This is a genomic window from Nostoc sp. JL23, from assembly GCF_017115065.1.
GTDB classification, from domain to species: Bacteria; Cyanobacteriota; Cyanobacteriia; order Cyanobacteriales; family Nostocaceae; genus Nostoc; species Nostoc punctiforme_A.
In genome coordinates this window covers 57,672-115,342 of sequence record NZ_JABXKN010000126.1, presented here as the reverse complement: position 1 = coordinate 115,342, position 57,671 = coordinate 57,672, and the positions used below count along the sequence as shown (strand labels likewise).

The 57,671-nt window shown below is 41.1% G+C and carries 43 protein-coding genes and 2 pseudogenes (1 of these 45 only partly in view); 20 read left to right on the top strand and 25 right to left on the bottom strand.

Going from position 1 to position 57,671, the window contains the following annotated elements:
* Positions 1-139 precede the first annotated feature (139 nt).
* The 3 genes from HWQ42_RS25935 to HWQ42_RS25925 form a co-directional block, all read right to left on the bottom strand.
* Positions 140-1,768 (bottom strand): serine/threonine-protein kinase, encoded by a 1,629-nt coding sequence (locus tag HWQ42_RS25935; RefSeq protein WP_292817088.1) that lies wholly within the window; start codon positions 1,766-1,768, stop codon positions 140-142.
* Positions 1,769-2,204: 436 nt separating this feature from the next.
* Positions 2,205-2,915 (bottom strand): ribose-5-phosphate isomerase RpiA, encoded by a 711-nt coding sequence (gene rpiA / locus HWQ42_RS25930; protein WP_099099407.1) that lies wholly within the window; start codon positions 2,913-2,915, stop codon positions 2,205-2,207.
* Positions 2,916-3,215: 300 nt separating this feature from the next.
* Positions 3,216-3,602: a hypothetical protein gene (locus HWQ42_RS25925; RefSeq protein ID WP_292817087.1), complete on the bottom strand. Its 387-nt coding sequence runs from the start codon at positions 3,600-3,602 to the stop codon at positions 3,216-3,218.
* Between the two features lie 53 nt (positions 3,603-3,655).
* Between HWQ42_RS25925 and HWQ42_RS25920 the strand changes: the two genes are divergently transcribed.
* The 3 genes from HWQ42_RS25920 to HWQ42_RS25910 all read left to right on the top strand — a co-directional run bounded on the left by HWQ42_RS25920 (position 3,656) and on the right by HWQ42_RS25910 (position 6,867).
* Positions 3,656-4,438, top strand: a complete 783-nt coding sequence (locus tag HWQ42_RS25920; RefSeq protein WP_292817086.1) for a restriction endonuclease subunit S — start codon at positions 3,656-3,658, stop codon at positions 4,436-4,438.
* Positions 4,435-5,901 (top strand): N-6 DNA methylase, encoded by a 1,467-nt coding sequence (locus HWQ42_RS25915; RefSeq protein WP_292817085.1) that lies wholly within the window; start codon positions 4,435-4,437, stop codon positions 5,899-5,901. The genes HWQ42_RS25920 and HWQ42_RS25915 overlap by 4 nt, the downstream gene beginning before the upstream one ends.
* A 291-nt stretch (positions 5,902-6,192) precedes the next feature.
* Entirely contained in the window at positions 6,193-6,867 is a 675-nt protein-coding gene (locus HWQ42_RS25910; protein WP_292817110.1) for an S-layer homology domain-containing protein, read from the top strand.
* 30 nt (positions 6,868-6,897) lie between these two features.
* Here HWQ42_RS25910 and HWQ42_RS25905 read toward each other — a convergent pair whose 3' ends face one another.
* Positions 6,898-8,172: a hypothetical protein gene (locus HWQ42_RS25905; RefSeq protein ID WP_292817084.1), complete on the bottom strand. Its 1,275-nt coding sequence runs from the start codon at positions 8,170-8,172 to the stop codon at positions 6,898-6,900.
* A 432-nt stretch (positions 8,173-8,604) separates the two neighbouring features.
* On the opposite strand from HWQ42_RS25905, the gene HWQ42_RS25900 reads away from it, so the two are divergent.
* The 3 genes from HWQ42_RS25900 to HWQ42_RS25890 all read left to right on the top strand — a co-directional run bounded on the left by HWQ42_RS25900 (position 8,605) and on the right by HWQ42_RS25890 (position 14,395).
* Complete coding sequence (locus HWQ42_RS25900; protein ID WP_292817083.1) at positions 8,605-11,433, top strand: DUF3131 domain-containing protein; 2,829 nt, start codon at positions 8,605-8,607, stop codon at positions 11,431-11,433.
* 348 nt (positions 11,434-11,781) lie between these two features.
* On the top strand, positions 11,782-13,773 hold the full coding sequence (locus tag HWQ42_RS25895; protein WP_292817082.1) for a glycosyltransferase: 1,992 nt from the start codon (positions 11,782-11,784) through the stop codon (positions 13,771-13,773).
* A gap of 295 nt (positions 13,774-14,068) precedes the next feature.
* Positions 14,069-14,395, top strand: a complete 327-nt coding sequence (locus tag HWQ42_RS25890; RefSeq protein ID WP_292737603.1) for an STAS domain-containing protein — start codon at positions 14,069-14,071, stop codon at positions 14,393-14,395.
* A 151-nt stretch (positions 14,396-14,546) separates the two neighbouring features.
* Here the strand turns inward: HWQ42_RS25890 and HWQ42_RS25885 are convergent, their stop codons facing one another.
* Positions 14,547-15,734: a SpoIIE family protein phosphatase gene (locus tag HWQ42_RS25885; protein WP_292817081.1), complete on the bottom strand. Its 1,188-nt coding sequence runs from the start codon at positions 15,732-15,734 to the stop codon at positions 14,547-14,549.
* Positions 15,735-15,884: 150 nt separating this feature from the next.
* On the opposite strand from HWQ42_RS25885, the gene HWQ42_RS25880 reads away from it, so the two are divergent.
* Positions 15,885-16,301: an anti-sigma regulatory factor gene (locus tag HWQ42_RS25880; protein ID WP_292817080.1), complete on the top strand. Its 417-nt coding sequence runs from the start codon at positions 15,885-15,887 to the stop codon at positions 16,299-16,301.
* 18 nt (positions 16,302-16,319) lie between these two features.
* On the opposite strand, the gene HWQ42_RS25875 is transcribed toward HWQ42_RS25880, so the two are convergent.
* From HWQ42_RS25875 to HWQ42_RS25810, 14 genes and pseudogenes are all read right to left on the bottom strand, one after another.
* Positions 16,320-20,984 carry a response regulator gene (locus HWQ42_RS25875; RefSeq protein WP_292817079.1) on the bottom strand — a complete coding sequence of 1,555 codons (4,665 nt, stop codon included), beginning with the start codon at positions 20,982-20,984 and terminating at the stop codon, positions 16,320-16,322.
* Positions 20,985-21,166: 182 nt separating this feature from the next.
* Complete coding sequence (locus HWQ42_RS25870; protein WP_292817078.1) at positions 21,167-22,477, bottom strand: hypothetical protein; 1,311 nt, start codon at positions 22,475-22,477, stop codon at positions 21,167-21,169.
* Positions 22,478-22,758: 281 nt separating this feature from the next.
* Positions 22,759-22,971: a CopG family transcriptional regulator gene (locus HWQ42_RS25865; protein ID WP_292737612.1), complete on the bottom strand. Its 213-nt coding sequence runs from the start codon at positions 22,969-22,971 to the stop codon at positions 22,759-22,761.
* Between the two features lie 56 nt (positions 22,972-23,027).
* A complete protein-coding gene (locus HWQ42_RS25860) occupies positions 23,028-23,702 on the bottom strand; it encodes a response regulator transcription factor (RefSeq protein ID WP_292817077.1) in 675 nt (224 codons plus the stop codon).
* Positions 23,699-23,824 (bottom strand): annotated as a pseudogene (locus HWQ42_RS25855) (ATP-binding protein); the annotation flags it as partial. The pseudogene HWQ42_RS25855 and the gene HWQ42_RS25860, both read right to left, overlap by 4 nt.
* Before the next feature lie 273 nt (positions 23,825-24,097).
* Positions 24,098-25,531 carry a HAMP domain-containing sensor histidine kinase gene (locus HWQ42_RS25850; RefSeq protein WP_292817076.1) on the bottom strand — a complete coding sequence of 478 codons (1,434 nt, stop codon included), beginning with the start codon at positions 25,529-25,531 and terminating at the stop codon, positions 24,098-24,100.
* A 358-nt stretch (positions 25,532-25,889) separates the two neighbouring features.
* Positions 25,890-26,153: pseudogene (locus HWQ42_RS25845) on the bottom strand (hypothetical protein); the annotation flags it as partial.
* A gap of 60 nt (positions 26,154-26,213) precedes the next feature.
* On the bottom strand, positions 26,214-26,669 hold the full coding sequence (locus HWQ42_RS25840) for a VOC family protein (RefSeq protein WP_292817075.1): 456 nt from the start codon (positions 26,667-26,669) through the stop codon (positions 26,214-26,216).
* 34 nt (positions 26,670-26,703) lie between these two features.
* Positions 26,704-27,705 (bottom strand): glutathione S-transferase family protein, encoded by a 1,002-nt coding sequence (locus HWQ42_RS25835; protein WP_292817074.1) that lies wholly within the window; start codon positions 27,703-27,705, stop codon positions 26,704-26,706.
* Between the two features lie 139 nt (positions 27,706-27,844).
* Positions 27,845-29,896, bottom strand: a complete 2,052-nt coding sequence (locus HWQ42_RS25830; RefSeq protein ID WP_292817073.1) for an amylo-alpha-1,6-glucosidase — start codon at positions 29,894-29,896, stop codon at positions 27,845-27,847.
* Between the two features lie 148 nt (positions 29,897-30,044).
* Positions 30,045-30,686, bottom strand: a complete 642-nt coding sequence (locus HWQ42_RS25825) for a GNAT family N-acetyltransferase (RefSeq protein WP_292817072.1) — start codon at positions 30,684-30,686, stop codon at positions 30,045-30,047.
* A gap of 63 nt (positions 30,687-30,749) precedes the next feature.
* Positions 30,750-31,562: a PD-(D/E)XK nuclease family protein gene (locus HWQ42_RS25820; protein ID WP_292817071.1), complete on the bottom strand. Its 813-nt coding sequence runs from the start codon at positions 31,560-31,562 to the stop codon at positions 30,750-30,752.
* 90 nt (positions 31,563-31,652) lie between these two features.
* A complete protein-coding gene (locus HWQ42_RS25815; protein WP_292737628.1) occupies positions 31,653-31,874 on the bottom strand; it encodes a hypothetical protein in 222 nt (73 codons plus the stop codon).
* Between the two features lie 80 nt (positions 31,875-31,954).
* The gene (locus tag HWQ42_RS25810) at positions 31,955-32,194 is read right to left on the bottom strand and encodes a hypothetical protein (protein ID WP_292817070.1); all 240 of its coding nucleotides are present in this window, start codon (positions 32,192-32,194) and stop codon (positions 31,955-31,957) included.
* A gap of 751 nt (positions 32,195-32,945) precedes the next feature.
* Between HWQ42_RS25810 and HWQ42_RS25805 the strand changes: the two genes are divergently transcribed.
* The 4 genes from HWQ42_RS25805 (at position 32,946) to HWQ42_RS25790 (ending at position 42,466) form a co-directional block, all read left to right on the top strand.
* Positions 32,946-33,476, top strand: coding sequence for a PadR family transcriptional regulator (locus HWQ42_RS25805; RefSeq protein ID WP_292817069.1), 531 nt, complete (start codon positions 32,946-32,948; stop codon positions 33,474-33,476).
* 43 nt (positions 33,477-33,519) lie between these two features.
* Positions 33,520-36,939, top strand: a complete 3,420-nt coding sequence (locus tag HWQ42_RS25800) for an efflux RND transporter permease subunit (RefSeq protein ID WP_292817068.1) — start codon at positions 33,520-33,522, stop codon at positions 36,937-36,939.
* 341 nt (positions 36,940-37,280) lie between these two features.
* Positions 37,281-38,627, top strand: a complete 1,347-nt coding sequence (locus HWQ42_RS25795) for an efflux RND transporter periplasmic adaptor subunit (protein ID WP_292817067.1) — start codon at positions 37,281-37,283, stop codon at positions 38,625-38,627.
* Positions 38,628-38,938: 311 nt separating this feature from the next.
* Positions 38,939-42,466, top strand: a complete 3,528-nt coding sequence (locus HWQ42_RS25790) for an NB-ARC domain-containing protein (protein WP_292817066.1) — start codon at positions 38,939-38,941, stop codon at positions 42,464-42,466.
* A 63-nt stretch (positions 42,467-42,529) separates the two neighbouring features.
* Here the strand turns inward: HWQ42_RS25790 and HWQ42_RS25785 are convergent, their stop codons facing one another.
* The 3 genes from HWQ42_RS25785 to HWQ42_RS25775 form a co-directional block, all read right to left on the bottom strand.
* Positions 42,530-42,733, bottom strand: a complete 204-nt coding sequence (locus HWQ42_RS25785; RefSeq protein ID WP_094351396.1) for a hypothetical protein — start codon at positions 42,731-42,733, stop codon at positions 42,530-42,532.
* A 10-nt stretch (positions 42,734-42,743) separates the two neighbouring features.
* Entirely contained in the window at positions 42,744-43,307 is a 564-nt protein-coding gene (gene def, locus HWQ42_RS25780; protein WP_292817065.1) for a peptide deformylase, read from the bottom strand.
* 483 nt (positions 43,308-43,790) lie between these two features.
* Positions 43,791-44,078 carry a Mo-dependent nitrogenase C-terminal domain-containing protein gene (locus HWQ42_RS25775; RefSeq protein ID WP_292817064.1) on the bottom strand — a complete coding sequence of 96 codons (288 nt, stop codon included), beginning with the start codon at positions 44,076-44,078 and terminating at the stop codon, positions 43,791-43,793.
* A gap of 487 nt (positions 44,079-44,565) precedes the next feature.
* On the opposite strand from HWQ42_RS25775, the gene HWQ42_RS25770 reads away from it, so the two are divergent.
* From HWQ42_RS25770 to HWQ42_RS25755, 4 genes are all read left to right on the top strand, one after another.
* Complete coding sequence (locus HWQ42_RS25770; RefSeq protein ID WP_292737645.1) at positions 44,566-45,468, top strand: ABC transporter permease; 903 nt, start codon at positions 44,566-44,568, stop codon at positions 45,466-45,468.
* A gap of 53 nt (positions 45,469-45,521) precedes the next feature.
* Positions 45,522-45,773: a hypothetical protein gene (locus HWQ42_RS25765; RefSeq protein ID WP_292817063.1), complete on the top strand. Its 252-nt coding sequence runs from the start codon at positions 45,522-45,524 to the stop codon at positions 45,771-45,773.
* Between the two features lie 125 nt (positions 45,774-45,898).
* Entirely contained in the window at positions 45,899-46,708 is an 810-nt protein-coding gene (locus HWQ42_RS25760) for a DUF3598 family protein (RefSeq protein WP_292817062.1), read from the top strand.
* Between the two features lie 16 nt (positions 46,709-46,724).
* Positions 46,725-48,236 (top strand): BamA/TamA family outer membrane protein, encoded by a 1,512-nt coding sequence (locus HWQ42_RS25755; protein ID WP_292817061.1) that lies wholly within the window; start codon positions 46,725-46,727, stop codon positions 48,234-48,236.
* 104 nt (positions 48,237-48,340) lie between these two features.
* Here HWQ42_RS25755 and HWQ42_RS25750 read toward each other — a convergent pair whose 3' ends face one another.
* Together HWQ42_RS25750 and HWQ42_RS25745 are read right to left on the bottom strand one after the other, a co-directional pair.
* Positions 48,341-49,018: a hypothetical protein gene (locus HWQ42_RS25750; RefSeq protein ID WP_292817060.1), complete on the bottom strand. Its 678-nt coding sequence runs from the start codon at positions 49,016-49,018 to the stop codon at positions 48,341-48,343.
* 432 nt (positions 49,019-49,450) lie between these two features.
* A complete protein-coding gene (locus HWQ42_RS25745) occupies positions 49,451-50,122 on the bottom strand; it encodes a LuxR C-terminal-related transcriptional regulator (RefSeq protein WP_292817059.1) in 672 nt (223 codons plus the stop codon).
* A 100-nt stretch (positions 50,123-50,222) separates the two neighbouring features.
* On the opposite strand from HWQ42_RS25745, the gene HWQ42_RS25740 reads away from it, so the two are divergent.
* The 3 genes from HWQ42_RS25740 to HWQ42_RS25730 all read left to right on the top strand — a co-directional run bounded on the left by HWQ42_RS25740 (position 50,223) and on the right by HWQ42_RS25730 (position 52,631).
* The gene (locus tag HWQ42_RS25740) at positions 50,223-50,879 is read left to right on the top strand and encodes a DUF3386 domain-containing protein (protein ID WP_292817058.1); all 657 of its coding nucleotides are present in this window, start codon (positions 50,223-50,225) and stop codon (positions 50,877-50,879) included.
* A gap of 163 nt (positions 50,880-51,042) precedes the next feature.
* Positions 51,043-51,552, top strand: a complete 510-nt coding sequence (locus HWQ42_RS25735) for a HugZ family protein (RefSeq protein ID WP_292737658.1) — start codon at positions 51,043-51,045, stop codon at positions 51,550-51,552.
* A gap of 158 nt (positions 51,553-51,710) precedes the next feature.
* Positions 51,711-52,631, top strand: a complete 921-nt coding sequence (locus HWQ42_RS25730) for an alpha/beta hydrolase (protein ID WP_292817057.1) — start codon at positions 51,711-51,713, stop codon at positions 52,629-52,631.
* Positions 52,632-52,641: 10 nt separating this feature from the next.
* On the opposite strand, the gene HWQ42_RS25725 is transcribed toward HWQ42_RS25730, so the two are convergent.
* Positions 52,642-55,443 (bottom strand): zinc-dependent metalloprotease, encoded by a 2,802-nt coding sequence (locus HWQ42_RS25725; RefSeq protein WP_292817056.1) that lies wholly within the window; start codon positions 55,441-55,443, stop codon positions 52,642-52,644.
* A 1,017-nt stretch (positions 55,444-56,460) separates the two neighbouring features.
* Between HWQ42_RS25725 and HWQ42_RS25720 the strand changes: the two genes are divergently transcribed.
* Both HWQ42_RS25720 and HWQ42_RS25715 read left to right on the top strand, forming a co-directional pair.
* Positions 56,461-56,844 (top strand): hypothetical protein, encoded by a 384-nt coding sequence (locus HWQ42_RS25720; protein WP_292737664.1) that lies wholly within the window; start codon positions 56,461-56,463, stop codon positions 56,842-56,844.
* Positions 56,845-57,582: 738 nt separating this feature from the next.
* On the top strand, positions 57,583-57,671 hold the 5' portion of the coding sequence (locus HWQ42_RS25715) for an AAA-like domain-containing protein (RefSeq protein WP_292817055.1). It continues 1,360 nt past the right edge of the window; 89 of the gene's 1,449 nt are visible here — the first part of the coding sequence; the start codon lies at positions 57,583-57,585; its stop codon lies beyond the right edge, outside the window.

The following is a 57,671-nucleotide window of genomic DNA, read 5'->3' as shown; positions in this document are numbered from 1 at the left end:
CTGCTTCACCAAAATCCCAAATTAAAAATAAAAAATTGAGTAGTACAACATGGCGGAAATAAACCAATCATTCCAAATCAACGAAACCCTTATCCTGTATTCATTTTTAATTTTTAATTTTTAATTCCGCCTTGCGGCACTAGTTATTGTCATCTTGCGGTTTTTCCTCAAACTTCTGAATATTCTGGGGTTGGCTATTAGTAGGTGAATTTTGCTTTTCCAGTGTTGGTACTACCACAGCAGAAGGATCTGATTGTTTGGATTCTGTTGGTGGTTCTGGTGGTATAAGAAGTACAGGTTTTGATGGACTTACGGATTGAGGGGAAGCAGGATTTTGACTAGAAGCGGGTAAGTTATTTTGTGGGAATGGCAATGGTGCGGGGGAAGCTTTTCGAGATGAGCGGATTGCCCGTAGTTTCTCTACTAAGGAGGGTGTGGGGGAAACGCTAGGTGAAGGTGTGGATTGTTCGGAATCACCGCGTTGCGATTCTTTTGTAGGGTTGGGGCTAGCAGATTCTTCTTGGGAAGAACGGCGATTGCGCCGACGCTGCTTGGAATTAGAAGCAGGTGCTGATTCGGTTCTTGAGGTAGTGTCAGTCTCTTCGCCTCCGGGTGAAGATGTACTATCAAAATTAGGTGCTTTCGCGCCTGATTCTTGAGTTGGCTTTTCAACAAGTGGCTTGGCAGTCGGCTGCTGAAATTTGGGTAATATACTGGCGATCCCAAAACCTGCTGTAGCAGCAACTAGGGCTACACCCATACCAATAAATACTTTAGATGACCCCAGCTTTTTAGCCAGTAAAGTTTCCTTAACCATGCCTGGGTTGGGCTGCGCCAGCACAGATGGTCTATAAATAGAATTTTGGGCTGTTTTCCCAATTACAGTTGCTGCCTGCTGGGCAGATAAATTGACAGTTGGCACTGCGTAAGTGGGTAAAACTTGCGGTGTTCCATTCACCCCATTTCCAGGTAGCAATTGCAGCCACTCAGCAACTGTCGCTGGCCGAAAACGAGACTCTACCGCCATACCGCGCATTACCGCCTGGTTGACAGCAGCACTCAAGTGTGGTTGCAGTTCGCGGGGGGAAGGCATTTGTTCGCGATCGCGCAATAATGCTGGCATGGGAACTTGGGCTGTCAACAGTGCATACAAAGTCGCTGCTAAACCATAAACATCAGTGGCGGGTGTACGCGCCGCTTGCGTCATATACTGCTCAATGGGAGAATAACCCTCAGAAACCAAACCTGTGTGAGTCTGTCTGACACCGCCATTAAATTCCCTGGCAATGCCAAAATCAATTAGTATTACTTCCTGTGTTCCTTGACGAAGAATAATATTATCTGGTTTGACATCGCGGTGTAACAAGCCGTTGTTGTGTACTACCTGCAATGCTGCCCCAATTTGGCGGATGTAATGAATTGCTGTGGCTTCTGGCAGAGTTATCCCTGGCAATACAAATGCGTCTCCCAAGGTTTCGCCAGGAATGTATTCCATCACCATGTAAGGCAGTCCAGCTTCTACAAAAAAGTCACTAACTCGGACTATATTTGGGTGAATACACGTAGCTAATCGTCTGGCTTCATCTTGGAATTGGCGCTCGAATTTGGCAAAATCAGGATGTTGTCGCAGCCGTTCGTTGATGGTTTTCATCACTACCTCCTGACCCAAGTAGTGATGCGTAGCTTTAAAGGTAATGCCAAAGCCACCCCGCCCTATTTCTTGAATTAGGGTATATTTTCCATCCTGCAAAATTGTGCCTGCTAACATAAAGAGTCCTGAGTCCTGAGTCCTGAGTGAGCAGATAAGTAGCGAGTCCTGAGTCTTGAGGGATTTCCCAAAAATTTTCCCATATTTTTATTGGGCAGGGTTCTTGCCTGTCTATTTTACGGGATGATTTAGTTGTTGGAATTCCTGAAGTGAGAAAGACCTCCCCATGAGCACAACAGTTTTATCTTTCTCAGATGATAACGCGGGAGTGCGGCAAGCCTAAACTGGAAGACGGGGTAAGGCTATTTTTTCAGTTTTATAGAAAATTAGGCTAAAGTTTAGTGTCAAAACAGAATTCAGGAGTCAGAATTCAGAATGAATGATGTACAACTGGCGAATTTTGTGAAATTTCTGTTTAAACTCACTGGAATCTTGCTTAGTTTTGGATTTTAGAAGTCTCTGAAATCTAAAATCCAAAATCTAAAATCCAAAATTTTTACAGTTGCCGCACTAATGGCTGACCATCTTTGACTTCACCAATTAAAACTAAATCGACACAGTTCACAAAGATACCATTTTCCAGAACGCCGGGAATGTTATTCAATGTCTTTTCTAGTCCGGCTGGATCTTCAATAGAGTCAAATCTGACATCTAAGACAAAGTTGCCTTGGTCAGTGATTACTGGCCCAGCTTTTTTTACACCCATACGGAGTTCTGGTTTGCCACCAAGTTTTTTGATGGCATTGGTGACAGGGGTAATCGCCATTGGAATCACTTCCACGGGTACAGCGAAACTAGAACCTAAGCGTTCTACTAACTTGCCACTGTCTACCACAACGATGAACTGTTCTGCTAGGTAGTCTACGACTTTTTCGCGGGTATGTGCTGCACCACCGCCTTTAATCAAATTCTTCTGCGGATCGACTTCATCTGCGCCATCAATGGCAATATCGATGTGGTCAATTGCATCCAAGGTGGCGAGAGGGACACCATACTGTTTCGCTAGCACTTCTGACTGAAACGAGGTAGGTATACCAATGATATCTTTGAGTTCACCAGACTTGAGACGATCGCCTAAAAACTGAATCGTATATGCTGTAGTTGACCCCGTACCCAACCCCACAATGGAACCCGATTTGACTAGGGCGGCGGCGGCTTTGCCAACTTCTTGCTTCATTAACTTTACGGGATCTGCTGCTGCTGTCATTGCCAAAACTGCTCCATAAAACTTATCTAAGATGAACATAACCTAAGTTACACACCTTTTACTGTTTATTTCCAGCTTCATAAGAGAGCGTCAGCAACACTTTTTCGACTCGTGTTTTTGGTCAAGCCAAGCCAAAGAAAGATACTTTTTCAAGTTTAAAGATACATTGAAATCTCTATCTTTAATAACACTACAGTTTTTACACTCAAAAGCTTGTGAATAATTTTTGCTGATGGAAATAGAACACCAAAGTGTCATGTGTGAGACATTTTGGTGTTCCATAGTGAAAATTATAAGACCTTAAGCAGGATATAGCGGGATACGATTACTCAATTCTGGAAAACGCCGCTTAACGTAAGCACAAAGCTGGTTATAACTTTTGCTTTGGAGTTTGTCCAAGTCTTTATAAGGGTCAAGTCCCTGACTCTTGGCGTGTTCTATGGTTATTGCCATAAGGATTTTACAAGCCTTAGCCTCAGTTTCAATCTTTTGTTGTGCCTCAGCCTCAACCCTTTTTTGGCGTACAGCCTCAGCCTGATCTTGCTGGATATAGCTAATCCGCGCGAGAAATTCGACGGATTTGTTGAGAATCTCACGCCCATCTTCTCGGTTAATCACCATAGATAAAAATGTCAGAGGGTCTGACTGAGAGTCATCTGAGTTAGGATTATTCGGTGGAGAGATCATAAATTTTTCCTCAAATTAAATTGACGGTCAACAGGCAGTGCGCCTGACCGTTAATGGATGGACAACCAAATTACAAACCTTTGAAATTAAGACAACGCTGCTGGACTGGTACTCCAGCTAGCGTTTTTTTCATGGTTTTACAATCTGGTTGCGGATATTCTAGCAAGCTCTATGCTAGACTGCCAAACAGTAAGCGTATTACTTCAATTGCAATAAGTAACTTACTGCTTATTAATAGATATTTTAGCAGATTTATGTCTCATTCAGTTCTGCCTCTTCAGAAAATAGGGGAAATATTCCAAGGAATTACACTTAGCCGTTATGCAGACGATAACGGTAGACCAGAGCGCGTTGTTAGCTTGTCTGATCTTGAGTACCTATACATTGAACGTAACCCAAGTGTGGTTCAGTTACGCTTATCTGACCTTGAGCGGTATCGAATAAAAACTGGCGATGTCGTGATTTCTAACCGAGGTACGCTTCTAAAAGCGTCAGTAGTTACAGATAAATTAGAAGGGAGCTTGGCGAGCAATAACGTGGCTGTTATCCGCCCCATAGTACAAATTGATCCTGTGTATTTGGCAGTTTTAATGCGTTCAAAATGGCTAGAACAGCAACTAGCCACTTTGTACTTGCAATCTTCTACCATTCAATTGATTCCAATTTCTCAATTACGTAGTCTCAAGATTCCATTACCTAATTTGGAGACTCAAAATAAATTAGCTAAACTTTTTTTAGCTACTGAAAAAGCTAACCGCATTACCTTGGAAATTTTAGACACACGAAATAATTTATCAGAATTTGCTCTTTTTCAAACTTTGGAAGGACAGCAATGATTACTTTAGAATACTTGAAAGATATACTTTGGACTGCTGCTAGTATCCTACGGGGGGTTTCTAACGGTGATGATTATATTAACTATTTGTTCAGGCTTCTGCTTCTCAAGCGATTCTCTGATTTATTTGAGGAAGAATCTTATAAAGCCAAACCACGCTTTTTTCTTCCTGCAATTTCTCAATGGAATTATTTACAGCAAATACCTGAAAATATTGGTCAGGCACTTAATGAAGCCGGTAGAGCTATTGAAACTTATAACCCAGGACTAAAAGAATTACAAGGAATTTTCATAAATTATAATTTTGAACATAACCAGCCTCAGGTTGATATTAAAAAGCAAGATAAAATACTACGCCAATTGATTTGGCATCTATCAGAGATTAAACTCCAGAATAAATACTTTGCTGAACCAGACTTATTAGGAAAAGCTTGTGAATACTTAATTGCACAACTCACAGCTATTCTTGGTAAAATGTCTGGAGAGTTTTTTACTCCGCAGAAGGTAGCAGAACTCTTAGTACGTCTGCTTGAACCACAACCAGGAATGAGTATTTGTGATCCTTTTTGTGGATTGGGAGGTATTTTGACTGAATGTATCAAGCAAATTAAATATTTAGGAAATAAGCCAAATAATTTACTGCTTTATGGACAAGATATAAACCAGAAGACTTTTAGCCTTGCCAAAATTAATTTACTTTTGCACGATATTTTTGATTTTGACATCCGACTGGGGGATACTATCCGTGAACCACAACTAGTTGAAAACGGTAAATTAATGCTTTTTGACAGAGTAATTTCTAATCCTCCGTTTAGGGTCGATAAGTGGGGTTATGAGCTAGCTAAAATTGATATTTATGATCGCTTTCGCTATGGAATTCCTCCTAGAGGCAGTGGTGACTTTGCTTTTATTCAGCACATACTAGCCACACTTAAAAACACTGGCAAAGCTGGGGTAGTAGTTACACTTGGAGTTTTATTTCGTGGAGGCGCAGAAAGTGAGATTCGCAGAAGGATTATTGAATCTGATTTAATTGAAGCAGTAATTGGTCTTGCACCCAACTTACTTTATGGCACAGGTATTCCTACCGCTATTTTGATTTTTAATCGGGATAAGCAAGAAAACCGTAGAAATAAAGTTTTGTTCATTAATGCTAGCAATGAATATCAAAAGAGCCGTAATCAAAATTACCTGCGTGAAGAAGATATCACTCATATAATCACAGCTTACCAAGCCTTTCAAGATGAAGAGGGATATGCTAAAGTCGTAGCTCTGGAAGAACTAGCTGCTAATGAATATATTCTCAATATCAACCGCTATGTCCTAACCCCGAAGGATGAAAATGACAAAATTGATATTGAGGCGGAGATTATCAAGCTGCGCGAATTAGAGGCTCAACGTGCTGAAGCCGAGAAGTGTATTAATAAATACTTGCGTGAATTAGGAATAAAATTAAGTGACTAACTACAAGCGATCGCAAAATAAATTAGGATGAAAAATAAGGGTTTACCATATTTGCACCCCCTTAAAAGGACTAGGCTGCACACCCTACTAAAAACTTTTTCAAGTCAGCCTCATGCTTAACTTGATAATGGCAGTCTAAATATACAACCCACAACAAGCAGATATGCAACATTACCCAGCTTAAATTCGTCATCAACTGAGTTACAGGTTATTAGGAATACCAAATTTTGCGTTAACCTCAGTAACGTAGTTTTTTTTAATTCACGTTAGCAGCTAAAAGTGGTTATTATGATGCGTCAGCTTTCAATTACTCTCTCTTTAATGGCAGTACTACAAAGCTTGCCAGCAATTGCTCAAGTATCAGAATCTACTTCTGGAATCCCAGCTGATTCCATTCAACAAGTAACTGCTGTCAAATGGATGACAAACTTTCCCGATGGCAAATTTTATCCAGAAAGGTTACTGAGTCGGGCAGAATTAGCCTCGATTATGGTAAAAGCATTTCGCCTAGATAAAAGAGAAGCTGTTACCAAAGAAAATTTAACTATTCCAGATGTTCCTCGTTCTTATTGGGCATTTAATGATATACAGACAGTCTTAAAAACTGACATCATGAAAGGCTATCGGGGCAATGAATTCTTCCCTAACCAAAAAGTGACAAGGGCAGAAGCTTTGGCTATTTTTGCCCAGGCTTATGGTGTATTTCAGTTTCCTGATGCCGCTGTGAATGAGATTCTAGCTTCACATCCAGATGAAAAGTCTATCCCAACTTGGGCTAGAAAAGCGATCGCTACAGTAGCTACTGAGGGATTTCTGAATACAGATGCTCAAGGCAATATTTTCCCATTAAAACCCGTAACCCGTGGGGATATGGCTTATGTATTGAGTAAATATTTGCAACGACAACAGCAACAACCCGAAACACCAGAAGTTCCGATGATTCCAAATAGCCCACAATCACCTTAGCTAGACTTTTTCTAACCAACGTACTGAAAATCAGTTTTGACCCGGATTTTTATACTTGTCTCGAAGTTGGCGAAGAAGATATAAGGAATTAGACTGTGTTGGTTGTTGCAACACATTATTCCCATAATTAGGTTGTGGTAGTTGGGTCGGTTGTTGCAAGCCATAATTCCCATAATTAGATTGCGGTGGTTGCGTCGGTTGCTGCAAGCCATAATTCCCATAGGTAGATTGTGGTGATTGCATCGGCTGCTGCAAGCCATAATTCCCATACCCTACAGGGTTTGTGGGTGTGACAACACTTTGACTCGGACTTTGGCTAGAGTAAGGTACAGTACTACTTGGTGCTACATTAGGCACTACTTGACCGTTATTTAAATTAGTGTAGGGATTGTAGGGATTTTGCGGTAAGTTTGTACCCGTAGTTAACCCATTATTAGGCACTACTTGACCGTTATTTAAATTAGTGTAGGGATTTTGTGGTAAGTTCGTACCCGTTGATGTGTTACCTGTCCCAGTAGTTAACCGAGTGTTTGGTAGAGAATTCTGACTGGTTAAGCTATTGATGGGTGGCATTAAGGTTGTTCCTGGAGCGGAGACTTGCCCTACAGCATTTGTCTGAGTTGCAGTGTTACTACTGAAGCTAGACAATTTCTGGTTTGTCGATTGATTAAGCGCTGCTTGCAGAGGGTTGATAGAGAGAGAATTTTGATTCTTATTGGTTTGATTAGTGAATCCAACACCCAAGCTAGAAGATGTTTGGTCTCCCCCTGTTGGTTCAGATGCCGTATTTAAGGTTTTAAGACCTAGAAACGGGTTACTACTATCAACTGTTCCAGTACGCAATAAATTGTCTGTTTGTTGGACAAAGGGATTTTTCGCGGCTGGGGAGGTGTCGCCGTTAACACCTAAACCAGTATTTAATTTGGTATTATTAGTAGACTTTTGTTTGTTAATTACATCATCTAATGAGTCTTTGCTCTTTTTTGCCTCAGTCTGTTGTTCAGGCGCATTTGCCGTTGATGAGAGAGTTCCTTGCTCAAAGTCATTAAATAAAACTGGTAGGTTATCAATATCTGCTGCAATAGCTTTGTTTTCTTCTGACAGGGAAGAATCAGCAGACTTTTGTAAAACGACTGGTTTTTTTTGCTTATAAACGAAAATATCTGGGTTTGACCAGTATTCCCAGGTTGCTAGCCCAACTACAGATAAAAAAATCGCAGTTCCCCAAAAACCAGGCCGCCCTAGATTCCATAACCTGGCTTTGAGATAGCGTAAGTAAGCGGGAGGATAATGACGATGTGGCATGGGATTTGCTAAGTGAGATTTACTATAAATTGGTAAAATTCGACGGAAGAGGCATTGCTGTTTGATGTTTTTATTTGCCTGGGAAGGAAATATTTTAACTAAAGTTCGATTGTGATTTCATCGTAACTTCTCAAGAAATTATTAGTTATAAGTAAGTCAAAAATTTACTAATCACTATTTTAGACTAAACGGTTTAGTATTAAAAATAATTTTGAGTATCTTAGCTGCGATCGCCCCAGTTTCCATTTTCGCTATCTTGATTTTCTCTATGAATAACCGACAGATTAGTAGAGGTGGCATCTCTGCGGTGCAATAGTTGACCGCCATTGACTAAAGCGATCGCTAAGTCTATTTTCTAGACCTGATAAAACCAGATTTATGAATTATAACTGTACAGACGGGCTATGAAGCTCTTAATTCCTTCTTTTAATTATGATATACAAACTCCCTCAACAAAAGCTGTTGAGATGGATTGCATTGTTCCTAGTTGGAACATTTCTGCAATTTTTGTTTTACATCCCGACACCAGTCTTATCGCAAAATTCCAATAGCTGTAGCAATATTACAATCCCGCTTACATCTGAAGAACAAACTTATGCGCGTGCGGCTTGGCAGTATTTTGTCAAAAATTATCAGCCAGCAACGGGATTTACCAATTCTACTGGGGGTTATCCTTCAGGTACACTCTGGGATATGGGTAACTACCTGATGGCATTGAATGCTGCACGATGGTTGAATCTTACCGATCAAGCAGACTTCGATTCCCGCCTCAATAAGTTTTTGACAACTCTTAGCAGCCTAAAGTTATTTGAAGATGCCTTACCAAATAAAGTCTATAACGCAGCCACCGCACAGATGGTTGATTATGGTAACAATCCACTAGAGCGTGGTCTTGGCTGGTCTGCTTTGGATGTTGGGCGAATACTGGCTGCGTTTGATGTCATCCGTAACTGTCATCCTCAATATAATGACTGGCTTAAAGGAATTATAGCGAAGTGGCAGGTGGCGCGATCGCTCAAAGATGGACAACTTTTTGGCGCTACTGTTCTCCCTGATAACAAAACCTTACTAGTGCAAGAAGGACGACTCGGCTACGAAGAATACGGCGCTAGAGGTTATCAACTTTGGGGTTTCTCAGCACCCAAAGCTATTGCCTTAGAACCGTTTAAGTTAGTTGAAATTAATGGTGTGCAAATTCCTGTTGATAGCCGTGACTTTCAAAGCACCAACGCTAATAATTACGTTGTGAGTGAGTCTTATATTCTTGATGGGATTGAATTTGGCTTGCAAGGTGAATTAGCTGATTTTGCTGCTAGGGTTTTAGATGTGCAAAAACGGCGTTTTGATACCACAGGTCAGTTAACTGCGGTAACAGAGGATAATATCGACCAAGCACCTTATTTTCTCTACAACACCGTTTACGCCAACGGTACAAATTGGGCAACTATTACCGATGCTAATCAACCTTACCCACAGTTTCGCAGCCTCAGTACAAAAGCTGCTTTTGGCTGGCGCTATCTGTTTCCAGATAATGCTTATGCCCAAAAAGTTTTTGATGCAGTCAAGGATCTCCGCAGTCCTGATGATAGTGGTTACTATGCTGGGATCTATGAAGAATCAAAACAACCCAATAAAGCTTTGACTGGTAATACTAATGGGTTAATCTTGGAGATTTTATACTACAAAGCTAGGGGAAATCACCCTTTAATTGCTTCCACTTCTGCGAGTGTGTCTACTAGCAAGCCTAGTGAAAATGCTTCTCCAACAATCCCTGCAAATCAATCGAATTCTACTGTTATAACTCCGATCGCAATCCCTGCAAATCAAGCGAATCCTAATGTTACAACTCCGATCGCAACTTCTAAACCTACAGAAGTCGCTGTTGCACCTATTCCACCAGTGGATAGTCCCCAGCCATCATCTAACCTGAAACTAGATCGATCGCTAACGGCTGTTGAACGGCGTTATGCAGAAGCGGCTTGGCGATACTTTCAAGCGAATTATCACTCCAAGAGTGGGCTGATAGACGATCGCAGTGATTTCAAAGGTGCAACCCTCTGGGGATTGGGAGATTATCTCGCAGCACTCCATGCAGCGCGATCGCTCGATACAATTACCCCCAAAGAATTTGACCAGCGCACCCGCCATCTCTTGGGAGCTTTAACAAAGTTACCGTTATTTGCTGGGGAATTGCCGAGTCGGAGTTATGATACGCGATCACTCCAACCAATCGATTATGGTGGCAATCCAGTTCCCGCAGGAAACGGTTGGTCAGCTTTAGATTTAGGTAGAATGCTGGCAGCGCTTTACAACTTAAAAAGCTGTCATCCAGAATACACGGCTGCTGTAGATAAAATTGTCCTGGATTGGTCATACTTGCGTGTGGTGCGCGAAGGTATTCTTTCTAGTGCCACCGTTACCAAAGAACAAGATGGGCGATATCTCACCCGCGTTAACCCCGAAGCCCGCTTGGGTTATGAGGAATATGCCGCTCGTGCTTTTCAATTATGGGGGTTTAATCTTGAGCGTTCTGCTGTTGGGGGTGAATATCAAACTGCCTCAGTGGAGGGATTGAAAGTCCCAATTCAACGCCATCGCACAGATACTAATTCTAAAAACCAATACACAGTTAGCAATCCTTTTGTACTCTATGCATTGGAGTTTGGATTAGATCCAAAAATGCGATCGCTCTTTGAACCAATTTTTCAAGCACAAGCTGAACGTTACCGTCGCACCGGCACCCTCACAGCCTCAGCCACCACTTTAATCGATCGTAAGCCTTACAATGTCCACAGTACAATTACTGCAGAAGGGGAGTCTTGGGTAGCTTTAGGAGATGACGGTAAACCAGTACCCAAGGGGCGATTGGTAAGTACAGCAGTAGCTTTTGCCTATAATGCCCTGCTTCCAGAAAATAAGTATAGTCAACAATTACTGCAAGGAACCACTGATTTATATAATCCATTAGTTGGATTTTATGAGGGCTTCTATGAAACCACTGGCAAAACAGCAGTTGGTTTTACCAGCAGCACCAACAGTATGATTTTGCAATCCTTGCTATACAATGTGACAAATCACCAACCCTTAATTCGTCCGATTACTACTATGAAATCTCTTTGGTGGCAGACACTTACCAAGGGAAATTCTGGGCGAGGCCTACCAAACAGCGCCATACAACAAATCAAGCTAACTTCTGATAGCTCTGGAAGTTACTGGGTTTCAGATGGTGAAAATACTCACCTAGTAACTGGCACAAAATAACATAACCGAAACTCTGATTTTCAGATAGAGGCAATTCATGAATTGCCCATACAGTGTCTAGTTTTGTACAAGTACTAGTACCGCAAGGCGGGATTAAAAATTAAAAATTAAAAATTAAAAATGAATACAGCATAAGGGTTTCCTTGATTTGGAATGATTGGTTTATTTCCGCCGGTAATACCAAAATCCTTGTAGAGACGTATCAATGCTACGTCTCTACATCTAGATTTGTAGCTCAATTTAGCAAGGCCAATTTTAGGTTGATTGAGAAAAAATTGTTAGTCACAAATTTAACTAGGGAATACTTATTTTGATGGGGATGCAGATAAATTAACTATCGGGACTAAGATGACTTCAGTTTCTCTGACAAACTTTTCTGGTAACAGCCGCTCATTACTCAAAAAAAGAACGCTGTTATTTCGTTATTTAGCGGAAATCAATTTAATTTTTGGTATCTGGTATTTGCAATGGCGCGTCACCCATTCGATCAATTTTGATGCCCTCTGGATTTCTATTCCTTTACTGATAGCTGAGATTTACAGCTATTTCGGTGGCGTAATGTTTGTAATTGGGTTGTGGCGACCTTTGGTTAGACAAATTAAGTCTCTCGACCAGATGACCCCACCCATACCCAGAGCCGACTGGCCAACAGTAGATGTGTTTGTAACCTGCTACAATGAGCCGCCGGAAATTGTCGAAGAAACTGCCAAAGCTGCTCTGGCAATGGATTATCCGCCAATCAAGTTACGCGTTTATGTGCTGGATGATGGTAACTCGGCTGATATGCGAACGATGACAGAAAGATTGTGTATTGAAGATTTGCAGTCAGCACAATTACAGCTAGAAGCGGAACGGATTGATGCAGAACATTCTGGTTTGTTGGAGCGCTTGAAGCAACTGGAAAGTTTGACATCTAATACTCAAGCTGCCGAACAATGGCTGCAAACATCAGAATCAGTGATGAACCAGCCTGCGGCTGGATTTGTACAAAATTTGCGATCGCTGATTCTTTGGCTGCCTCCAGTACATCATACTATTAGCAATTATCCTGCCAAGACGCTGCGCGATCGCCTAATTATCGAACGGAAAACTTTAGAAGAAGCTATTTATAATAAAGAACTAGAACTAGTTGAACTGGCTCGTTTTCGTTACATTGCTCGTCCTAAGACGCCTGGTATAGCACATCATGCTAAAGCCGGCAACATCAATTACGCAATTTTTTCTGGAGAAACGGCAGGCAATTTTATTGTTACTCTAGATGCTGACCACATTCCCAAGCGAAATTTTCTCAAGCGCGTTCTGCCTTATTTCTACACCTATAATCTTTCAACAGGAAAATACGACCAGAATCAAATTGCTTTTGTGCAGACCCGCCAGGATTTTTACAATATTCCTCCAGGTGATCCTTTTGGACATCGAGCAAATTTATTTTATGGCCCACTTCAACAAGGTAAAGATGGCATGAATGCTGCGTTCTATACAGGCACAAATGCGATCCTCAGACGTGAGGCATTAGTTAGTGTAGGACTGCAAAATTTTGCTGATGAATTTGCCAAAGATGAAAAACGTTTAGATGAATTTGATTTAGTTGGTGGCGTATCCAGTAATAGCATTACGGAAGATATGAATACAGCCATGCGTCTGCATAGTGCTGGCTGGAAATCTATTTATCACAATGAACTTTTAGCAGAAGGTTTAGCGCCAGACGATCTAAGTTCTACTCTTAAACAGCGGCTACGCTGGGCACAAGGAACTATCCAAGTGCTACTGAAGGAAAATCCACTGACAAAATCAGGGCTAACATTTTGGCAAAGGTTGCAATATTTCAAGACGATGTATAGTTATTTCTCTGGTTTTGCAACTCTGGTTTTTATTGCTTGTCCAATTATCTATTTTTTTACGGACATTGTTCCAGTCAAAAGCTACGGACCTGACTTTGCGGTACACTTTTTCCCAGCTTTTATTATTAACCGTCTCACTTTCCTTACAGCTACTTGGGGCATTCCAGCGAAAGAAATTTGGCGTTATGAACAATATGCGATCGCTTTATTCCCTTTATTAATCCAGGCTGTATGGAGTGTGTTTACAGGACAAAAAATCAATTTTCAAGTAACACCTAAGCAACGTCAATCTGGAATTTATCTCCGGCTTGTTTGGCCGCAGTTGCTTGTTTTTACCCTTACCATTTTAGGGATATTATGGAGTCTTTACCAATTCGCCACTGGTCATTTAAATAATCCTGATGTTCACCTGCTTAATAGTGTATGGGCTATTTATAATTTATTACTTTTGTGGGCAATCATCCGCGCATCTGTTTGGCAGCCTCCAAAAGAAGTTTAGAAGAAAAAGTCGCAGCGATAGGTTGTTATGAATCAGAGTTAAATAAAGTATTTATGCAACTCGATAGCGTACTTATTCTGTCTCGTTTGTGGTCACGAGAGTTAGGTCAAAAAGGTGGCTATTTTGAAACTAGCTTTTTAAATTTATCGGCAATGGGTTGATGCTAGCTTTTTTACTATTATTGCAAATCATAGTAATCAACCAGTATTAAAACAAAGCTAATTCTAGAGTTTATTTATTGCAGTTTGTATTAATTAAATGCCAAAATATAACTACACAATAGAGAAATAAAACCATGAACTTGAGCGTAAAAGTACTAGAAATATCTGGAATCTTAGATGGTATTAGAGGTAACGAGCTACGTCGTGAAGTTAGCGGTATGCTAGCAAATGGAGCTGATATTTTGTTAATCGACATGAAAGATGTGAAGTTTATTGATAGCTCTGGTCTAGGTGCTTTAGTATCAGCGATGCAAATGGTACGAACTGCTAACGCTAAACTGTTTGTTTGTTCAATAAGCGATCAAGTCAGGATGTTATTTGAACTGACTAAAATGGATAGAATTTTCCAAACCTTTGCTGACAAAGATGAATTTCATCGCCAAATATTGGCAACGCAATAAGCTATTATGCAATCTCAATTTAAGTATGCATAATTGAGATTGTATTAATTAAAAGTTGAAAATTAAGGAGAATAATAATTTTTAATGAGAGCTTACTCCTACGGAGAAGCAAGCTAGGCAGAGCGTCTCGTAGAGAAGCGAATTGACTATTCTAACCAAAGTTAACTTTTACTAAAGATAAGTCATCATCAAGATTGTCTTGAGTATTTAAGGTGAGAATTTTCGCTAATAGTTGATTGATGTTACAGGTATTCTGACTATATTTGGTTAATAAGTCAATGAAAGCGTCGATCCCCCAAATTTTACCATCTGACTGATTAATTTCATAAACACCATCACTAAAGATGTATAAAGTGCTGTTTTCGTCGACTTCAAAAATAGCATCCTCAAATTGAACTTCAGGCAGAAAGCCAATTGGTAAATCTAAAGAATTTAGCTGTTTAAGTTCGATGTTGTTCGTGGAGGGATTAGATAACAGTAAAGCTGGTGGATGTCCAGCATTGGCATAAATCAGTTGACGTTTAAGGCGGTGATAAACTCCATACCAGATTGTAAAGTATTTATCACCATGTTTGCTCATTTGGAAAGCATGATTGAGCGCTCTGAGGACTTCGCTTGGTTGACAAAAATTAGTGTTTGGTAGAGATTGCGATCGCAAAACATTTAACACTGAAACTGATAAGAGGGCTGAACCTACTCCATGACCTGATACATCTAACAAATAAATTACCAAACGATCCTCGTCAATCCAATAATGGTCGAAGGAATCACCGCCTAGCTGTGCTGAGGGAATAAACAGATTTTCTGTAGTTACTGCTCCTACAAGTGGTAAGGGTAAAAGCGATCGCACATAGGCTGCTGCTTCAGACAATTCTGCTTCTAAAATTTGCTTTTGGGTTTGCAAATCCTGATTGAGTGTCTCCAAAACTTGCTTTTGACTTTGTAAATCCTGATTTAGTTGGTGTAACCTTAGTCCTGCTCTTACGCGTGCTTTCAATTCATTCATCTCTATTGGTTTAGAGATAAACTCATCAGCTCCAGCGTCAAGTCCCCTAACTCTATCTTCCTCCTCTCCTCGAGCTGCTCCCCTAGCTGTCAATAGAATAAAAAAAGTAGTTGCTAACTCTGGATCTGTTCTAATTCGACGACACACTTCTAGCCCATCTACTTGTGACATCATCCAGTCACAGATGATCAAAGCCGGATGTAGCAGTTGTGCTTGTCTAATTCCTTCTTCGCCATTGCTGGCTACAGTAATCTCATAACCCTGTCTTTGGAGCGTACTTTTCAGGACAGCTCGTACTGTCGGATCGTCATCAATAACCAGAATTTTAAACATAAATTACAATTTATTAAGTAAAATGTTCGCTAAATAGTTGCTTTAATTTAAGTTATATGCAATTTAATTTTTAATGTATAGTAAAAATACTCAAATTGAATAAACTAATTAACGAATATGATGATTAAAAAATATTGCCTTAGTTAAGAAGTGAATCAGAAAATTTATCTTAAAGTAAATACAGACCTGACAGCTTCACCTCAAGTTTTGTCTTGGTTCGAGCAGATGAATCAACCACCTATTCCCGATCAAGAAATTTGGTGGCAATGTCAAACACTTTTGATAGAAGGCTTTACTAACATTGTTGAACATGCCCATAAAAATTTGCCTATTGAAACTCCTATTGAGATAGAAGCTGTGCGGTTAGATAAATACATAGAAATCCGTATCTGCTCTCAAGGACAGCCCTTTGACTTAGAGCAAAAATTACGGCAAACATCTGAATTTGAGGGTAACGTTCAAGAGCGCGGACGTGGTTTAAAAATTCTATCCGCCATTGCCGACAAGTTGAGCTATGAGCCAACAGCAGATAATCGTTACTGTTTATTTATTAGTAAATCTTATTAAAGATACCTATGAGAAGAGTTAGGAGTTAGGAGTTATCATTAAAAACTCTTGGATGCGTTTAATAAAGTCTTCTAACTCTAAGATTAAATTATTAGCACCTCGACGCTCTTGTTTGTAAGCTAATTGTTCTAGTTTTTCTGCTGCCAGATGCATGGTTGTAATTCCCATATTGGCACTAGCACCTTTAATTTGATGACCTTGGAGCGTTATTTGCTCAAAGTCATGAGCTGTGATCGCTATTTTAATTAACTCTAGACGAGGTTGAATATCCTCAACAAATATTTGCAGTAGTTCCAATTCAAATTCTGGGTTATTTTCTGAGAGTTGGTGCAAGCGTTTCCAATCAATTGGGAGGTTAACTGAACCTACATCTGTTGTACAAACTGTTTCCTCCAAGGCAGCTGCTTCTTTTGCCTCAGATATCACATTTCCCCAACGCTCTAGCGTCGCTGCCAAATCTTCTTTTATTACTGGCTTGCTCAAATAGTCATCCATTCCAGCATCTAGACACATTTGTTGGTCTTCTCTCATCGCATTAGCTGTCATTGCAATTACCACCGGACGATAACCACTAGCAAAATAGCTTTCTTGCAAACGGTGAATTTCTTTTGTGGTTTCTAAACCATCGAGAACTGGCATTTGGCAATCCATCAGAATTAAATCGTAGGGAATTTTTTCTAATAGCTGCAAAACTTCTTGCCCATTACCAGCGACATCAGCACTATAACCCAGGTTTTGGAGTTGCTTCAAAGCGACTTTCTGATTCACCAAATTATCTTCGGCTAAGAGAATCCTTAATTTATGGGATTTAGGAGAATAATAGTTGCGGTTGTTTTCAGGATTTTTTAGTTTTAAATCCGGAATTTTGACCTCTGACTCCTCTTCTGGGTGCGTTCCTAAAATAGTCATGATGGTATCGAGGAGTCGCGACGGCTTAACAGGTTTGACTAAATAAGCTGCAAATCCTATTTTTAGCGATCGCTGAATTTCATCGCGTTGATTAGTAGAAGTAAGCATAATCAAAGGTAGCCCAGCGATCGCTGAATTTGCTTTAATTTGTTCTCCTAAAGTCATGCCATCTATTTCTGGCATCTGCATATCAATCACAGCTATGTCATAGAAATTTTTTTGTTTGGCGGCTTCCTGAATAGCTTTGAGGGCAGTAGTAGCCGAAGCAGCTTGATCCACCAGCATCCCCCAACGGGTAGCTTGATGGTAAATGATTTTGCGATTAGTAGCATTATCATCCACCACTAACAAGCGCCGATTGACCAAAAGTTCGCGTTCGCCTTCTAAGGAAATAGAGTTAAGTTGTTTGGGGAGAGTTACTTCAAACCAAAACTTAGATCCTTTGCCCAACCGACTTTCTACACCCATTTCTCCTCCCATCAAGCTTACCAGTTGCTTGCAGATGGCTAATCCCAAACCTGTGCCGCCATATTTACGGGTGGTGGAAGCATCTACTTGAGTAAATGGCTTAAAGAGTTTGGATTGATCTTCAGGAGTAATGCCAAGACCGGTATCTACGATCGCAAAATAGATGGTGGCTGTAGTCAGGGAAAGCGATCGCAATTCTGCTCGTAATACTACCTCTCCATTGCTGGTGAACTTAATCGCATTGCTAATCAGGTTCATGATAATTTGTCGCAAGCGGCCAGCATCGCCTTGGAGCTGGGTGGGGACGTTGCTGTAGATTAATCCGGCAATTTCTAATCCCTTCTGATGGGCTGAGGGAGCTAATAATTCCAATACTTCTTCTACACAGGTAGATAAATCAAAATCTAGAGTTTCTAGTGCCATTTCCCCAGCCTCTAGTTTGGAAAGATCCAAAATTTCGTTGATCAGGCTTAAGAGAGCATCACCACTAATGCGAATTGTTTCCATAAAATCCCGCTGCTCGGAGTTTAGGGGAGTTTCTAACATTAAGCTTGTCATCCCCAACACAGCATTCATGGGAGTCCGAATTTCATGGCTCATGTTGGCCAAAAAAGCACTTTTGGTTTGAGAAGCTAATTCAGCTTGCTGACGAGCAATTTCGAGTTCTCGTCGCTGTTGAGTTTCTGCATCTAACATTTGGGCTTGAGCTAAGGCAATACCTACTTGGTCAGCTATTTGCCGTAAAAGATGAGTTTCAAAGCTAGACCATTGGCGGGAAGTGCCGCACTGATGGACAATCAGTAAACCGCAGAGTTCTTCTTTAACAAGAATGGGTATGACTAAATTACACTGGACTCCAAATTGTTGCAGTAATTCAAGATGGTTTTTTTGGACTTCAGCTATATCCAAGTCAGCAAGCCCTAGATTCGGTTTTTGACGGTACTGTTGTAGATAGTACTGTTGGATGTATTCGGCTTGAAAGTAAGTATCGACTAGCTCTTTATCTTTAATTGCCAACCAGCCAGAAATTACTGCCTCAACCACGGTAGCTCTAGAGCCATCTGTCAAAGGCTGATAAATCAAAACTCGGTCGCTATGGAGAATTTTTTGTACCTCGGTGACAGTGATTTGGAGAATTTCTTTGATTTGCAAAGACTGACGAATTTTGAGGGTGATTTCAGTAAATAGTTGCGATCGCAAGTTTTGGCGTTGGAGTTGTTCTTCTGCCTGCTTACGCTCAATAAACTGTCCTACTTGCTCACCAATCGAATTCATGACTTTTGCCAAATCTGGGTCAGCTTGCTGGATTTCATGGCTCAAGCAGGTAATCACACCGATAATTTTTTTACCACTACGGATCGGAAAACCGAAAGCTCCGTGCAGTTCTGCTTCGGCAGCGATTTGAGAGCGGATAAAACTCCGATCTTTAACAACATCAGCGATCCAAACAGGTTCAAGACTAGCCCAGACACGACCAGGCAGACCAATTCCTGGTGTAAACTTAATCTGCCGACTCAGGATGTCAAACTCTTGCATCTCGAAGGAGATTTTATACCATGAATTCAGCAAACAAAGTACATTTGCTCGCCCATCTAGCATCCAAAATTCACTTAAATCCCATCCCAAAGTTTCGCAGATTCCTTGGAGGATTTGGGGCATGGCTTCATTGATTGTAGTTGACTCTGCTAAGATGCGAGTTGTAACATACTCTGCTTTCAGATGCTGTTCAGTTTGTTGGCGTAAGCGAAGTTCCTCGAAGACATCGCTGATGTCGATACCTGTGGCAACAATGTATTCAACGTAGCCCTCATGGTTTTGTAAGATAGTGTTAGTCCAGACAATCAGTCGCCGACTGCCATCCTTAGTTAGCCAATGGCTTTCGTATTCTTTAGGTGCTTCACCAGATCGCAACTGCTCAAAAACTGCTTTAACTGGCTCCATCTCTTCAGGAGGTAGAAACAAGTTCCAGAAATATCTTCCTTTCACCTCATCAAATGAGTAACCAGTAGTTTTTTCACAAGCTTGATTGAAGCGAACTATTTGCCCTTTAGGATCAAGAACTATTACCAAAGCGCTCGTTGTATCAAGGACTGCTGAAATAAAATTGCGTTCTTGATTCAGTGTTTCCTCTGTTAATTTACGTTCTTTTGCCTCACGATAAATCAAGTAGTAGACTATAGCCAGAACCAGGAAACTTAGGCAAACAGCGATCGCATGTATCAAAAGAGTATTGCGGGCACTATTGTTTGTGATTTTTAACTGCTGCTGAAGTTTTTCTGTCTCTTTTTTTTCCATCTCATGAATGATATTGCGGATATCACTCATTAAGTTATTTCCCCGATCTGTATTTATTACCAATAATGCAGCATCTAATCCTAAATTCTGGCGCAAGTCGATAGTCTTTTTTAGTTCGTTCAGTTTTACTGTAATCAGGCGTTGAAGTGTATTTAGTTGACTCACTTGCTTAGAATCATCTGCTATTAATTTTTTTAGCTCCTTAATTTCAGGAGTAAGTTTACTAATTGCTGTCTGATATGGTTTGAGATACGCATCCTGTTTAGTGAGTATATAACCGCGTTGTCCCGTTTCTGCATCCTTGATGTTAGACAGTAGTTCTTGCAAATTGTTGATTGTCAGTTGGGTCTTGTTCAACTTTTTACTAGTATTAATCAACACTTCTGTACTCTTGTACGAGATCGTGCCAATCAGGACTAAAATTGCTGACGCCAAGCCAAACCCGACGGCAACCTTTTTTAAAAATTGTTTGCGTATCTTCTGCACCTGTTTGCGTGTATCACTCGCCAATACTAAACTTGCTAAGGTGCGCCGCATTTCTAGTTGCTTAATTACCTGGCGACCTAGAATTCGTAATGCTTCAAATTGTTCTGGAGAGAGGTTTCTTGGTACATGGTCAATGACACAAAGTGTTCCTAACGTATATCCTTCAGGGTTAGTCAGCGGCACACCAGCATAAAACCGAACATTCGGGTTAGAGGTGACTAGCGGGTTTGTTGCAAACCTTTCGTCTTCTGTGGCATCAGGCACAATAAAAACTTCAGGTTGCAGAATCGCATGGGCGCAGAATGCCATATCTCGGGGTGTTTCTAGAGCATCCAAACCAACTTTTGACTTGAACCACTGACGATTAGTATCAATTAAGCTGATTAAAGCAATGGGAGTTCCACAAATAGATGAGGCTAAACGGGTCAGGTCGTCAAAGGCAGCTTCCGAAGGGGTATCGAGTATTTTATACTGCAAAAGAGATTCGATTCGCTGTTTTTCGTTATCAGGTAATGATGCTTTCATTCTTCAGTCTTATACCATTTTAGATTTTAAAAAAATAGAATTCAGAATTCAGAATTCAGGAGTCAGAATTCAGAAGACAATTGATAGTCAAAGTTTATAATTTGAAGAAAATCAAAAAATCAAAAATATATAGCACGTTTGATTCTATATTCATTTTGAATTTTGAATTCTGCCCCTGCCTCCTAAAATTTGACCCGCAACTGTCCTGTGAAGGAATTACCACCGTAGGCACTTCTCCCGGTTTCTTGATTGCGGACATTACTAAAGCTATAGCCCAAGTCTGCTTCTATACTGGGCGACAGTTTTACCGTACAGCGCGTTTGATAGGTATTGGCGTTGTCAAATTCTCCTTTAAGTCGCTGTCGTCCTAAGTTGGCAGCGAGGCGGCAGCGTAAGAATTGAGCAATATCTCCCTCCCAAGCTACTTCACCGTTGTAAACTAAGAAATCTGGTGGAGAAAAATAACCGCTTGTGCGTTCTAAATCGCGATCGTAACTCCAAGTGAATAAGTTAGCTGCCAAAGAAAATTGTCCGAACTTGCGCTCTAACCTACTAAAAGACTGCACCTCGGAATTACCATCGTTGTAACTACCCAAACGCAATGACGAAAATAAGCTGGTATTACGGTCAATCTGCCAGTATAAATCAGGCCCAAATCGCCAAGTAGTAATTTGATTGTCTAAAGTTCGAGCATTGGATTTATAAGGCCCTTGTTCTAAATTACCTGATATTATTACTGCCGATAGCAATCGACCTGATGACGAAACTCGCGGCAGCGAAATGGGAGCATCCACCTTAACATTGAGATTGATAGCTGTAGGTAAACGATTGAACACATCGACTCCGGCTGCTGTTTGTAGAGTCACTTGTCCAATTTTTCCTTGCCATCCAACTTGCAAGGGAAAATTGGTAATTGATTCAACACCGCGTTGCTCAAAGAAGTTAAAACCTGTCTTGAAAAATATTTTATTGCCATTTCTCAATCGAAACTGAACTGTTGGTTCTAGGAAAAAATTAGTTTGGCCAAAGTTGTCTGTCTCATAGTGATAGTCTGTATGAATACTTTCCAAAACTGCATCCGGCGTTTTTGGTTCGGTGGCAGTTGTTGGTGGGCTAGAATTCTGGGGTGGTTCGGGTAGCGATGGTGGGCTAGAATTCTGCTGCGGTGGTTCGGGTAGCGATGGCGGTAATCGCAAATCAGGATTGAAGTTTTCGGGTGCCGCCAGCAAAATAGGTGTTGATTTTAATCGATAGGGGAGTGGTTTTGAGTATTGCTCTGCTGACTCAGGATTTACTGTGGTGACTTGCTCAGTCAATTCTGAAGGTGATTTCCAGGTCTGATGTGCTTGGGCTGCTTGTAATTTAGCTTCTGATAATATCCAAATACCTACGCTACAGATTACTCCCAATTGAATCTGTAGGCATCCCAAAAGAAATACAGTGTACAAACTATATGGAGAAACAAATAGATAGGGTCTAAAACTATATACCATAGGTTGATACTATATTTGAAATGAAAAACTTGCCACCAAATAGTTTTCTGGTTGCTAGCTGATGTATTCGGACTGGGATTATGATGCCCATAATCGATGCTTGTTAAGACATAGGAAAGGTAAAAGGCGTAAAGGCGTTAATTTGGTGGGATATAGAAGTTCCCAGGTGCATGAAGTACATATTAAAACCTCACCCCCAACCCCTCTTTTTATCAAGGGGTTGGGAGTGAGGTTAAGCTGTAGCTGATTCTGATTAGGAAACGCTATATTCGAGCCGATAGTTAGTGTGATTTTGACGAACTGCCAACAGTGATTTTTGAGTCTGCTGTTCCCATTTCAGAGTTTTCAGCATTGTCAATTTCAAGACTTCGGAGCAATTCTCGAATTACATCTGTTGCTGGTCTTCCTGTGAGAGTACAGTATTGTTCAAGTTTCTTCATTTCCTCGGTTGTGAGATTTACTGTCAGTCGTTTAACAGCCCATTTTTTCTTCATAATTTTTTTGGATCTTGAATATGTTGCTTTTTCTCGAAATCACCACGTCATTACGATTACTCCCGTAGTGCATAGCCTACACCACGGACTGTATGAATCAAACGTCTTTCATTATTTTCTTCTAACTTAAGTCGCAAATAACGAATATATACTTCAATAATATTAGAATCACCCATGAAATCGTAACCCCAAACTTTCTCTAAAATTTGATCTCTAGTAAATACTTGACGGGGATGTGAAAGGAGATATTCTAATAAGTCAAATTCTTTTGCTGTTAACTGAATGCTTCGTTTTTCCCGAAATACTTCACGAGTGCGCTTATTTAAGCTTAAATCTTCAAATTGCAACAAATCCTCGTCTGTTTCTTGCGTGCGCCGGAGATGAGCGCGAATTCTAGCTAATAGTTCCTCAATGCTGAATGGCTTAACTACATAATCATCGGCTCCTGCATCTAATCCGGCGACGCGATCGCTCACTTCATCTTTTGCTGTCAACAAAATCACTGGTACTGTACTACCTGTTGTTCGCAAGCGTCGACAAATTTCCAAACCCGTCAACCCTGGAAGCATCCAATCCAGAATTGCTAAATCTGGTGATGAATCTCGCGCCAGAGTCAAGCCCGCGATGCCATCATGGGCAACACTTACCCGGTATCCTTCGCTATTAAGCTCTAATTCGACAAATCGCGCCAGTTTGACTTCATCTTCCACCAAAAGGATATGTGCTGTCATATTTTTGCTCCTAAAGCAGGTAATGTAAGAATAAAAGTGCTACCATAACCTGGCTTTGAAAGAATGGCAATTTTGCCTCCCATACCTTCGGTTAGGTATTTCACAATCGATAAACCCAAACTTGCTTTGCCAGTTAAAGGAGGGCTGCCTTTATTTTCACAGGAAACGGGGTGACTTCCAAATAGATTACCCGATGCTTAAATTTCTGGCATTGCTAATTAGATGTATGAATATTGGTGTAGAAATGTTGCATTGCCAAATATCTACAAAGGTTTTGAAATCACGCAAAATCATTTTTATCCTGGAATTCAGCAACGCCAAATTTCTCTGTCATCTGTACTATGTCTGCAATCAAATCAAGAAACTGGGGATCTGAGTCTTGCAATTTTTACAAATCAGATAGAATTACTATATGTAGGTAAACTGATTGTAAACATACTCCCTTCTCCTAACTTTGATTCCACACTGACACTACCTCCCATACCTTCTACAAGAGTCTTAACAATCGATAAGCCCAAACCACAACCCCCAGTCTTATGAGAGCGAGATTCATCTACACGATAAAATCTCTCAAATATGCGTGCTTGCTGTTGTAAAGGAATGCCATAACCTTTATCACAAACTTGAATAATAGCCCGATCTTGAAGCTGATTTAACTTAAAAATTATGGGTGTGTTAGCATCAGAATACTTAATGGCGTTATCAATTAAATTTAATAACACTTGTTTAAAGCGACTATAATCTGCTTTGATCTCAATTGGATAAATTTCTGACTCGATTGTAATTGTGCGATCGCTATATTTTTTTGCCATCATGACAACTTCTTCAACCAAGTCATTCAGCACATAAGATTTCATTTGAAAGTATAAGTAACCGCTATCTGCACGGGCTAAATCAAGTAAATCTTGTAGCAGACGAATAGTGCGTTCAGCTTCTGATGCCGCAGTTTCTAAAGCTTCTTGCTGAGTTTGAGTTAAATTATTCTGCCTTCGTAAGACGCTTTGCAAATAACCATGTACAATTGTCAAAGGCGTGCGTAATTCGTGAGAAACATTACTCACAAATTCTCGCTCTTGCTCCCATGACTGGGAAAGGCGTGATAACAGCATAGTTAAAGTTTGAGCTAATTCTTTAACTTCACTGGGTGCATTATCAAAATATAGCTGCGCTTGTCCTAAATCTTCAGCAGAAATCACAGAAGCCATTTGATTTAGCTGGCGCAGAGGTTGCAAAGAACGCTTAATATAAAATGCGATCGCAACAGTTAAAACAATAACTGCCAAAACACTAGTAATACCTAAACTCTGCACCATTACCACAAACATTCTCTGTTCGCGGGTAATATCCTTGACTACAAATAACTCACCCAGTAACTTACCCTGCACTTGCACAGTACTACCACATAAAACAAAATAGCTTTGGTTCACTTTGTAAACTTGTGGTTTAATCGGCATTTTAGTCAGGGTCATTAACTCAGCTATCGTAGTATCAGATAATAAATCTAAAGTGGTAGATTTTGCTAAAATTTTATTATCGGGACTTTTTAGCCATAATAATGTATTGGTATTTGCCAAATTATTAATAGCCTTTTGTAACCCAGTTTCAGGTTGCATCATTTCACTATAAATTTGCACATCTTGCGGCAAGCGCTTGGCAATTTCTTCTATATTATATTTATGACTATCAACTAAAATTTGCTGCATTTTCCAACTAGTCCATGTAGCAAGGCTACCTAATACCAAAGCTGAAAATGATGCAATACCAACTGTGAGGCGTGACTGTAAGGAAAAGGGATCTATATTTATCCCAACTTTTATGATTTGCTTCACTGTTTCGGTTGCGTTTTCGGTGTTTAATAAAGTTTCAAAAATAAAATCAGACTGCTAAATATAAAATTACTGTTAACCGCGACATCTTTAGTTATAACTGATTTGAACTTACCTCTTTTGTATACATATATTCAAAAGTGCAGCTATTCCAAAAAGATTGCTAAAAATTTTTATTTTATCGCCCTCTCAAAATCCGCTAACTCTTGTCTAATAATAGTCTAAATGTATTTACTAGTAATTAAATGAATTTTTGCTGAGAATTCCCTTAAAATTTTTAATCCTCGAAATTGATTCCGAGGCGGGTTGGTAACAACAAACCTTTTTGATGAAGGCGAGAGAGAATCAGATTTGGATGTTGTTATGTTAAAGCGATCGCGTTTTTATCCTTCTCTATTTCTGGTTCTTGATCCTGTGCTTCATATTCACCAAATTGCTGGATTAATTTGGCAACTAAACCTGTCCAGCCAGTTTGATGACTAGCGCTAATTCCGGCTCAGTTATCACCATGAAAATACTCATAAAATAAAATCAAATTTTGCCAGTGTGGATCGTTTTGAAACTTTTGCATTCCACCATAAACAGGACGTTTCCCAGAATCCTTTTGTCAGAAAATTCTGGTTAAGACGAGAGCGACATTATTAATGAACCACAAAAAGCGAAGGAGGCTAACGGTAACTTCAACCTATTGATTGATAATCTCTAGATATGGCCGCGGTTGGTGAAAACCCTGGAGTGAAGCATCGATGATGAGGCAAACTTCGATATGCATACCATCAGGATCGGAAAATGATAAGTTAAGTACTGGACCAAGGTCAGCGATCGCGCCATCACTCACTCCTCGATCTATCAGTTTGCGGCGGATAATCTGAAATGCTGATTCTGTTGGGGCATTCAAAGCTAAGTGGTCGATGTGTCCCCGTCCAAACATATCCGGCAATCCAGAACTATGAATATTATTAGGCATCTCTGCTGCGTGAAGCACGCTCTGCGATCCAGCTAGCAGAAGTGCGTGACGAAAAGCTGGGGTCGTCTCTTGAAAGATTACTGGCATCTCGAATACATCAGTATAGAAGTCGATAAAGCGGTCGATATCTGCTGTCACCACTGCAACATGGTGGATACCTGATACAAGGCTCATGGTGTTGCTCCAGTTGGATTGTGCAATTTCTTTTTTATGAATAGGGAGCGATAACTTCTCTACGAGACGCCTTAGTGAAGCGCTCGCGATCGTGCCGTTGGTCAAAATCAATAATCGGCCCCTTCGGTACAATTCGATTTGGATTAATATCAGTCATACTCATGTAATAACCGCGCTTGGTATAGTCTAGATTGCAGGTTGCTTTGAACTCAGGACGCTGATATAGGTCTAGTAAATAATTCCAGAGATTTGGATAGTCGATAATTCGCCGCAAATTGCACTTAAAGTGACCGTAATACACTGAGTCGAAGCGATACAGAGTTACAAACATACAAATATCGGCTTCGGTGAGTTGATTGCCACATAAATAGCGCTGCTTGCTCAGAATGGTTTCCCATTGATTTAAACTTTCGAAAAGTTCTGTTACCGCATCTTCGTAGGCTGCTTGCGAAGTCGCAAAACCAGCGCGATATACACCAACATTGATTGGTAGATAAATTGCATCGATCGTTTCATCAATCTGATGCTGTAGTTCGTGTGGGTATAAGTCTATTTTTTGTGTTGCCAATTCCCCAAACTCTACGTCAAACATCCGCATGATTTCGCGAGATTCGTTATTGATGATTGTTTGAGTTTGCTTATCCCACAACACTGGAACAGTGACTCGTCCTGTGTATTTGGGATTAGCTTTTAGATAAATCTCTTGCAAATATTGAGTGTGATTTACCCAGTCAGGAATAGCTCCCGGTGCTTCAGAAAACATCCATCCCTTGTCGCTCATAATCGGATCGACGATAGAGACTGAGATTACATCATTCAAACCTTTGATTTCTCGCATAATTAAAGTGCGATGCGCCCACGGACACGCCAAGGAAACGTAGAGGTGATAGCGTCCTGCTTCTGCCTTAAACCCACTAGAACCATCGGCGGTGACGCGATCGCGAAACGTTGTCGGCGTTTCCTTGAACTTACCATTGGGATCTGATTTATTCCCATTGGTAGTCCATTTGCCTTCAATCATCATTCCTGACGCCATATTTTCCTCCTAACACTAAAGCGTGTCTATAAACTTTTGAGGATTACTTCAGCATTACGTCTTTCCTTTTCTGAAGGATGTTAATTTCTTAAAAATTCTTGACAAAATCGACTTTGCAGACAGACCACGGTTCGGCGTATCAACTCGTTGTCGCCAACCAAGCACGCAAAACCTCTGCCACCGTCCACGCTTGGGCAATGCATCCCCGTGGAGTCATCGGGGCATCACCATCAAAAATTTCGCTGAGATTACCAACACCGTGCGCGTTGAGGTGATTAGCCATTGGTTCCAAAAATTGACGAGCCTGTTCGGGATTTTTGTAGACGCGCAGGTGTGCTAAGACGAACGGCCCCAACAACCAACCCCAAACGGTTCCCTGGTGGTAGGCTCCATCCCGTTGATACTGATTGCCACCGTATTTACCCTGGTACTGAGGATGATCGGGGGCTAGCGATCGCAATCCATAAGAAGTTAGCAGCGTTCGCCCGCAAGCTTCCACCACACCCCTTTGCTGGGCAGGTGTGAGCGGACTTTCTGGTAATGACACAGCAAATATTTGATTAGGACGCAACGCTGAATCATCACCATCAGCACTGTCTAAAACGTCATAACAATAACCAGTCTCTTCATTCCAGAAGCGAGAAAATCTATACTTTGCCCGCTCTGCCATTGCCTCATATTCTTGGTGTGGTTTACCAAGGTGACGGGCAAACTTGGCCATTGTCCGTAAAGCATTATACCAGAGGGCATTAACTTCAATCGGTTTGCCAATTCGGGGCGTAACTACCCAATCGTCAACTTTGGCATCCATCCAGGTAAGTTGTACACCAGCAACGCCTGCATAAAGTAAGCCATCGGCGGCATCGAGATGGATGTTGTAACGTGTACCGCGACAGTGCCAATCAATGATGTCTGCAAGTATGGGAAAGAGTTCACCAAGCAAAGTATCATCGTCTGTAGCGCTGTAGTAGGCGCGGACTGCTTCAAAGTACCAGAGAGTAGCATCGACTGTATTATATTCTGGTTGCTCACCCGCATCGGGAAAGCGATTAGGCAGCATTCCCTGGTCTACGTATCTGGCAAAGGTGCGAAGAATTGAGCGTGCTAGCTCTGGGCGACCAGTGGAAATTGTCAAACCAGATAGACTAATCATCGTGTCGCGTCCCCAGTCACTAAACCAGTGATAACCAGCGATGATGGTTTTGCCGTAGGGGTCTTCTGGCAATGAGCGATCAACAATAAACTGGTCAGCAGCTAGTACTAGATGGTTGATCCAGCTAGGTGATTCCTTAGTTTTGAGGGGTCGATTAGTTTTCCAAAATCCTATTAATTTCTGCTCTTGAGCGCGGCGTAACTTCAGGACCGCTTCACCATTGAGATTTGATTGTTTTTCTGTGCTGGCTACAAAGGTGATCGCTTCCCCAGGATTCAGTGTAACTTCAAAGGTGGCGGCGTGGAGGTGGTCTTCTTTATCTCTCAATCCCCGATAGCGTTCAACCGCTAAGTCAAAGCCATGATACCAATCGTGGACAACAGATACACTAACACGTGAAACGCTGCGTAGCTTGCCGCCGTAGGCATCGCCTTTAGCTGAATCACTCACTAGATACAGTGGTACAGCACCCGGATAAGCAGTTACACAAATCCCCTGTTCCACCTCCTCTACAGACATCTGCCAACCATTGCTTTGAGTGTCGCTGTGATAATCGCGGTAGTTGACCATTGCTTTGAACGTCAACTTTAGCGGTTGAGTGGCACGACGCAAAGTATATTGGACATAAGTTGTGTTAGCGCCTTGTTGCATCCACACCCGTTTTTCTAATAAGGCATCGGCAACAGCAAAAGACCATACAGGAATTGTACCTTCTAGAGAAAAACGTTCAATATGTTGATAACCATGCGGACTGACAATACCATCTGCCCAACGATTAGTGTCTAGAGAATAAGAGCGAGCCTCCTGTTGATGAGCTGCGCTAACGCCATACAATACAGTTTCATCTAGTTTTGTCAGCATTAAGGTGCGACCCAAAGGTGGTTTCAATGCTGCTACCAGTAGTCCGTGATAGCGGCGAGTCAATAAACCAGCCACAGTTCCAGAGGCGTAACCACCAATACCGTTAGTAACTAACCACTCCCGCGATTCTGCAATGTCAAGATTGCCGCAGATTTCCCGCCCAAATTCTATACACATAAGTCACGCCACTTTGCTCTAAATTCAAAATTAACGATCGCCATCATGCTTTTCTCTCTGCGTTCTCTGTGTCTCTGCGGTTTAAAATTAATTTATCGAACCACAGAGGCACAGAGAACACGGAGAAAAGAGGAATTATTGTCCAATATTAGATTGGGGATTGATCCTCAGTTATTTGAGATTCATTTACGAGAGGATTGAGAATGACTTCATTAGCTACACTATCAGCTTTACGGGCACGAATTGCTGGACGCGATCGCTTGTAACCGGCTCTTTCAGCTTTTTGGTGTTCGTAATCAATTAATCTGCCATAATATTCGTGCTTGCTTAAATTCATTGACAAGAAAATATGCTGGCGAGTATTACCAAAACCTTTGCGGTTAAAAAACTTTAATGCTGAAGTATTGGTGGGGTCAGTGTCTACCAACATAAACCGCGCCCCATCTTCAATCATCCGGGCGACGACTTTATCAACCAACTTGTCTGCAACTCCCCGACGCTGATACTTTGGACTAACTCCTAGCCATAAAATATATCCATAAGTCCAGGATGCTTTGGTGATGATCGTTCCTAAAATGAATCCTGCTAATTCCCCGTCTGTTTCAGCCACAAGACAGTATTCTGGATCGGTGTTGTAAAGTCCAATTACCTCCCATTCGTCCCAGGTGCGGTATAAATAAGGGTATAAATCGCTGGTAAATAACCCTTCTCCCAAGTGGTAAACGGGAGCAATGTCATCAATTCCTAATTCGCGTACATAAATTGCTTCAGTTTCGTCAAATATTGACATAAATTTACATAAATTTAAAAGTTATAATTTGTTTATACCCCGATTGGATTTGACAAACATCCTCTAATCTATAGGGTTGAGTGAGACTTCTTGAATACTGTCAAAATTTGGTAATGATTCTTTGACTGTTTCTTCAGTAGATTGGATGCGAGCGCAACGTTTGGCAAACTGACAATAATCACAGTTTTTACTACCCTCCAACACTTGGGGAAACTGCTGGTTATTTTGATAATTTTCCAGCCAATGAGTTAACTGACTTAATAGTTGATTAAGTTTCTTCCCTGTTTGTGTATGTTGAGCAGTACTGTAATTAAATTTAATATTTTGCGGTTTTCCTTCAGATTGAACAAACCAATAAGTCATAGAAATCTTTTCTGGCAAATAGTCGCTAGTTTCTGCCAATACATACAGATAAAGCCGTGTTTGCCAGTTGGATTCTAACTTACGTTTGCTAGGTGGTTTAGGATAAGTTTTCCAGTCGAGAATTTGCGCTTGTTGGTTATCTGCAATCAATAAATCATAGATAACTGTGAGCAAATAATCCTGAACTTGCAGAGTGCGGTAGTGTTCGCTTTCACGGAAAGTTTGATTATCAGATGCAGTCGTTAAAATTTCTGGCGCTGCATCAGCAAAACCCAGCATCCAGCTTTGCAGTTGAGCATCTGCTTCCAGGAAACTATCAATTGGCAAACCCATTTCTCGCTGTTGCATTAGCAAGTGAAAGCGACTACCCAAAGTTAGCCGTTCTTCTTGTTCTGGATTTGCGGGAGAATTGAGTTTTTCGAGATAAGTATGTTGAAATTTCCGTGGACAAGCTTCTAGTAAGTTAAGTTGTCCTTGAGACAGTCGCAATAGTTGAGTGGGAGTTGACAGCATTCTTCTATTTTAGAAGTAAATTATAATCTGCAACTCACCTTTGGCAGACTATCAGTAAAAAACAGGTATTTTTTACTGCCTTCACGTCTGCTATTTCAACTCGTCTCGATCTACCTCATCCTGGCGCTCAGAATGTTTGCTTTTTCCTTGGGACTTGATTGAGCCAAAGCTGTAGGCTATAGCTATTTTAACGATGTCAAAATATGCTGGGTGATTAGCTTTGTTAACGATCGCCAAAGAAATTGACCCTGCCACTAAGATGATTAAAAGTGGTGAAAGTGTTTCTACCCCAGAGCCGTTGTTATTGGGCATGATATAATCTCCAAGTGAAAAGTTACGAAGCCTTTGGCTGGCTTCACTCAACTAAAGGCTATTTATGGTCAGTACCAGCCTTAACCCCAAGACTCGAACATCATGGCGATCGCAAATAGACAGACTAGGAAAATTGCTATCCTCGCAACCCATAACCGTAGACTTGCGGATAAAAGCATCCCAACTATCGTATTAGCCCCTAAAGTGTGAGACACAACAAAGGCTATTCCCAGCCCCAGCAGCGCCAGCAGAAAATATTTGAGTCCTATACAAAACCACTTGAACAACAGATTATCGTTATCTTTGAGACTGGGTTTCATAGTTTTTTTCCTGTTTTGAAAGTTGAATCTAGGTAGCAGTTTGCGCTCCCCTGACCACACTAAGGAAACAGCGAATCTCCACAGTTTTGCTTCCACCAAGTCAAGGTAGACAAAAGTCCTACTCCTGAGTGGAGTGAGAATACCAACAAAGGTGGTTTTGATATTTGCGGCTCATGAAAAATTAAGCTCTTTGATGAATTATCGGGGCAATCTGGATATCAAAAATTAGGCGTTCAATGCGCGTAGTGCGCGTTCTGTGCTTCTAAGCGCATTGAACTCTCGAAATTCCTACAGGCAATTGGTATACTTGCCTTTTTCAGAATTTGCAGTTCCAGTCTTTGCCTTTATGCCTTACTCACTAAGTTTCTTTAATTCACCCGTAACCTTACTAAGTCACCGTGGTTTCTACTGTTAAATTAACTATAAAGTAACTTAGTTTCTAGGTCAAGTAACTTAGTTACTTAGTCAAGGTAAACTGTAGAGAAAATTATTTAAATAGCATAAGATACTACAAATCCTGCTGAAATCCCCCAATGAATCCTCAGTTTTGGCACTAAAGGACTTTCAAATAAAAAAAAATACTCAACCACCTATTGTGAGGTAGGCATCTCACTTGCTCCTACCCCACAGATAATTTATCCGGCTAGCATCCTGCGGTATCACAGAGAATGCTGACAATTGAACCTTAAGTACTTGGCTAAAAAGCCTCAATTTGATATTGTTGATCGACATATCAGATTGATATATCAAAATGCTGAAGTTGGCAGTATTAGGTTTATTACAGCGAGAGCCTTTAAATGGTTATCGGCTCAAACAGCAACTAGAGATGTTTATGAGTTGCAGTATTTGTGTCAACTATGGCGCGATTTATCCTCTTCTGAGGCGCATGGAAGAACAAGGTGAAGTGAGCTTATGTCCAGAACAAGGAGAAGAAGGCGGACAGTGTGGAAAGGTATATGAGATTACACCCCTCGGTAAAAAAACTTGGTATCAAGAGATGCTGGCATATCCTCATGAAAGCTGGGTAAATGCGCGATCGCGATTCTTAATCAAATTTTTTTTCTTTAGCCATTTATTACCGGAAGAACGAGTGCAGTTAATTGAACATCGATTAATGTCATGTCAATTACGCCTTGCAGAGAAAAAAGCAGTTGAAATTAGTGATGATTTATATCAAGCGAAAGTGCAAAGGCGGGCATTTGAAGTCATCAAATCGGAGATTGAGTGGCTAGTTGAGCAACTCCAAACAGAACAACTTCAATTAGCTCAAACGCCACAGTAGAACAGCTTTAACACCAAAAACTTTTGAAGTATCCTAACTAACTATGTGGATCGTCAAAATTGCTTTACGTCTTCCGTATACATTCGCGATCGCCGCTTTGATGATTGCGATCCTGGGTGCAGTCACGATATTTGGTACACCAGTTGACATTTTTCCGGCAATTAACATTCCGGTTGTCAGCGTAGTTTGGACTTACACTGGTACCACATCTGAGGAAATGGCACAGCGAATCGTCACCATTAGCGAACGCGCTATGACAACAACTGTTGGTGACATCGAACACATTGAGTCTCAATCTTTGAGTGGTGTTAGTGTTGTCAAGGTTTTTTTCCAACCCAACGCTAATATCGCCTCAGCAGTCGCTCAAATTACCTCCGTCAGCCAAACAATTCTCCGCCCTTTGCCACCTGGAATTACACCGCCATTCATCATTCAATACAACGCTTCTTCTGTGCCGATTATCCAGATGAGTGTCAGTAGCAAAACCTTGCCGGAAGAAGCACTCTTCGACTATGCTACCAACTTCGTCCGCACCCAATTAGCAACAGTGCAAGGAGCGAGTGTACCTCTGCCCTATGGTGGTAAACCTCGGCAAATTATGGTTGATATCGATCCCCAAGCGATGTTGGCTAATGGCATTTCTGCTCAAGATGTGACTAATGCTGTCAGTGCCCAAAACCTAGTTTTGCCAGCAGGGGATATGAAAATAGGCGATCGCGACTTCGCCGTACAAATCAATAATAGTCCAAGTGTGGTGGAAGCCCTGAACGACTTACCGATTAAGCAAGTTAATGGTACTGTCATTTCCATTCGTGATGTCGCGCAGGTAAGAGATGGCTTTGGTGTGCAATCGAACATTGTACGTCAGAATGGCAGGCGATCGAGCTTACTTAGTATCCTGAAGAGTGGCAATGCCTCAACCATTGATGTGATCGAGCGAGTCAAAAAAACTTTGCCTCGCATCCAATCCACCTTGCCCCCAGAACTGAATTTAGCGTTTTTGTTCGATCAATCTATATTTGTGAAAGCTTCTATTCAAGGCGTTCTCAAAGAAGGATTGATTGCAGCCTGTCTCACCGCGCTGATGATTTTGATTTTCCTGGGAAGTTGGCGCAGCACCGTAATTGTAGCCGTATCGATTCCTCTCTCGATGCTAGTTTCAATTATTGTCATGAGTCGTTTGGGACAAACTTTCAACATCATGACCTTAAGTGGTTTGTCCTTAGCTGTAGGTATTCTGGTAGATGATGCCACAGTAGAAATTGAAAATATCCACCGAAATCTCGGACAAGGTAAACCCATCAAGCGAGCAATCTTAGATGGAGCGCAGCAAATCGCCACTCCAGCACTTGTAGCAACATTATGTATTTGTATTGTCTTTGTGCCGGTCGTGTTTCTCAGTGGAGTAGCCAAGTACCTATTTGTCCCCCTAGCGATGGCGGTAGTATTTGGAATGCTTGCTTCTTATGTGCTATCTCGGACTGTAGTACCGACAATGGCAAGTTATCTTTTACCATCCGAAGTAGACTGGCATAGAGAAAGCGAGGAGCATAATGGTAACAACAACCATCATCTAAATTCGCCAGTTCAAAACAATAATGGTAGCGACGATCGCCACAGCCATTCGCTAGTCGAAATCCATGATAATCGCGATCGCCACACCCATTCGCCAGTCCAAAACAATAATGGTCATAGCGATAACCACCAAACAGAAGAGGCAGCAACGACAACTGCCGAACCTGTGAAGAAAGATTGGATATGGCGGTTACACGAAAAATTTAACCGACAATTTGATAAATTTCGCAGTTGGTACTATGGTGTCTTGACCTCAGCATTAAATCACCGCCGCATAGTCTTTGTGCTATTTGGTGCTTTTATCGTCAGTGCCGGAGTTTTGTTGCCGTTTGTCGGTCAAGACTTTTTCCCGGAAGTCGATGGTGGTCAATTTAGCCTCCATGTTCGAGCCTTACCTGGTACTCGTTTGGAAGAGACAGAAAAAATTGTCAGCCAAGTTGAAGGCGTTATCCGCCAAACTGTACCCAAAGAGAATCTCGCTTTGATTCTAGATAACATCGGCTTACCCACCAGTGGCATTAACCTTACTTATGGCTACAACGGCGCGACAATTGGACAGGCTGATGCTGATATTCTTGTGTCCCTAAAAGAATCTGGTGCAACTTTTTCTTACGTCAAGGAACTCCGCCAGAAATTGAAAGCGACATTTCCCAACTACACTTTCTTTTTTGAGCCGGCTGATATTGTGACTCAAATTCTCAATTTCGGTTTGCCTGCTGCTGTTGATGTGCAAATATCTGGCCCTCTGAAAAATTCAAAAGGCAACTTTGAAATTGCCCAACAAATCGCCGCGCGGATGACGCGCATTCCTGGGGCTGTAGATGTACATCTCCAGCAAGTTGTCGATGCTCCCAAATTACGTCTTGATGTCGATCGCACTGAGGCTCAACAATTGGGTATGACCCAGCGTGATGTTGCCAATAGCGTCCTCACTTCCTTAAGTTCAAGCGGTCAAGCTGCAATCAACCAATGGCTCGATCCCAAAAAAGGCGTGAGTTACACCCTGGCTGTACAAGTTCCTCAATATAAACTTGACTCTATTGATAGCCTGAAAAATACGCCAGTTGGCAACGGTCAAACTGCACCGCAACTTTTGGGTAATTTGGCTAGTGTCAAACGCGACACAGTGATGCAAGTTGTGAATCACTACAACATTCAGCCAGTTTTCGATATCTACGCTAACTCCTCCGGTCGCGACCTGGGGGGAGTTGCCGGCGATGTCAATCGAATCATCGCTGATTATCAGAAAAAATTGCCTAAGGGAAGTCAGATTAATATCCGCGGGCAAGTGCAAACGATGAACTCTTCCTTTTTAGGACTTGGTTTCGGACTTGTGTTTGCAATTGTGTTGGTTTACTGCTTAATGGTAGTGAACTTCCAATCTTGGCTCGATCCCCTGATTATTATGATGGCATTGCCAAGCGCTTTAGCAGGGATCGTTTGGATGCTGTTTGTCACTCGCACCACTTTCAGCGTTCCTTCGTTAATGGGTGCAATTATGAGTATAGGTGTAGCGACATCAAACAGTATTCTCATGATCACTTTTGCGAATGAGCAACGTGCAGAAGGGGAAAATGCCTATAAAGCAGCTCTAGCGGCAGGTCACACGCGGTTGCGTCCGGTGTTGATGACTGCCTTAGCCATGCTCATTGGTATGGTGCCAATGTCTCTCGGTCTTGGTGAAGGTGGCGAACAGAATGCACCTTTGGGTCGCGCTGTAATTGGCGGTTTGTCAGCTGCAACAGTCGCGACTCTCATTTTTGTACCTGTTGTATACAGCATTATGCGCCGTCAACCACCTCGTCCTATTGATGAGGATGATGACGATTTAAATTTCTCAGATCCAAAGACAGCCTACTCGTTGTCATCATCTGAAGGCAAGTCATAGACATATTTTAGGAGCTACGGTGTACACATAAATCTTTTAAAGTTACTACGTAACGTAGGGTAGATTAATTTTTGCAAGTCAATGCAATTAAGGTGCAAGTCAATGCAATTAAGGTGCAGGTCGATGCAATTAAGGTGCAAGTCGATGCAATTAAGGTGCAGGTCAATGCAATTAAGGTGCAAGTCAACAACTTGTGTGTACACCGTAGGGGAAAGGTTTTTTTCTGAGCCGCTTTCCCCTTTACTCCTTACTCCTTATCCCACTTCTGCAAGAAGTCTAATAAGGTAATGACTCTAGCTGCTAAATTTCTGCTTTCTTAGATAATACAGGACAGTTTACTTATGGATTCTCAGCATCGTCCATCTCCTGATTCTGAAGAACAAAAGACTTCTAAAAAACAAAAACGCGGCATCGGTGGAATTGGTTGGGCTGTAGTTGGTGCTGTTTTTTTTGGTAGCCTACTAGCCATAGGCATTCTACCCCGATTGGGCCAAAAGTCAGAATTACAAGCAGCAGTCAAGGAAGCAAGCACAGTACCCTCAGTGAACGTAATCACTCCCCGCCGCGCTACTGGTGCTACGAAAGTGGAACTACCTGGCAGTGTTGTAGCCCAAAATCAAACGACCATCTACGCTCGCAGTACTGGCTATTTAAGGCGGTGGTACGCAGATATTGGCGATCGCGTCCGAGCCGGTCAGTTGTTGGCGGAGATTGATTCACCAGACACTGATCAGCAAGTTCTGCAAGCGAAGGCAGAGTTAGTGCAAGCACAAGCCAATGTATCTCAAACTCGTGCTAATTTAGCTAAAAGTATTTCTGATTTGAAACAAGCCCGCGCTAATCTCTTGATAGCGCGTCAGAGTTGGGAGCGCTGGCAAGTTCTTGTAAAACAAGGTGCAGTACCTCAACAAGATGCAGATACAAAATATGCCACATATCAAGCTAATCTTGCCAGCGTTGAGGCAGCACAAAACACTATTAATTCTGACTCTGCCAACATCAAAGCAGCACAAGCTAACGCCTACGCAAGTCAAGCAAACTTCCAGCGTAATACCGTATTGCAGTCTTATAAGAAAGTCACTGCTCCTTTTGCAGGAGTGATTACTGCACGTAACGTCAATACAGGTGTTTTAATTTCAGCAGGTAATGGCAACACCAGTACCAGCAACACCAACACTAGCAATAGCAGCCTTTATACTATTGCTGCTTATGACAATCTAAAGGTAAATGTGAGTGTTCCACAGAGTTTATCACAGTCACTTCAAACTGGGCAAACAGCACAAATTACAGTTAGAGAGTTACCCCAACGAGTGTTTACGGGTAAAGTAGTGCGTACTAGCAACGCTATAGATCCAACTACTCGTACTTTACTGACACAGTTAGAAGTACACAATTCAGACGCGACGCTGCGACCTGGGATGTATGCCAATGTCAGATTTGCCATTAATCGCACTAATCCTCCCTTTGTTGTGCCAGATAGTGCCTTGGTTGTTAACGCCGGAGGAACGCAGGTAGCAACTGTAACCAAAGATAAAACAGTGCATTATCAAAAAGTTGCTGTTGGGCGAGATTATGGTACTGAAGTAGAAATTACATCAGGTCTGACAGGAAAAGAATCGCTCATTGCCACTCCTACGGTTGATGAGACAGAGGGTTTGCGCGTGCAGCCAGTCGCACAAACAAAGTAGGTCGGCGTAAATAATTATCGTTGGGATAAGGCAGGGGGCAGGGGGCAGGGAGCAGGGGGAGAATAATAAATTTTTAACTCCTAACTCCTAAACTCAGCACTCGTTACTCAGCACTCAGCACTGTTTAAGTGAGGTACAGCAAACATTATCTGTGCGATCGCGCACCCCTTCAGAGAAAAACGACAAAGCCCAAGAAAGCATTCCTAGAGCAACAAATGTCTATCCCGAAATATTGAGGGGATAACGTATTGACAGTAATGTTATCTCACTATGTGAGATAACATTGATTTGTAATGTGTCTTTGTGTGAGTATGAGTGTCATTCCCGAAAACGTTCTTTTGGCTTTAGCCGAAAAACGGTGCTTGTCTAACAGCGAGATCGAAGTGTTTTTATATGCTGTTCATGGACAATCGCCAAATGCGATCGCGAAAAAATTGGCAATCAGTGCCGAAGCAGTACGCAAAAGATTAAGCGAAGTTTACAAGAAATTTAATGTTACTGGTAGCGGCCCAGGTAAGCTCACTAAGTTACAGCAAGTTATTGAATTTGAGTATCAAGCATCTTTACAGAATGATAAATCCATTACCCAAAACCGCCAAGATTGGGGTGAAGCACCTGGCGTCTGCTTTTTTCGGGGACGCATAGCAGAATTGTCTCAGCTACAGCAGTGGCTGATCAAGGATAATTGCCGACTAGTGGCAATATTGGGAATGGGTGGAATCGGCAAAACTGCTTTATCAGTGAAACTGGCAAAGGAAGTTCAAGAGAATTTTGAGTATTTGATTTGGCGGAGTCTCCGCAATGCACCACCTGTCGCGGAGATGTTAGCGAACCTGATCGGGTTTTTATCTGATGATAGGGAAGCAGATTTACCAGAAAGCGTAGATGGTAAAGTAACGCTGCTGATTCATTATTTACGAGAGCATCGTTGTCTTGTGGTATTTGATAATACAGAGACAATTTTACAAGAAGGCGATCGCGCCGGACAATATAGACAAGAATATGAAGATTATGGTCAACTACTTAGTCGAGTAGGGGAAGAACCGCATCAAAGCTGTTTGGTGCTGACATCTCGCGAAAAACCAAAAGAATTTGCTCCTTTAGAGGGAGAAGTATCACCAGTCAGAACATTATCGTTAATCGGCTTAGGAGAAACTGAAGGGCAAGAAATTCTCCAAGATAAAGGATTATTTGGTTCACAACCAAACTGGGCCAAGCTAGTTGAGAAGTATTCCGGCAATCCTTTGGCTTTAAAGCTGGTTTCTGAGCCAATTCGGGAGTTATTTGGTGGTAATATTGCTGCTTTTATGGCTGAAGGAGAGATCATTTTTGGCGACACTCGAAATTTATTAGACCAGCAATTTGAGCGCTTGTCAGAGATCGAAAAAGAAATAATTTATTGGCTAGCAATCAAGCGCGAGTTAGTTTCTCTAGACGAATTGCTCAATGATATTGTGCGTCCCTTGACTAAAAGGGAAGTGATGGAAGCGTTAGAATCACTGCGGCGGCGATCGCTAATTGAACAAAGAACAGCACTTTTCACCCTCCAGTCTGTGGTAATGGAATACATAACCAACCAATTTATTGAACAAGTTTGTCATGAAATTACCACTCGTAATATTAGACTATTTGTCAGCCATGCTTTAATGGAAGCGACGGCCAAAGATTATATTAGAAACACTCAGATTACCCTGATTATTAAACCAATTATAGATAGGTTATCAACTATTTTTAGATATGCTAAAAATATTGAACATCATCTATATCAAATTTTATTGTCCCTGCGACAAACTCCCCTAACAGCAGGATATCCAGGTGGAAATCTATTAAATATTCTTTGTCAATTACAAACTGATTTTAGCGGCTATGACTTTTCTAATCTGACTATTTGGCAAGCATATTTACAAAGAGTGAATCTGCATCGGGTAAATTTTGCCAATAGCGATTTAGCTAAATGCGTTTTTGCCGAAACATTAGTTAGTGTTTCATCAGTTGCATTTAGTCCGAATGGAAAACTTTTGGCTACAGGTGATGCTGATGGCAAAACTTACTTGTGGCAAGTTGACGATGGAAAGCTACTGTTTACCTGTATTGGACATAGCAGTTGGGTAAAATCAGTTGCTTTCAGTCCCGATGGTCAAACTTTGGCTAGTGGTAGTGATGACCAAACAGTGAAATTATGGGATGTTCATGATGGTAAATGCCTGAAAACCTTGCACGGACATAGTAATTGGGTAAGATCAGTTGCCTTTAGTCCCGATGGTCAAACTTTAGCTAGTGGCAGTGAAGACCAAACAGTGAAGTTATGGAATGTCCACATCGGCAAATGTCTGATAACTTTGCAGGAAAATACCAATCGAATTATGTCAGTTGCCTTCAGTCCCGATGGTCAAACTTTAGCTAGTTGCAGTGAAAAGCAAACAGTGAAGTTATGGGATGTTCGTGATGGTAAATGCCTGAAAATTTTGCAGGGACATAGCAGTTGGGTAAGATCGGTTGCTTTTAGTCCCGATGGTGAAATTTTAGCTACTGGCAGTGACGACCAAACTGTGAAATTATGGGATGTTCGTGATGGTAAATGTCTGAAAACCTTCCAGGGGCATACCAATCGGGTCTGGTCGGTTGCCTTTAGTCCCGATGGTCAAACTTTAGCTAGCGGTGGTGACGACCAAACGGTGAAATTATGGGATTTTCATGATGGTAAATGTCTGAAAACCTTCCAGGGGCATACTAATCGGGTAAGGTCAGTTGCTTTCAGTCCTGATGGTCGAACTTTAGCTAGTGGTAGTGAAAACCAAACAGTGAAGTTATGGAATGTCCAGGATGGTAAGTCCTTGACAACCTTGCAAGGGCATAGCAATCGGGTCAGGTCAGTTGCTTTCAGTCCCGATGGTCAAATTTTAGCTAGCGGCAGTGAAAAACAAACAGTGAAATTATGGGATGTCCGTAACGATAAGTTTCTCAAAATTTTGGAGGGGCATAACAGTTGGGTACGGTCAATTGCCTTCAGTCCTGATGGTCAAATTTTAGCTAGCGGCAGTGAAAAGCAAACAATTAAATTATGGAATGTTCACACGGGGCAATGCCTGAAAAAATTGCAGGAACATACCAATCGAATTAGGTCAGTTGCTTTTAGTCCTAATGGTGAAATTTTAGCTAGCGGCAGTGACGATCAAACGGTGAAATTATGGGATATCTACACCGGCAAATGTCTCCAGACCTTGAAAGGGCATACCAGTTGGGTAAGATCGGTTGCCTTTAGTCCCGATGGTCAAACTTTAGCTAGTGGCAGTGAAAACCAAAGAGTGAGGTTATGGGATATTTATACAGGAGAATGTCTCCAAATTTTGGAGGGACATAGCAATCGGATCAGATCAGTTACTTTCAGCCCAGATGGTCAGACTTTAGCTAGTGGTAGTGATGACCAAACAGTGAAGTTATGGGATGTTTTCATGGGCAAGTGTTTCACAACCTTGCAAGAACATACTAATCGAGTCTGGTCAGTTGCCTTTAGTCCCGATGGTCAGACTTTAGCTAGTGCCAGTGAAGACCAAACGATAAAATTATGGGATGTCTATAATGGCAAGTGCCTGAAAACTTTGCAGGGGGCTAATTGGGTAAAGTCAGTTACCTTTAGTCCCGATGGGCAAACCCTGATTTGTGGTAGCCAAGATGAGACAATTAAGCTTTGGGATGTATCGACGGGTGAGTGTGTAAGAACACTGCGATCGCCACGACCCTATGAAAAAATGAATATCACTGGGGTTACAGGGTTAACCGCAGCGCAGTTAGTGACGCTAAAAGCTTTGGGGGCAGTGGAAAATGGAGAGCAAAAATAAAAGGTAAAAGAATGAATTTTGCCTTTTACCTTCATCCTTTTACCTTTTTTATGTACCTGATGCTTATTTCATGTTAGCCCTTGCGTCCTTAACTGCGGCAAAGAAAAATAATCCTGTGAGTGGAATGCTTAATACCAGGATAATTGCCGTAGCTGTGAAACCAAAATCTGGTTGTCCGTAACCGAGTTCAAAAATCGAACCAACGGCGGCGATCGCACTTACACAAGAACCACCCAGAAATAAACTGCTTTTTGGAGTTAAATACACTACTGCCCCCCTATACTATTGGTTTCACCGCTTGATACGAGAAGCCATTCTTAGATAGCTCCTGGGCTAAAGTCAAGGAGTTTTCTACACGGTCTACAAATACCACGCCGTTAAGGTGATCCATCTCGTGTTGAATGCAGCGTCCTAGAAGGTCATTAGCTTTTAATGTCCGGGGACGACCATATTCGTCTTTATAGGCAATTTCCACGACTTCAGGGCGCTTCACGTCTAAATATACGTTGGGAATACTCAAGCATCCTTCTTGGGCAACAGAGAGGTCGCGGCTGACTTGTTTAATGGTGGGGTTAATCAACACCAAAGGCTGATTAGCTGCGTTCTCTGGTTCCAGGTCGATGACAACTAATTGTTTGTGAATTCCCACTTGGGGCGCAGCCAAACCAATGCCATCTTTGCTGTACATAGTTTGCAGCATTTCGCGCACTATTTGGCGAAGTTCGTCATCAACTTTAGAAATCCGCTTTGCAGCTTGACGCAGCACGCGATCGCCTAAATAATGAAGTTCCAAAGGTGGATTTTTTAACTTTTTTTTCTCTACAGCAATTTCAGAGGGCATGAGTCTTGATGGCTAGATGGTGAAAATTCTTACTATTTTAATTCTATCAATCTCAGTTAGAGGATGTTTAAAAAGTCCTGGAGTATAACAAAAACCCAGATGCCATTCCTCTCTTTGCTTGCTTAACGGCAGGCTGATGCCAAGAGTCAGAGATTGTGAAACCCTTATTTTATTGTCATAAAGGTTTGCTATGGGGTTAGGTCTCCGAGGTTGTATTGTTAGCAATAATACTTTTTAAATATCCCCTTAGACGTAGTACCAATCTCCAAAATAATTCTTGTGAAGTCACGTTGCAGCATAATTGGAGTGATAATTTTATCGAGGCTGACATCATTAAACAATACTTTTAAAGCTTCTGAGCCTCGTCGGATGTGAAATCAATTGTAAGACGTTTACCAGCCTATTTCTGATTCACATCTGATTGCAACAAGGATTTCTATACAATTTTTCTTAGTAAAAAGATTTCTTGATGGGAACCTATGTTTAGCAATATTTTCTGGCATCTTCACCACATTCATTGACTAAATATAATAAAGACTTAAAACGAAGACCAACTATCTGTTCATAAAGAGGATTTAATTTACACAGAGGTGGAATCTGAAAGAGAGTCCGACCGAAAATTTTAACAGTTCTTTCAAAAGGGCAATTGGAAGGAATTATTTTGCACAATAGTCTGGCCAGATTAGAATTATGTATTTCTACGGACTCAAGCTGATAGCGGATTTGGTTTAATAGACTATTGTCCAAATTGGCTTTATTCAAGAAGTTCATGGTTCAACTTTCCTTTAATCAATCTGTTTCTCCCTACCAAGTTACTACGATCCCCAGAGAAAAACATCGTATAAATACCAAAGTATTTCCCACTTTTTTGAGGTCAAGTTTAAATAACAGTAAAATTGCTGAGAAACCAGAATAGCTAGCCAATTATTATCAATATCTGTTAGCGGCAATAGTGAGAACAATTTGAAAAAAGAATGCGACAGATACATACTCCCAAACTTTGTTATGTCTGGCTTTATTAATTTTAAATTTTGAATTTTGAATTTTGAATTGGTATGAGTCATCTCTGTGGCAAATGGTATGAAAATTGGGTAAATAGTAGAGACAGCAGGAGGACAGAGGAAGAAAGTAGAAATGTATAAAAGCTGATGTATTGGCAAACTTTGCACCATTGACTATAAATAGTGGTGTTATTGACGCAAAGGGGCAAAAGCTGAACTTAGTACTTTGGCGTTAAGTTCAAATTTTGAGGTGGTGTGTGTTTAAATCTTTCACGAAACTTGACTATCTACTGAAAGAAACTTTCCTCGGTTTACTGCGGGGAGGTTGGATGAATTGGGCTGCTGTCAGTACTGTGACGGTGTTACTGTTTTTATTCGGCTTGAGTTTGCAAACCTCTTGGCAAGTTGAAAAACTCCTTTATCAGTTTGGTAGCCAGCTAGAAGTATCAGTTTATCTGGAACCAGATACGCAAATCGAAAGTATTGAGCCACTAATCGCAAAAATGCCAGAGGTGGCGGCGATAAAAACCATTACCAAAGAACAAGCTTGGACTAAGTTAGTTAAGGAAATGAGAATTTCTGATATTGAGGGTGCTACCCAGCAACTGGGTGAGAATCCTCTGGTTGATGAGATGAAGGTGAAAGCACGTAATTCTCAAGTTGTACCGACTTTAGCAACACAGTTGGCTAAATTACGAGGAGTTGAGACGGTGCAGTATGTCGATGAAGCAGTCAAACGCATTGCCCAGTTGCACCGAGGTCTGAACTGGATTACTTTAACAATTACGATTATTCTGACTTTAACAGCGATCGCAGTGACTACCACCACAATTAGGCTGATTGTCATGGCGCGTCGCCAGGAAATTGAAATTATGCAACTAGTGGGAGCGACTTCTGTTTGGATTTACCTCCCGTTCATTTTACAAGGAATTGTCTTTGGTTTGGTTGGTGGTGCGATCGCTTGGAGTTTCATTTCTGTGATTCAACAGTTTCTCGGTAAGTTGCTAGTCAATCAACCTGAGTTTATCCAAGTCATCACCAACAGAGTGCAACTCACTCCAGCAGAAATTTTATTATTGCCCCTGATTCTTTTGAGTTTCGGTGCAGGTGTAGGATTAATGGGGAGCTTATTTGCTGTCCGACGTTTTGCTAAAGGATAGTCATTGGTGATTTGTCCTTTGTCATTGGTCATTTGTCCTCTGAACTCGGAACTTTGACCTCTGAACTCGGAACTCCGACTTCTGAACTCGGAACTCCGACTTCTGAACTCGGAACTCCGACCTCTGAACTCGGAACTTCGACCTCTGAACTCGGAACTTCGACCTCTGAACTCGGAACTTCAACCTCTGAACTCAGAACTTCAACCTCTGAACTCAGAACTTTGACCTCTGAACTCGAAATTTCAACCTCTGAACTCAGAACTTTGACCTCTGAACTCGAAATTTTCAAAATTTTAAAAGAATAACTGAAGTTTTGCTTGAACGAATATGAAATTAAAGCTACATATCAACTTATCAGGGCTAATCAATGACCAATGACAAATGACCAATGACCAATGACAAATGACCAATGACAAATGACCAATGACAAATGACAAAATCACAATGGGAATGTTTTTTGCAAAATCTCGGTGTTTGGGAAGGTTCATTTACGAATTTTTCCCCCCAAGGAACACTTTTGAATGATACTCCTAGTTGTCTTTCCCTAGAACATTTGAACAATAGCCAGAAAGTGCGCCTAACTCTGAGCCGTTCGGGACAAGATATAATCAGAGAATTTAATTCTGTAGGAGGGGGTCTGCTATTTTTCGAAAATGGCTCTTTTTCAGAAGGTTTAATTCAGTTAGGGCCATTTTCCGAATTTGGTGGAGAACTCGCTTTTGTTCATGAAAATCGCCGCTTGCGTCTGGTGCAACTGTTTGATAATACTGGTCAGCTAAAGGAATTAATTTTAATTCGAGAACATCTAGCTGGAACCCCAGCAGATGAACGTCCAACTTTGCAGATAAATGATTTGTTGGGAGAATGGCAAGGTCAAGCAGTAACAATATATCCAGATTGGCGATCGCCTGATACTTACTCTACAACCTTCAAATTACAACTTGATGATGCTGGCCGATTAATTCAAAGTACCTCTTTTGCAGAACGCACTATTACCTCAACTGCTACCATCAAAGGCCCGATTGTTCTCTTTGACCAAAACCCAGAAAAGCAGGTACAAGTATTATTTTTACCAAATGGCGCTTCTGCAACATCACCTGTCAAAGTGCAGTTACGCCAACCATTTTTTATAGAAGCAGGTTGGTTAATCCAGCCAAACCTGCGCCAACGGATGATTCGCAGCTACAACGAGAAAGGCGAATGGGTTAGTTTGACATTAGTTACTGAAGAAAAGGTGTAATGAAAAAGCTTTATTTATGTATATTCAAATAGCTGTAGTTGCGATCGCAGTCATCTTAATAGCTGGAGAAAATCTAGAGGCCGTTGCAGACTCACAATCTTCTACTGAAGATGGCATTAGTAGTATTGTGACAACAAAACCTACATTACAGATAGAGGGAGAGTATGCAAAATATGGTGACTATATCGGATTAACTCCCGTAGATAGCCAGTCTGTCGAGTTTTCTCAGAGAATTGTCAAAGATATCCAGATTCGTTTTCTCAATAACAAAGATCAATTGCTCGATGACAAAGGTCAGCCGATCAAAGGACGTACTCAAAAAGAGTTTATCATTGGTCTATTGAAACTCAAACCTGGTCAGGTATTCCGTGAAGATTTACTAGAAGCAGACTTACAACGATTGCGGAGATTAGAGTCCTTTAATGAAGTCAATGTTTATCGACAAGAAGATGCTAAGAGCGTTAATCTCATCTATGAAATTAAAGAGCGTAACTTCCCTTCTCTAATATTAGGAGGCGGTAGTAACGAAGATGTTGGATTATTCGGTCGGTTAGGTTATAAAGATGAAAATATCAGCGGTCTTAACGATAAATTAGATACAACTGTACAAATCAGCGGTAAAGATGTCCAATTTAATGGCCAGTTCACTAGTCGTTATCGTCCTCAAGAACCAAACCGCTTAGGCTACAGCATTAGAGCTTTTCGTAATCGTAATATATCAGGAACCTTCAACGAAGATATCAGATTGTCTAACGGTGACAAAGTACGGGAGGGAAGGTTTGGCGGTTCTGTAGGAGTTCTACGATCTTTTGATGAGTGGGATGCAGCTATAAGTTTGAACTATACCAGAATTAGCCTACGCGATCGCGACTATAAAGTTGTACAGGTTGATAGTTTAGGAAATCCTTTATCTGTCAGTGGTACTGGGATTGATGACTTATTTACAGTATTATTTTCTGTATCCAAAGATCAACGCGATCGCCGAGAAAATCCGACTCAAGGATCGATTCTCACTCTCAGCACAGAACAAGCAATTCCGATTGGATTGGGTAACATTTCTAGCAACCGCCTACAGGGAGATTATATTCAGTATTTACCAGTCAGTTGGATCGGTAATGGTAGACCAACTGATAATCCAGAAATGTTGGCGATTAATTTGCAAATTGGTACAACTATTGGAGACTTTCCACCAGCTGATGCTTTTAATATTGGTGGACTAGATTCTGTCAGGGGTTACGGTTATGGAAAAGTTGCCAGTGGTCGGAGTTATGGTTTAGCTTCTGTGGAATATCGTTTCCCAATTTATTACTCAATCGGAGGAGTTCTTTTTACTGACTTCGCCTCAGATTTTGGGTCTAGCGAAACCGTGTTAGGAGAACCAGGAGTGCTACGAGATAAACCCGGAAGTGGCTTTGGTTACGGCTTAGGATTGCGCGTCAAGTCATCCTTTGGGCTGATTCGAGGTGACTTAGGAATTAGCGATCGAGGAGAACTTAGATTTGAAGTTACTACAGGTCAGCGATTTTAACGGGTGGCGGAAAAGTTCTAGAAAACTACTGGGTCTTGCTTGAAACACACTCATGGCTACTTGAGTGTGTCTAGTCTAAAAGAACATAATCAAGCCATTGGAGACTACTTGCACATTTGTAACGTGCGGCGATCGCTAGCTGCGATCGAATTTAACCGATAAAAGTCTTGCAGAGCCAGGGAGTAAGCATAAGAATTTGACTCATCCTCACCAACCTTGGGCAATCTATTGCTTGTAGCTACCTGATTCGATTGTTCAGAACTGGCTTCATTTGACGAAGTATTAACCGTCATCGCCAATTCTCCCGATGGGTTGATTGTACCCTGAAAACAATTTAACTCTGATTGGGGCATATACAACGCACCCCTTACCTTGTCCTGCTGCTTTTGAAATATGATATAACCTTGACCAAGCTGGTTTGGTCTTGGGGATTGACCATAGAGGTAAATTCCATCTTTTACAGGAAAAGTTGCTTTTGGTAAAACTCTTGCGCTTTTTGTAGTTCCCCCATCGCCTGGAACCAGCGCTGTGATTGTAGTTACTGTTTTTCCGTCTCCAGAAGCCGCATTCAGTTGACTTCTTTGATCTCGAACTTTTCTCAGCTGCGACAAAAGAGAGTTTTCGGAGGTTTTCTGAATCCGAGCCGATGATAATCGAGAATCTGTAAATGATATTACTTGAGTCTGCTTGGCTAGAAAGCCCAAACCGAGAAGTAAGCCTAAGCCCGCGAGGGGAATTCCCCACTTTCGGGGAGATAATAACTGATGAAGGTTGTTAAGCACCCTACTTCTCCTGTTAAAAAACTAACTAAGTTCTCTAGAACTTACTTACATCATAACCAAGTCTTAATTGTCAAAGACTTTATTCACGACTTACACGACTTATATTACTATTGTCCAAAAAAGAAAACTGTCAAAAACAAAAGTTTTTATGGGATTTCGTTCTACAATCTTAGATTACCATCAGTTAGAGTCTTTATAACAGAAGGTAGGAGGCAAGAGGCAGGGGGCAGGAGGCAGAAGGCAGGAGTAACCCACCTTTAAAAGCATGAGATTAAAGTAAGAAGAATTGTATCTCGCTACACTCTACTCAATACAATTCTTCTTTGAAAACTAGGTTATATACCCAGAATTAAAGTTTTCATATCATGTCCGGCTAATAGTTCTAATTCCCGAATCTACGCAGAAAGCCCAAAAACCCTGCCCCCTGCCCCTTCAAGAAACTTGTATATCTTGTAGCTTTGCCACCATTTCTGCACGCGCCGAAACCTTCAACTTCCGAAACATCCTTTTCAAAGCTTGTTTGACGGAATTTTGCGTAATCCAAAGTTTTTCCCCTATTTCCGCATTCGTTAACCCCTGCGCCACCAAATCGGCAATTTCTAACTCACGCGCTGTTAAAGGACTAACTAGCAGGGAATTGGATATTTTGGGTTTTGTCCGTAGGGTTGCCATTTTTGATGACAAATGAATACATAAAGCGCTCAAGTCAGCTAAATCGTTACCATTAAAGGCAGGATTTCCCTTGTCACGAGCCAAGTTAAGGGTTCCGACAAGACGACCATCGCAAACAATTGGCCCAGTCATCACGTGTTCGTGGTCGGAACGCGAACAAAAATGCTTCCAGTCTCCTGGTGATAATAATAACTGTTCGTGGGCAGGAGCATGACGCTCAACCACATAGCGCCCCACTGGATTGCTTTCTAAGCATACTGCCGGAATGCCTGGAACATTAATCTCAGTGGTTGGCTGCTCATCAAGGAGATAAATACCCCAATTTTGCACGCCAAAATGCTCGCTAATTTTATCCGTGAGAGCGAGTCTTAACTCTTGCTCATTCTGGACATTAGCGATCGCATGAAATACAGCGTGTAGAGAATTAGCCATAAGTGTACCCAGTTGGGGACTATCCAAGCCTCAACAATTACTTCTATGCTAATACCAAGGAAACTAAAACGCTAATTACAGTAGCGACTAGGAGAAGCACATGACAGTTACACAACTCTCTGCTCAGGAACTTTTCCGGGCTGCTTATGAAAACCGCTATACTTGGGACAAGAATTTTCCCGGTTATACCGCAAATATTACCTATAAGCATGATGATAAAGTGTTTACAGGCAAAGTTATCATCACTGCCAATCTCAAAGCCGAAGTTTTGGATGTAGATGATGAGTCAGCCCAGAAAGCAATTCATGGTCAAGCCTGGGAGATAGCAATTCACCGCGTCCGCCGCAGCTTTGAAGACACCCACAGCGCTAATACGTTTAGCTATGGTAAAACTGACGAAACTGGTGCGGTTGAGCTTTTAATGGGTGGTAAGGCTGAGGGCGATAAATACAAAGTCCGTAATAATGAAGTCTGCCATGTTCACCGTCTAATCCACGGTACTTTTGTTACCATCGACACCTTCAGCAGTCACGACACTGGGGAAGGTTATCTATCCCATACCTATGACTCTGTGTACCATGACCCCAAAACTGGGGAACAAAAGGGTGGTAGAAGCGAATTTATTGATGAGTATGAAAAAGTTGGTGACTATTTCATCCTAAATCGTCGGGAGATTCGCACCGAAACAGCAGGACAATTTTCTACTCAGGAATTTATCTTCTCTGACATTAAATTGTTGGAACCTGTTGCTGCTTAAGCTGGATTCTGTAATCCAAAAATTAGCGATCGCTCTTGAGTTAAAGGGAGCGATCGCTTTTATTTTTTGGGCATTCTATACGTAACTGTAGCTCCTCGTAGACATCGCTCAATCACGTTAAGATACTTAATTAGGTGTTCCTAATAAGCGTGGTAATCTACTTATGAGTCAACTTGAAAACATTCAAGCTGAGTACGAAAAATTCCCTGAAGCATTGGAAAGTGTAATTATTAGCACCGTGAGCGCACAGGCAATACCCAATGCTAGTTATGCTCCCTTCGTAATGGATGATTCCAAGAATATCTACATTTACGTTAGTGGTCTTTCGATTCATACCAAAAATATTTATGCCAATCCTCATGTTAGTGTCTTGTTTATCGAGGATGAGGCTAAAAGTAATCTAATTTTTGCCCGTCGTCGTTTGAGTTTTGATTGTACGGCAACTTTGATAGAGCGTGAAACTGATAAGTGGAATCAAATTGTTGAGCAATTTCAAAGACGGTTTGGTGAAATTATCGAGGTTTTGCGAGGCTTGTCTGACTTTCGGATTTTTCGGCTAACCCCAAGTGAAGGTCGTTTTGTAGTTGGTTTTGGGGGAGCATATCATATTAGTGGTGATAACCTCCATAAACTTGTTCAAATCACAGGAGATGCCGAGAAAAAGCAAGGGTAAATTATGAATGGGGCGTAGCCCATTCTGAATTCTGAATTCTGCTATCTATGGGAGCATCAAATCTTCTCCTGATTCTTTAGCTATTCAGACTGATGTATTTTGAATCCTGAATTAGTTTGACTGTATGCAAATTAAAATAAGCTAAACTTTTTAATTTTATGCTTCAGTTTCAACCTCCTGGCTTTGGACATAAAGTTATCCATACATCCTTGGGAGCAATGGTTTACTATACCCAAACGAATGCACCTTGGACGATTGCTGACACTGAAGATTTACCCCCACTACTATTTCTCCATAACTTTGGTGGGGGAGCGTCTGCTTATGAATGGTCTAAAGTTTATCCGGCTTTTGCCTCTAATTACCGCATTTTAGCCCCCGATTTAATCGGCTGGGGAGAATCGGCCCATCCAGTGCGGGATTATAAAATTAGGGATTATCTCAGCACGATCGCAGAGTTTATCATCCAAACTTGTCGCCAGCCGGTGACAGTGGTAGCCTCATCTCTCACAGCCGCTTTTGCTATTCGCCTAGCTATTGTTCAACCCAATTTATTCAAAGCACTGTTTTTGGTTTCCCCTTCTGGATTTGATGATTTTGGGCAGGGTGCTGGACGCAGACTTCCGCTTTCGGTAATCAATGCGCCTCTGTTGGACAATTTTATTTATATGCTTGGTGCTGAAAATGAAATTGCAGTCCGAAATTTCTTACAAAGTTTTCTGTTTGCTAAGTCACAACGAGTATCTCAAGAGATGGTGGAGGCTTATTTAACCTCGGCACAACAAGCTAATGCCAAGTTTGCTGCTTTAGCATTTTTGCGGGGCGATCTTTACTTTGACTTGAGTTTATATATTCAACAACTGACAATTCCCACCGTTATTTTTTGGGGAGAAAAGGCACAATTTACCAACATAAAATTAGGACAACGCTTGGCAAATTTAAATCCAAGAGCAATTCGAGATTTTTATGCGATCGCAGATGCTGGAATATTACCTCATTTGGAAATACCAGAAGTTTTCATTGGTCTATTACAGCGGTATCTTGGAAAAGTAAGGAGTAGGGGAGCAGGGGAGAATAACTAATGACTAATGACTATTTAGAAAGTAGCTGTGCGTTTAATGCTTTAGTAATGCGATCGCCAGAAGCTTCTAAGTGAGCTAAGGTGTAAATATCAAGGCTTTCTCTCTCAGGGTTCGTGGTGGTTTCAAGGGAAGGAAACCCGCCAATGCCCTGTTCATCAAGTTGTTTGAGTTTGGCATCAATGGCTTTTTGCAGTTGGCGCAATTCATACCAAGCCAATGTCCGGCCATCTTCAGGTGTATTAGTAGTACCCAACATCATCTGTAACAAAATATTCAGATGTTCCCGTTGCAATGAACGGCGGATGCTCGAAATTGGCTTTGGTTCTCCGGGGGCGAAAACTTCTGTCCAGATGCCTGTTTGCAGGGTGTCGAACAGTTCTGGTATGGAAAGCGCTTCTCCAGGCAGAGTTTTTAATTCTATATCTTGTAACCGATTCAGGCGATCGCTGTCTAATAGCGATTGCAATATCGTACTTTGAAAACTCAAAATGCGATCGTGAATTGGATAATCAAGGCGGTTATTAGGTGCAGAACTACCCCAGTGTCCCCAACGCGAGGGTGCTAGTTGATTGAGCAATTGTGGTGAAAAGCTGAAAGCATTTTCTGCAAACACATACTCTTGCAACTTTGTCAACGCTTCGCGTTGTTTTAAAAGTGAAACTGGGACAAATGACCAAGCATCGTCACTGGCATGGAGACGCCGAAACGATTGTCCACCGATGTATTTAGAAAGCAAAGTAGCGTTCCGAAAATAATATTTAAGTACTCTATTAAACTGAAGACGCAGGTTACTATAGCTTTCTCCTTTCGATAGATAACCGTTATCAAGATGCTGCCACATAAAACGAGCATTATCCATTTGCCACTGTGAATAAAGTAGCACATCACTACTCATATCCCAGACATTTGCCAAAGGATTAATGTCCCAGATATCTTCATCGGTTGCATAAGATAATTCTGGCTGAGGCGACGCTAGTGCAATCTGGTCTAAAAAACTTTTTTCTGATTCTGGAATAGTTACCTCAAGCGCTGTTGATGGAAATCTTTTATAACCATACTCAATTGCCCATTCGTCATAAGGCCCAACAACTCCTGGAAAATAGTCACCTTGCTGTACTCCCTGTGGTGCTATGTTCACAGGTACATAGTCCATCACCGAACCCACTAAACCTTTGGTGTGAGTGATTTCAGTATTATTTAATTCTTCTGGCGCTAACATAGTGCTGCCATAAAAATTGTGGCGCAAACCCAGAGTGTGCCCGATTTCGTGAGCGATGAGAGAACGCAAATATTGATGCACATACTCCTTCATCGTTTCACTACTAGATGTAGTGTTTGGCAACATTGACAACGCTAGCGCTCCCATAGCTGCTTGATTTGAAGATTCCATACCATAGCAGGACTCTGAGGAAAAAAAGTGAGCAGAGGAAGAGGACGCAAATTTATCCAGAAATTTCCCAGCGTCTTCACGTCCTTTCGTATTTTCTTGACATGAATTTGTATTCGGTGATGAATTTGACTCCATCAGTGCGTGATATTCTTGCTGAACTAAGCGCACCATATTGGCATCCACAATGATATCTGCATCCAATATTTCCCCGGTAAATGGGTTGACGCGCATTGGCCCTTTGGCAAAACCTGCATCTAAAGAATTGAACCAGCGAATAGTGTTGTAATGTACATCTGCTGGTTTCCAATTAGCATCATCTGGCATTTGCTGCACTTGAATGGCATTTTGAAATCCAGCTTTTTCAAATGCTTTATTCCACATCAAAACGCCTTCACGAATCGCATCGCGATATTCTAGTGGCACAGCATTTTCAATCCAATACACAATTGGTTTTTTGGGTGGAGATAAGGGGGCGTTAAGATCGGATGGTTCTAGATGCCAGCGATTAATGTAACTTACAAATGATTCGTGAGCATTATTGTTAGAGAAATCTTGGAAAGCAGTAGTAAAATATCCAACTCTACCATCGGCAAGTCTGGGAATATAACCATTGTTTTCTCTCATCTGAGAAAAACTGTAGTGTACCTTCAGAGTAAGTGCCCTACTATCGGGTACAGCGATTAAATTCGATCCTTCTATTGATGAAAAACCGTAAATAGAATCAATTTCTATATTTTCTGGGAAGCTGTTAACATCACCAAAATATGACTTGCGTGCATCTAAGCGGTAATCAGCCTGTAAAGAGTATTTTAATAGAGGAGTTAATCCAGGAAAATCCTGCATTAGCAGTTCATTCATGCTTATCAGAATATTTTTATTATTTGGATCGATAGTGGCTATTTCGAGTGAATAAAGAACTGAATCGCTAAATGAGCGAGCAAGCGATCGCTGTTCTGGTATACTGTCTGTACGAAATTTTACATTACGCACAATAAAATGCAATCTATTATTTACTCGTCGGAAGTAAAAGATAAAATCAGAGAGAGGTAATCCACTATAAATTCCACTTTCCCCAACGCCTGATTCCAATGTCACTATAGCTAGGTAATCTTTATTTAGCTGCTCTGGTTTAAGTTCTAAGAAAACTTTTCCCGAATCTTCGCTGCAATAAAGTGTGAAGAGTCCCTCTAGTTTATCTACCCGATTAACAATCCCATTAAAACGGCAAAAATCTTCCTTTTTAATCTCAGCAAGATTATTGTCAGCACTTGCTACGTTTTTAACTACTGGGAGTGTATTTAATTGCTGTACATCAATATTAGAAGTATTTGAAAGTTGGGTTGCTCCTGCATAATCATTTGATAGCAACAAGCTATACAGTAATACTATACAGACTGCTAATTTCGTTATCCAGTATTTCATCCTTTGGCTTTCCACCTGAAGCAGTTCTCGTGTTAAGGAAAAATATCGAGTAGTTTTTCGTCTGTAAACCCTTCAAATATCTAGGGATTAGGGTATAAATTCACTCAGTCAGATAAACAAGGCCTCTAGTACGGCACAGCATAAATTCAGCTACCATCTCAATTAACTAGACAAATTGTTCAAGCAACTTATTAAAGGTAGGGAAACTTCCGCCACAGTGTACTAGCCTAAAAGTCGTGTGACTATTGATTGTTATTAGTAACTATTTAGGAATTATCCATTAAGCATCTATCTTTTAAGGTTGATAATTTTTATAACCAAAGATACATGTTTTTTTTAATTCTATCTGTATTAAAAGCCAAATGTAGCATTAAAAATGTATTTAGTGCTACATTTGGCAGTCCAAGGAATCTCAAGCATGATTTATAAATAAAGAGTAAGACTTTTAAAAAAGCTGTTATTGAGCATTTCAATTCTTTTTCGGATGAATTTTGGAAATTTATCCGAATCTAAACCGTTTTCTCACATCGTAAATTATTCTCAATTGTCTTTAAAGCGTTATTTCAAGACAAAATCAGCTTTTTTACCTAATTCTCGGTCTTTTTGATTTGTTAGCCAGGATAAGATGGAGCAATTTAGCCAACCACAAACCAATTTTGAGTAATTTACTGTAGTTTTGTGTAGAAGCAAAAGCGAGTACACCAATTTCTACCGCTTAGGTGATGTCAAAATCAAGCAATATATGAATAATATCGTGGGTGAATAAATATTGCAGTTAATCCACATCTGGTGAAATTAAATATGCGTTATCCAGAACCCTTATAGAAACGTAGCAATGCTAGGACTGTACATTCTTTTTCACTTCTAGGAACGGTTTGATTTAGTTGATTTGCTTGTGGATGATTGGTATAGTCTCATCCAAAATTTTTCATAACTGAGATATGCCTTTTGTTAGAAGGATAATTATTTTTTTATAGTTAATCTGTTATTTGTACTCCAAAAAACAAACTAATTGGCATGATAAATTTGATTTCTAGAACTATTAGTCACATCAGCTCCCTGCTTAAAGGACTTCAAATAAAAGGTTTTTTGGCTGTTGTCATAGTTGGTTTTCTAGTGCTGACGACCAATGTTGCTCCTGGGCAAAATAACACAGGCTTAAAGGAAAGAGTTCGCGAACAGATACAGCAAGATGATTCTCAAAGACCGAGAACAATCGGGGAGTGGAATAAAGAAGCTCGTGAAACAGAAGGTTCTCCTGGCGAACGACTTAAAAAGATTGGAGGAGAGTCAGCAGAAGCCTTTAAACAATTTGGATCTGGCTACGTAAAAGGTGCTCAGAAAACTGCTAGTGATGTAGGGGATAGTGCAGCACAAACAGGCAAAAAGATCCTTAACTAAGTTCGATGCTCAATGCGTTACAATCTTTACCTGGCAGTAAGTAGTAATAACTTTTCGCCAATAAATGAGTAATATTAGCAAGGCTGGTGTTTAACCAATCAACTCTTCTAATATTTGGGTAACGTCCTCACCCTTGCTGATAATAGATTGTAGCGTTTCGTGAATCGCATTAAATATAGGTTTTTAGTAGGGGCGTACAGCTAGCTGTATGCCCCTACTGCGTGCTACAATCTTGCGTCTGTTTGCTCGCTATTAAGCTTGAAAAAACCCAAAACTACGCTTTGGTATTGAAGTGAAGCCAGTGCGGTATTCTCCCTACATTCCTGCGGGCATTCTACGACAGACGCTAGCATCCTTCGCCTACACCTTGTTGCATGAGTCTGCACTGCAAAATTCAGATTGATACCAGATAAAAAATATTTTTCAGTAATACTGAGTAAATTGGTAGAAATAAAGTCAACTATTAAGGCTTGTCATTTGATATTTACAAGTAGTCAAAGATACTTGATGCAGAAGCGTCAGCGTCTTTCTGTAGGGGATAAAAAATAACAATCAATACAGTTATGTTTGTTTATACCCACTTATCTAACTACCCTAAACAATACGCGTATATTTTTATACTAAATTTATAATATTTTTAGAGCAGGTAAGTAACAGTTGAATAACTGTTTGAAAACGTGAAACAATGAGGAAATAGCTAAGACAGTAAATCAGAAAAATAGATTAATAATTAGTGATATGAAGCAATCTAAAAGGACGCGAAGGCGGGGACTTGTCCTAACGATCGCTGGGCTAAAGCGTTTAGAAGGGGCGATTCTGGCCATAGA

Excerpts from the sequence above, each read along its gene's own strand:
- HWQ42_RS25935 (WP_292817088.1), bottom strand. The coding sequence starts at position 1,768 with ATGTTAGCAGGCACAATTTTGCAGGATGGAAAATATACCCTAATTCAA.
- rpiA (WP_099099407.1), bottom strand. The coding sequence starts at position 2,915 with ATGACAGCAGCAGCAGATCCCGTAAAGTTAATGAAGCAAGAAGTTGGC.
- HWQ42_RS25925 (WP_292817087.1), bottom strand. The coding sequence starts at position 3,602 with ATGATCTCTCCACCGAATAATCCTAACTCAGATGACTCTCAGTCAGAC.
- HWQ42_RS25920 (WP_292817086.1), top strand. The coding sequence starts at position 3,656 with ATGGATGGACAACCAAATTACAAACCTTTGAAATTAAGACAACGCTGC.
- HWQ42_RS25915 (WP_292817085.1), top strand. The coding sequence starts at position 4,435 with ATGATTACTTTAGAATACTTGAAAGATATACTTTGGACTGCTGCTAGT.
- HWQ42_RS25910 (WP_292817110.1), top strand. The coding sequence starts at position 6,193 with ATGCGTCAGCTTTCAATTACTCTCTCTTTAATGGCAGTACTACAAAGC.
- HWQ42_RS25905 (WP_292817084.1), bottom strand. The coding sequence starts at position 8,172 with ATGCCACATCGTCATTATCCTCCCGCTTACTTACGCTATCTCAAAGCC.
- HWQ42_RS25900 (WP_292817083.1), top strand. The coding sequence starts at position 8,605 with ATGATATACAAACTCCCTCAACAAAAGCTGTTGAGATGGATTGCATTG.
- HWQ42_RS25895 (WP_292817082.1), top strand. The coding sequence starts at position 11,782 with ATGACTTCAGTTTCTCTGACAAACTTTTCTGGTAACAGCCGCTCATTA.
- HWQ42_RS25890 (WP_292737603.1), top strand. The coding sequence starts at position 14,069 with ATGAACTTGAGCGTAAAAGTACTAGAAATATCTGGAATCTTAGATGGT.
- HWQ42_RS25885 (WP_292817081.1), bottom strand. The coding sequence starts at position 15,734 with ATGTTTAAAATTCTGGTTATTGATGACGATCCGACAGTACGAGCTGTC.
- HWQ42_RS25875 (WP_292817079.1), bottom strand. The coding sequence starts at position 20,984 with ATGAAAGCATCATTACCTGATAACGAAAAACAGCGAATCGAATCTCTT.
- HWQ42_RS25870 (WP_292817078.1), bottom strand. The coding sequence starts at position 22,477 with ATGGTATATAGTTTTAGACCCTATCTATTTGTTTCTCCATATAGTTTG.
- HWQ42_RS25865 (WP_292737612.1), bottom strand. The coding sequence starts at position 22,971 with ATGAAGAAAAAATGGGCTGTTAAACGACTGACAGTAAATCTCACAACC.
- HWQ42_RS25860 (WP_292817077.1), bottom strand. The coding sequence starts at position 23,702 with ATGACAGCACATATCCTTTTGGTGGAAGATGAAGTCAAACTGGCGCGA.
- HWQ42_RS25840 (WP_292817075.1), bottom strand. The coding sequence starts at position 26,669 with ATGAGCCTTGTATCAGGTATCCACCATGTTGCAGTGGTGACAGCAGAT.
- HWQ42_RS25835 (WP_292817074.1), bottom strand. The coding sequence starts at position 27,705 with ATGGCGTCAGGAATGATGATTGAAGGCAAATGGACTACCAATGGGAAT.
- HWQ42_RS25830 (WP_292817073.1), bottom strand. The coding sequence starts at position 29,896 with ATGTGTATAGAATTTGGGCGGGAAATCTGCGGCAATCTTGACATTGCA.
- HWQ42_RS25825 (WP_292817072.1), bottom strand. The coding sequence starts at position 30,686 with ATGTCAATATTTGACGAAACTGAAGCAATTTATGTACGCGAATTAGGA.
- HWQ42_RS25820 (WP_292817071.1), bottom strand. The coding sequence starts at position 31,562 with ATGCTGTCAACTCCCACTCAACTATTGCGACTGTCTCAAGGACAACTT.
- HWQ42_RS25815 (WP_292737628.1), bottom strand. The coding sequence starts at position 31,874 with ATGCCCAATAACAACGGCTCTGGGGTAGAAACACTTTCACCACTTTTA.
- HWQ42_RS25810 (WP_292817070.1), bottom strand. The coding sequence starts at position 32,194 with ATGAAACCCAGTCTCAAAGATAACGATAATCTGTTGTTCAAGTGGTTT.
- HWQ42_RS25805 (WP_292817069.1), top strand. The coding sequence starts at position 32,946 with ATGCTGAAGTTGGCAGTATTAGGTTTATTACAGCGAGAGCCTTTAAAT.
- HWQ42_RS25800 (WP_292817068.1), top strand. The coding sequence starts at position 33,520 with ATGTGGATCGTCAAAATTGCTTTACGTCTTCCGTATACATTCGCGATC.
- HWQ42_RS25795 (WP_292817067.1), top strand. The coding sequence starts at position 37,281 with ATGGATTCTCAGCATCGTCCATCTCCTGATTCTGAAGAACAAAAGACT.
- HWQ42_RS25790 (WP_292817066.1), top strand. The coding sequence starts at position 38,939 with ATGAGTGTCATTCCCGAAAACGTTCTTTTGGCTTTAGCCGAAAAACGG.
- def (WP_292817065.1), bottom strand. The coding sequence starts at position 43,307 with ATGCCCTCTGAAATTGCTGTAGAGAAAAAAAAGTTAAAAAATCCACCT.
- HWQ42_RS25775 (WP_292817064.1), bottom strand. The coding sequence starts at position 44,078 with ATGAACTTCTTGAATAAAGCCAATTTGGACAATAGTCTATTAAACCAA.
- HWQ42_RS25760 (WP_292817062.1), top strand. The coding sequence starts at position 45,899 with ATGACAAAATCACAATGGGAATGTTTTTTGCAAAATCTCGGTGTTTGG.
- HWQ42_RS25755 (WP_292817061.1), top strand. The coding sequence starts at position 46,725 with ATGTATATTCAAATAGCTGTAGTTGCGATCGCAGTCATCTTAATAGCT.
- HWQ42_RS25745 (WP_292817059.1), bottom strand. The coding sequence starts at position 50,122 with ATGGCTAATTCTCTACACGCTGTATTTCATGCGATCGCTAATGTCCAG.
- HWQ42_RS25740 (WP_292817058.1), top strand. The coding sequence starts at position 50,223 with ATGACAGTTACACAACTCTCTGCTCAGGAACTTTTCCGGGCTGCTTAT.
- HWQ42_RS25735 (WP_292737658.1), top strand. The coding sequence starts at position 51,043 with ATGAGTCAACTTGAAAACATTCAAGCTGAGTACGAAAAATTCCCTGAA.
- HWQ42_RS25730 (WP_292817057.1), top strand. The coding sequence starts at position 51,711 with ATGCTTCAGTTTCAACCTCCTGGCTTTGGACATAAAGTTATCCATACA.
- HWQ42_RS25725 (WP_292817056.1), bottom strand. The coding sequence starts at position 55,443 with ATGAAATACTGGATAACGAAATTAGCAGTCTGTATAGTATTACTGTAT.
- HWQ42_RS25720 (WP_292737664.1), top strand. The coding sequence starts at position 56,461 with ATGATAAATTTGATTTCTAGAACTATTAGTCACATCAGCTCCCTGCTT.